Source organism: Marinobacter sp. UBA5687 (assembly GCF_002420325.1).
In the GTDB taxonomy this organism is placed as follows: Bacteria; Pseudomonadota; Gammaproteobacteria; order Pseudomonadales; family Oleiphilaceae; genus Marinobacter; species Marinobacter nauticus.
Genome location: NZ_DIHV01000124.1, coordinates 44,435 through 92,443, shown reverse-complemented (window position 1 = coordinate 92,443; position 48,009 = coordinate 44,435). Strand labels below are relative to the sequence as shown.

Annotated in this window: 41 protein-coding genes and 1 pseudogene; 22 read left to right on the top strand and 20 right to left on the bottom strand. The window is 57.9% G+C overall.

Translation table 11 applies throughout. From position 1 onward, the window contains the following. Both B3Y70_RS13670 and B3Y70_RS13665 read left to right on the top strand, forming a co-directional pair. Positions 1-279, top strand: a pseudogene (locus B3Y70_RS13670) (hypothetical protein); the annotation flags it as partial. A gap of 11 nt (positions 280-290) precedes the next feature. Continuing rightward, positions 291-1,100 carry a mechanosensitive ion channel family protein gene (locus tag B3Y70_RS13665; protein ID WP_011786274.1) on the top strand — a complete coding sequence of 270 codons (810 nt, stop codon included), beginning with the start codon at positions 291-293 and terminating at the stop codon, positions 1,098-1,100. Positions 1,101-1,115: 15 nt separating this feature from the next. Here the strand turns inward: B3Y70_RS13665 and dctP are convergent, their stop codons facing one another. After that, a complete protein-coding gene (gene dctP / locus B3Y70_RS13660) occupies positions 1,116-2,177 on the bottom strand; it encodes a TRAP transporter substrate-binding protein DctP (protein WP_183576543.1) in 1,062 nt (353 codons plus the stop codon). A 155-nt stretch (positions 2,178-2,332) separates the two neighbouring features. Beyond that, the gene (locus B3Y70_RS13655) at positions 2,333-2,722 is read right to left on the bottom strand and encodes a DUF4168 domain-containing protein (RefSeq protein ID WP_014422193.1); all 390 of its coding nucleotides are present in this window, start codon (positions 2,720-2,722) and stop codon (positions 2,333-2,335) included. A 221-nt stretch (positions 2,723-2,943) separates the two neighbouring features. Here B3Y70_RS13655 and B3Y70_RS13650 point away from each other — a divergent pair, with 221 nt between their 5' ends. The 4 genes from B3Y70_RS13650 to B3Y70_RS13635 are packed head-to-tail and all read left to right on the top strand — an operon-like array spanning position 2,944 to position 6,967. Further along, positions 2,944-4,416 carry an ATP-binding protein gene (locus B3Y70_RS13650; protein ID WP_199452369.1) on the top strand — a complete coding sequence of 491 codons (1,473 nt, stop codon included), beginning with the start codon at positions 2,944-2,946 and terminating at the stop codon, positions 4,414-4,416. Further along, positions 4,413-5,798: a sigma-54-dependent transcriptional regulator gene (locus tag B3Y70_RS13645; RefSeq protein ID WP_014422190.1), complete on the top strand. Its 1,386-nt coding sequence runs from the start codon at positions 4,413-4,415 to the stop codon at positions 5,796-5,798. The genes B3Y70_RS13650 and B3Y70_RS13645 overlap by 4 nt, the downstream gene beginning before the upstream one ends. Beyond that, complete coding sequence (locus B3Y70_RS13640; RefSeq protein WP_273030426.1) at positions 5,791-6,696, top strand: DMT family transporter; 906 nt, start codon at positions 5,791-5,793, stop codon at positions 6,694-6,696. The genes B3Y70_RS13645 and B3Y70_RS13640 overlap by 8 nt, the downstream gene beginning before the upstream one ends. Then, complete coding sequence (locus tag B3Y70_RS13635; RefSeq protein WP_014422188.1) at positions 6,689-6,967, top strand: GIY-YIG nuclease family protein; 279 nt, start codon at positions 6,689-6,691, stop codon at positions 6,965-6,967. Before B3Y70_RS13640 ends, B3Y70_RS13635 begins: the two co-directional genes overlap by 8 nt. Here the strand turns inward: B3Y70_RS13635 and B3Y70_RS13630 are convergent. After that, on the bottom strand, positions 6,945-7,838 hold the full coding sequence (locus B3Y70_RS13630; protein WP_199452367.1) for an alpha/beta hydrolase: 894 nt from the start codon (positions 7,836-7,838) through the stop codon (positions 6,945-6,947). The two genes, B3Y70_RS13635 and B3Y70_RS13630, sit on opposite strands and share 23 nt — an antisense overlap. A gap of 70 nt (positions 7,839-7,908) precedes the next feature. Here B3Y70_RS13630 and B3Y70_RS13625 point away from each other — a divergent pair, with 70 nt between their 5' ends. Both B3Y70_RS13625 and B3Y70_RS13620 read left to right on the top strand, forming a co-directional pair. Continuing rightward, positions 7,909-8,898, top strand: coding sequence for an alpha/beta hydrolase (locus B3Y70_RS13625; protein WP_011786266.1), 990 nt, complete (start codon positions 7,909-7,911; stop codon positions 8,896-8,898). Positions 8,899-8,955: 57 nt separating this feature from the next. Beyond that, positions 8,956-9,612 (top strand): OmpA family protein, encoded by a 657-nt coding sequence (locus tag B3Y70_RS13620; RefSeq protein WP_014422186.1) that lies wholly within the window; start codon positions 8,956-8,958, stop codon positions 9,610-9,612. A 69-nt stretch (positions 9,613-9,681) separates the two neighbouring features. Here the strand turns inward: B3Y70_RS13620 and B3Y70_RS13615 are convergent, their stop codons facing one another. Both B3Y70_RS13615 and serA read right to left on the bottom strand, forming a co-directional pair. Continuing rightward, a complete protein-coding gene (locus B3Y70_RS13615; RefSeq protein ID WP_273030424.1) occupies positions 9,682-9,966 on the bottom strand; it encodes a hypothetical protein in 285 nt (94 codons plus the stop codon). A 188-nt stretch (positions 9,967-10,154) separates the two neighbouring features. Then, positions 10,155-11,384 (bottom strand): phosphoglycerate dehydrogenase, encoded by a 1,230-nt coding sequence (gene serA, locus B3Y70_RS13610; protein ID WP_011786263.1) that lies wholly within the window; start codon positions 11,382-11,384, stop codon positions 10,155-10,157. A 189-nt stretch (positions 11,385-11,573) separates the two neighbouring features. On the opposite strand from serA, the gene B3Y70_RS13605 reads away from it, so the two are divergent. Beyond that, entirely contained in the window at positions 11,574-12,977 is a 1,404-nt protein-coding gene (locus B3Y70_RS13605) for an FAD-binding oxidoreductase (RefSeq protein ID WP_273030421.1), read from the top strand. Beyond that, entirely contained in the window at positions 12,977-13,654 is a 678-nt protein-coding gene (locus tag B3Y70_RS13600) for an SIR2 family NAD-dependent protein deacylase (protein ID WP_011786261.1), read from the top strand. The genes B3Y70_RS13605 and B3Y70_RS13600 overlap by 1 nt, the downstream gene beginning before the upstream one ends. Positions 13,655-13,662: 8 nt before the next feature. On the opposite strand, the gene B3Y70_RS13595 is transcribed toward B3Y70_RS13600, so the two are convergent. The 5 genes from B3Y70_RS13595 to B3Y70_RS13575 form a co-directional block, all read right to left on the bottom strand. After that, positions 13,663-14,967, bottom strand: a complete 1,305-nt coding sequence (locus tag B3Y70_RS13595; RefSeq protein WP_199452366.1) for an ABC1 kinase family protein — start codon at positions 14,965-14,967, stop codon at positions 13,663-13,665. 60 nt (positions 14,968-15,027) lie between these two features. After that, positions 15,028-15,690 carry a fumarylacetoacetate hydrolase family protein gene (locus tag B3Y70_RS13590; protein WP_273030419.1) on the bottom strand — a complete coding sequence of 221 codons (663 nt, stop codon included), beginning with the start codon at positions 15,688-15,690 and terminating at the stop codon, positions 15,028-15,030. Positions 15,691-15,704: 14 nt separating this feature from the next. Then, complete coding sequence (locus tag B3Y70_RS13585) at positions 15,705-16,247, bottom strand: adenine phosphoribosyltransferase (RefSeq protein ID WP_011786258.1); 543 nt, start codon at positions 16,245-16,247, stop codon at positions 15,705-15,707. Between the two features lie 31 nt (positions 16,248-16,278). Further along, positions 16,279-17,577 (bottom strand): NCS2 family permease, encoded by a 1,299-nt coding sequence (locus B3Y70_RS13580; protein ID WP_011786257.1) that lies wholly within the window; start codon positions 17,575-17,577, stop codon positions 16,279-16,281. A 132-nt stretch (positions 17,578-17,709) separates the two neighbouring features. After that, positions 17,710-18,327 (bottom strand): trimeric intracellular cation channel family protein, encoded by a 618-nt coding sequence (locus B3Y70_RS13575; RefSeq protein ID WP_011786256.1) that lies wholly within the window; start codon positions 18,325-18,327, stop codon positions 17,710-17,712. Between the two features lie 120 nt (positions 18,328-18,447). Here B3Y70_RS13575 and B3Y70_RS13570 point away from each other — a divergent pair, with 120 nt between their 5' ends. Both B3Y70_RS13570 and B3Y70_RS13565 read left to right on the top strand, forming a co-directional pair. Then, the gene (locus B3Y70_RS13570; RefSeq protein WP_273030417.1) at positions 18,448-18,582 is read left to right on the top strand and encodes a hypothetical protein; all 135 of its coding nucleotides are present in this window, start codon (positions 18,448-18,450) and stop codon (positions 18,580-18,582) included. Between the two features lie 155 nt (positions 18,583-18,737). Continuing rightward, complete coding sequence (locus tag B3Y70_RS13565; protein WP_288589948.1) at positions 18,738-19,718, top strand: NADPH:quinone oxidoreductase family protein; 981 nt, start codon at positions 18,738-18,740, stop codon at positions 19,716-19,718. A gap of 396 nt (positions 19,719-20,114) precedes the next feature. Here the strand turns inward: B3Y70_RS13565 and B3Y70_RS13560 are convergent, their stop codons facing one another. The 8 genes from B3Y70_RS13560 to B3Y70_RS13525 all read right to left on the bottom strand — a co-directional run bounded on the left by B3Y70_RS13560 (position 20,115) and on the right by B3Y70_RS13525 (position 31,700). Then, a complete protein-coding gene (locus B3Y70_RS13560) occupies positions 20,115-21,944 on the bottom strand; it encodes a long-chain-acyl-CoA synthetase (protein WP_273030415.1) in 1,830 nt (609 codons plus the stop codon). Between the two features lie 68 nt (positions 21,945-22,012). After that, on the bottom strand, positions 22,013-22,837 hold the full coding sequence (locus tag B3Y70_RS13555) for an SDR family oxidoreductase (protein WP_199452362.1): 825 nt from the start codon (positions 22,835-22,837) through the stop codon (positions 22,013-22,015). Next, the gene (locus B3Y70_RS13550) at positions 22,834-24,792 is read right to left on the bottom strand and encodes an acetyl/propionyl/methylcrotonyl-CoA carboxylase subunit alpha (protein ID WP_273030414.1); all 1,959 of its coding nucleotides are present in this window, start codon (positions 24,790-24,792) and stop codon (positions 22,834-22,836) included. Before B3Y70_RS13550 ends, B3Y70_RS13555 begins: the two co-directional genes overlap by 4 nt. A 217-nt stretch (positions 24,793-25,009) precedes the next feature. Then, entirely contained in the window at positions 25,010-25,837 is an 828-nt protein-coding gene (locus B3Y70_RS13545) for an enoyl-CoA hydratase/isomerase family protein (protein WP_199452360.1), read from the bottom strand. Positions 25,838-25,995: 158 nt separating this feature from the next. Beyond that, positions 25,996-27,156, bottom strand: coding sequence for a citronellyl-CoA dehydrogenase (gene atuD / locus B3Y70_RS13540; RefSeq protein ID WP_014422173.1), 1,161 nt, complete (start codon positions 27,154-27,156; stop codon positions 25,996-25,998). Positions 27,157-27,186: 30 nt separating this feature from the next. Continuing rightward, positions 27,187-28,803, bottom strand: a complete 1,617-nt coding sequence (locus tag B3Y70_RS13535; protein WP_014422172.1) for an acyl-CoA carboxylase subunit beta — start codon at positions 28,801-28,803, stop codon at positions 27,187-27,189. Between the two features lie 9 nt (positions 28,804-28,812). Then, positions 28,813-29,679 (bottom strand): SDR family oxidoreductase, encoded by an 867-nt coding sequence (locus B3Y70_RS13530; protein ID WP_272999321.1) that lies wholly within the window; start codon positions 29,677-29,679, stop codon positions 28,813-28,815. Positions 29,680-29,903: 224 nt separating this feature from the next. Beyond that, the gene (locus B3Y70_RS13525; protein WP_272999322.1) at positions 29,904-31,700 is read right to left on the bottom strand and encodes an acyclic terpene utilization AtuA family protein; all 1,797 of its coding nucleotides are present in this window, start codon (positions 31,698-31,700) and stop codon (positions 29,904-29,906) included. A gap of 132 nt (positions 31,701-31,832) precedes the next feature. Here B3Y70_RS13525 and B3Y70_RS13520 point away from each other — a divergent pair, with 132 nt between their 5' ends. The 8 genes from B3Y70_RS13520 (at position 31,833) to B3Y70_RS13485 (ending at position 44,069) form a co-directional block, all read left to right on the top strand. Further along, positions 31,833-32,462, top strand: a complete 630-nt coding sequence (locus B3Y70_RS13520; RefSeq protein ID WP_183576517.1) for a TetR/AcrR family transcriptional regulator — start codon at positions 31,833-31,835, stop codon at positions 32,460-32,462. Positions 32,463-32,756: 294 nt separating this feature from the next. Then, complete coding sequence (locus tag B3Y70_RS13515; protein ID WP_199452358.1) at positions 32,757-33,821, top strand: hypothetical protein; 1,065 nt, start codon at positions 32,757-32,759, stop codon at positions 33,819-33,821. 63 nt (positions 33,822-33,884) lie between these two features. Continuing rightward, a complete protein-coding gene (locus tag B3Y70_RS13510; protein ID WP_022991428.1) occupies positions 33,885-34,895 on the top strand; it encodes a putative solute-binding protein in 1,011 nt (336 codons plus the stop codon). Positions 34,896-34,910: 15 nt separating this feature from the next. Beyond that, positions 34,911-36,962: a TRAP transporter large permease subunit gene (locus tag B3Y70_RS13505; RefSeq protein WP_114434156.1), complete on the top strand. Its 2,052-nt coding sequence runs from the start codon at positions 34,911-34,913 to the stop codon at positions 36,960-36,962. Positions 36,963-37,112: 150 nt separating this feature from the next. Further along, positions 37,113-39,722 carry a S8 family serine peptidase gene (locus tag B3Y70_RS13500; RefSeq protein WP_272999323.1) on the top strand — a complete coding sequence of 870 codons (2,610 nt, stop codon included), beginning with the start codon at positions 37,113-37,115 and terminating at the stop codon, positions 39,720-39,722. Then, the gene (locus tag B3Y70_RS13495; RefSeq protein WP_273030410.1) at positions 39,719-40,216 is read left to right on the top strand and encodes a protease complex subunit PrcB family protein; all 498 of its coding nucleotides are present in this window, start codon (positions 39,719-39,721) and stop codon (positions 40,214-40,216) included. The genes B3Y70_RS13500 and B3Y70_RS13495 overlap by 4 nt, the downstream gene beginning before the upstream one ends. 94 nt (positions 40,217-40,310) lie before the next feature. Beyond that, positions 40,311-42,206 carry a DNA topoisomerase IV subunit B gene (gene parE / locus B3Y70_RS13490; RefSeq protein WP_011786239.1) on the top strand — a complete coding sequence of 632 codons (1,896 nt, stop codon included), beginning with the start codon at positions 40,311-40,313 and terminating at the stop codon, positions 42,204-42,206. 96 nt (positions 42,207-42,302) lie between these two features. Then, complete coding sequence (locus tag B3Y70_RS13485) at positions 42,303-44,069, top strand: SLC13 family permease (RefSeq protein ID WP_273030408.1); 1,767 nt, start codon at positions 42,303-42,305, stop codon at positions 44,067-44,069. Here the strand turns inward: B3Y70_RS13485 and B3Y70_RS13480 are convergent. Continuing rightward, complete coding sequence (locus B3Y70_RS13480; protein ID WP_011786237.1) at positions 44,057-45,340, bottom strand: EAL domain-containing protein; 1,284 nt, start codon at positions 45,338-45,340, stop codon at positions 44,057-44,059. The two genes, B3Y70_RS13485 and B3Y70_RS13480, sit on opposite strands and share 13 nt — an antisense overlap. Positions 45,341-45,920: 580 nt before the next feature. Here B3Y70_RS13480 and B3Y70_RS13475 point away from each other — a divergent pair. Together B3Y70_RS13475 and B3Y70_RS13470 are read left to right on the top strand one after the other, a co-directional pair. Then, positions 45,921-46,469, top strand: coding sequence for a cytochrome b (locus B3Y70_RS13475; protein ID WP_113879990.1), 549 nt, complete (start codon positions 45,921-45,923; stop codon positions 46,467-46,469). A 60-nt stretch (positions 46,470-46,529) separates the two neighbouring features. Beyond that, positions 46,530-47,111 carry a YceI family protein gene (locus B3Y70_RS13470; protein WP_011786235.1) on the top strand — a complete coding sequence of 194 codons (582 nt, stop codon included), beginning with the start codon at positions 46,530-46,532 and terminating at the stop codon, positions 47,109-47,111. A gap of 33 nt (positions 47,112-47,144) precedes the next feature. Here B3Y70_RS13470 and B3Y70_RS13465 read toward each other — a convergent pair. Next, a partial coding sequence (locus B3Y70_RS13465) for a methyl-accepting chemotaxis protein (RefSeq protein ID WP_288589946.1) occupies positions 47,145-48,009 on the bottom strand: 865 nt, incomplete at its 5' end.

Below are 48,009 nucleotides of genomic sequence, written 5' to 3'. Positions count from 1 at the left end.
CTGGATCAGCTGAGTTTGCCTGCCGTGCCCCAGAGTTCAGCCCGGCGGTCCGGCTACCTGCTGCATGCGTTGTTGATGCATGGCGGCCTGAGCCTGGGGCAGCTGGAGCTGACGTCGGGGTTGCCTGGCGAGGAATTGCGGATAGCGCTGTCCCGGCTGGAACGAGCCGATGTAGTGACCGGGGATGAGCAGGAAGGCATCTTTCGGGTGCAGGCATTGGCGTATCCGGCTGTGCGGCGGTATCTGCAATCCAAAGGGTATCCGGTGGACAGCTTCTAGGAGAAACGGTTATGGGCGATTTCGGTATCAAGGACGCACTGTCTTCAATTACCTCCGAGGCTTTGCTGGAAGCCCTGGCGGTCATCGTTGCGGCTTCGTTGCTGATCCTGATGGTTCAGAAAGCAGTTCCGGTACTGGCTGCGAAACTATCGGGAAAACCGAGGCTGTACCTTCTCGCATCCGTTCCTCTTTTCCGGCTTCTGGTCATTGTTCTGACGATCATTGTGGTGGTGCCCATTCTGGTGGAACCCTCATTCGAGAACATGATTGCCATCTTCGGTGCCCTGGGTCTTGCCTTGGGTTTTGCGTTCAAGGACTACGCCAACAGCCTCATTGCAGGTATCGTTACGCTCTATGAAATGCCTTACCGACCGGGTGACTGGATCGAAGTGAACGGTCGCTATGGTGAGGTGCGGAGTATCGGTACCCGGGCCGCAGAAATCGTGACGCTGGATGATACCGTGATTGTGATTCCCCACAGCCTGCTGTGGAATACACTGCTGGCCAATGGCAATGACGGCACGGATAACCTGATGTGCGTGGCCGAGGTTTTTCTGGACCCGAACCACGATGTCGGCCGGATGCTGGGCCTGTTCCGGGATGCGATCTTTGCCTGCCCGCTCACCAAAACCTACCAGCCGGTGCTGGTCACGGTTGCCGCACGGGAAGCCGGTATGTGCTATCGGTTGAAAGCCTACCCGCTGGAGCCCAGAGAGCAGGCGCGTTTCATTTCAGACCTGACCGCAAGGGCCGCGGAGATCTGTGGTGACGAGGGTGTCCCGATGGTCTCCTACCCTTATCTGCAGGCTCAGAAAGCCTGATCCGGGCAGGGCTGATCAGTCACCCGCAATCGACGTTGCCCGCTGAATCAGCGCCTGGCCTTTCTCTCCGGTCAGTTCGATAAAGCGTTGCCGGGCGGGCAGGCTCGCATCGCGGAAGGCCGCCCTTTCAGCTTCCGTCAGCCGTACGACCCGGATACCGCCCTGTTCCAGTATGGTCTCCAGCCGCTCCTTGTTCAGGTCCTCCTGGAGAGTCCAGGCTTCCTCGGATAGCTGTGCAATGGTTTCCTCCAGCCATTTCCGTTCCTGCGAGGGGAGTCCTGCGAACCAGTCCTCATTGGCCACAACAGATGCGATAAACCGTGAGGCCCTGGCCATGGTCATGACGTTCTGGACTTCATGGAACCCCATTTCCTCAATAGCAAACACCGGGTTGCTCTGGCCGTCGATGTTGCCGAGCTGGAGATCGCTGTATACCTGGGCGAAAGGCGTCTGTACGGGGTCAGCACCATAGCTTCGGAAAGCCTCTGCTGCGGTTTCCGAGGTCATGGTGCGAAATCTTAACCCCTGGAAATCGGCGGGGGTTCTCAGGGGGTTGTTGGCCGTCCAGGTCATCCAGCCTTCCGGCACGAACCCCAGCAGTTGCAGGCCAGCGTTGTGGTAGGCCGGTTCAAATGCGGAAATAAACGCGGGCGCCTCCAGAAGGCGACGGGCCGGTTCCTGTTCTTCCGGAAGCAGGAAGTGAAGATTAAAAAGGCCGGTTTCCGGAACGGTATCGGCCAGGTGGCCGGGCGAGGCAAAGGCCAGGTTGACTGAGCCGTTGCGAGTCAGTTCTGTCAGTTGGGCCGAGGTGCCCAAAGAGCCATAAGGAAAGACATCGACCTCAATCCTTCCACCAGACAGCGCTTCGACCTGTTCCCTGAACTGCTGTGCGTAAAGATGCTGAACACTGCCTTCAATCTCTTCCAGGGCAAAGCGCCAGGTGACCGGATACTCTGGTTTGCCGTCCGCCGAACTCTGCGCGGCTGACGAGGAGCCATTGTCGGAGCAGCCGGTCAGCAGCATCACTGCCGCAGTGGCAACGAGGCTGAAGCTGAGAAGCGGGTGGCGTTTGGTCATTGTATTCAGGGCTCCAGAATCCGGCGCATTTGAGTCTAGAGGGAAAAGGTAACACAACAGACCGAGGAGAAAAGGCCGATGTGTAAACGCCAGACGAACAGCCACAAAAAAGCCCCGCCGAAGCGGGGCCAGACGACGAACCGGATGCAGGAAATTTACATCAGAGCGTCAACGCGGTTGCGTACCTTCGGCTCACTGCTGTAAGCGGTGGCAATGGCGTTATAGGTGGGGATATCGATACCCACGTCTTCGATCACCGAGACCATTTCATCATTGGCTTCCATCTGCAGTTCCTGGGCCTTCTGCTGAGACTCGGCTGATTCGATCTTCTCGATGTATTCCTCTCGCACTTCCATAACACCGGATTGTGCCTCAATGAATTGTTTCAGCTCAGCATCGCTGTAATTGGTGCTTTGGCTGCCTGCGGCGGCGGGGTTGCTGTAACCGGAGCCCTGTTCGGCCGGGGCCGGGTTCTGTTGTGCTATCACCGGTGCGGTTGCCAGCAGTGCCAGAGATGCGGTGATGGATACAAGCAGTTTGTTCATAGCTTTACTCCTGGTTTTAATGAGGCCGGCTCGGTCGTCCAGCCACAAACTTGTGAATGTCGATGTGACAATAGCGATTCCCGTGCCAGGTTTTAATTTCTCTATAAAGGCAATAAAAACAGTAGTTTATGGATGCTCTATGGTTAAAGCTCAGTAATCTGTCTTGTGGCAAAATGCCACATGTGGCAGAAAGGCTGTGACATTTCTGCAGAGTGGTGTTTATGGCGTTGATGGGAAAACGGGTGGGAGCACTGTTCCGGTCGCTGCAATTAACGTTGGTGCTCAGTATTGTAGTGCCGCTGCTGCTGTTCAGTGGCATTGCTATCTACATTGGCATGGGGGCGGTAGAGCGCGCTCTGAACGATCGCCTTCGTGAAGACCTGGAACTGGTGGCGCGAGCGGTCAGCGGGCCGGTGAGTAAGGCGCTGGCCGAAAGCGATGAACTGGTCCTGGGCGAATCCCTGAAATCCATCTTCCAGATCGGGCGCATTTCCGGGGCCTCGGTGTTTGACGCAGAGGGTGACCGGGTGGCCAGTCTCGGTGTTGCTGACTCCGATGTCACCAATAGCGCCAGCGCCGAAAAGGCAATCGCCAGTGGTGAGCTCGGGGGCGCGTTTCGTTGGGTGGATGGCGAGTCGGTGTTTTCCCAGTTCACGCCGCTGGTTGCGGAAGACGGGCGGATTCAGGGTTTGTTGCAGGTAACGCGGCAACGCAGTGATTTCCATGATCTGGTAGCCACCAGCCGTTGGTGGGCAGTGGTGATCTGGTCGATGATTGCGGCCACCATCATCCTCGTTGTCGTTCTGGGGCATTACCGGACCGTGGGGCGACATGTGAACCGTTTGCTGGAGAGCATGGCCTCTCTGCAACCGGGCGCCTGGCGGTTGGAGACACCGGGGGCAGGGCCACAGGAGCTGCGTCAGATTCAGCAGGGCATTCGTGCTCTGGGCGAACGAATGGCCGAGGCCGAGGCCGAAATCGAAGACAGGATTGCCCGGGAACGGGCGCTGGCAGAACAGCTGGAATACCAGGAGAAAGTGGCGATGATTGGCCGGGTCGCAGGCGGGGTAGCTCACGAACTGGGGGCGCCTCTGAACGTTATTCAGGGCCGGGCCCGCATTCTGGCCAGGGCCGGGCTGGAGCAGGAGCAGCAACGGCATCTGGATGATATCGAACATCAGGTGGACCGGATGACCATGATTATCCAGCAACTGCTGGACTGTTTCCGGCATGTGCCCGAGTCCCGGCGACCCGTAAACCTGGCAGACATTCTCGAGGACGTCGTTACCCGCGCCCGTGAAGACAGGCGCTGCCAGGCGGTTTCGCTGCAAGCCGACGCTTTTGACAGGCCGATGCCGACACGGGCGGAGCCGCTCCGGGTTGGCCTGGCGTGTCTGAATGTGGTGAGAAATGCGTGTCAGGCTGGCCGGGAACAAGTCGCGCTCTCTGTCGGCGAGACCGGGGAGTTTTGGGTGTTCCGGGTCGAGGACGATGGCCCTGGTATACCGGCGGAGCATCACGCCAGGGTTTTCGAGCCGTTCTTCAGCACCCGCCCGGCCGGCGAAGGCACGGGGTTAGGGCTGGCAGTGGTTCAGAGTGTCATGAAAGAACACGGGGGGGCCGTTGAGGTGATTGATAGCGAGTTGGGTGGTTGTGGTATGGCGCTGTATTTTCCGAAAGAGGTGGGGCAATGAGCAGCCGGCCTGTCACGATCCTGCTGGTCGAAGATGACGCCAGCCTTGGCCAACTGCTGATGGAGGAGTTGGAAGTGGATGGATACCGCGTACGCAGGGTCAGTATGGTGGCCGAGGCGCGGACTGCTCTGGCAGACGAACGCCCGGGCCTGATCGTATCGGATCTGCGCTTGCCCGATGGTGACGGTCTGGAGATTCTGTCGCTTCAGCAGGCCGAGCATCCCGGTATTCCCTTTATCGTGATTACCGCGTTTGGGACGGTGGACCAGGCGGTCGATGCTTTGAAGGCCGGCGCTGATGATTTTCTGACCAAGCCGCTCTCAACGGATCATCTCCGGTTAAAGATCAAACGGTTGCTGGCCCAGGCGGATCTGAACCGGCAGTTGGCGGAGTATCAGTCCGGGCGCGGCGGCGATGAAAACATGGGCTTGATCGGCGGCAGTGCGATGATGGATCGCCTCAGGTCAGACATTCGCCAGGTTGCCCGCAGTCAGGCCGCGGTTCTGATTAATGGCGAAAGTGGAACCGGGAAAGAGCTGGTTGCGAGGGCAATCCACCAGCAAAGTGAGCGCTCAGCACGGCCGTTCCTTGCGGTGAATTGTGCCGGTATACCGCCAGACTTGATGGAAAGTGAATTCTTCGGTCACGAGGCTGGTGCTTTTACCGGTGCACGGCAGGCCCGTAGGGGGCTGTTTGCAGAGGCGAACGGTGGCACCTTGCTGCTGGACGAGATTGGTGAAATGCCATTGGCGCTGCAAGCCAAACTGCTTCGGGTGTTGCAGGAGGGCTGCATCAAACCAGTGGGGGCTGACCATGAGGAAATGGTGGATGTTCGCATTCTGGCGGCAACGCATGTGGATTTGCTTCGGGCTGTTGAGCAGGGCCATTTCCGCGAAGACCTGTATTATCGTCTCGAAACCCTGTCGTTAACGGTGCCTCCCCTGAGGGAGCGGGATGAGGATGTTGAATTGCTGGCCATGCATTTTCTGGGTGAGGCAGCACGTCGTCACAGCCGGGGGTTCCTGAAGTTCAGTGACGTCACGTTAAGGATACTCCGCGATTATCCGTTCCCGGGCAATGTGCGTGAGCTGTCCAGTGCGATTGAGCGGGCGGTCACTTTTTGTGAAAGCGATACCATACAGCCCGAGCATTTGCCCGAACGCATCCGGAAGCGCCAGGGCGGGATTGTTCAGGCTGCCGTTGCCGCTTCGCCCGGGAAACTTTCCGAATGGCCCACCTTGGAGATGCTCCAGCAGGATTACGTGCGCCGGGTCATGGCTGCCGTTGATGGTAATAAACGCCGGGCGGCCCAGATACTCGGCATTAATCGCAGAACACTGTATCGCTGGCTGGAGTCGGATTTGGAGCATGGGCATGACTGATCAGAAACAGGCCATGATGTACGGCCTTGCCACGGTGCTGCTGTGGTCGACCGTTGCCACCGCCTTCAAATTGTCACTGGCGGATCTTGCGCCGGTTCAGATGCTGCTGGTGGCCTGTACCGCATCCATCGTCGTGATGGCGGTTATCCTCATGCTACAGGGGCGCTGGGGACTGGTGTTCCGTTTGCGGCGGGGCCAATACCTGCAGTCCATGCTGATGGGGCTGATCAATCCCTGTCTGTATTACTTTCTGCTGTTTGGCGCGTTCGACCGTCTGCCCGCCCAGGAGGCCCAGCCTCTGAACTACACCTGGGCACTGGTGCTGGCCTATCTGTCGGTGCCGTTTCTGGGGCAGAAACTGCGCAGGATCGATATTCTGGCGGGGTTGGTGTGTTACGCCGGAGTGGTAGTGATCGCCACCCGCGGTGCGGTAACCTCGCTCTCATTCTCGGACCCGCTCGGTGTCTCGCTGGCGTTGGGCAGCACGCTGGTTTGGGCGTCTTACTGGATTATTGCCACCCGGGATACCCGGGACCCGGTGGTTGGCCTGTTTCTGAATTTTCTATTTGGACTGCCGGTCATTGTGCTGGTGTGCTGGCAGACGGCGGGGTTGGTCATGCCGGTCGGGAGTTCGATGGCCGCTGCGGTTTACGTCGGCGTTTTTGAAATGGGCATAGCCTTTGTGCTGTGGTCCCAGGCCATGAAAAAAGCAGAAAACACCTCGAAAGTGAGCAATCTGATTTTTATCTCGCCGTTTCTGTCCCTCGTGTTTATCTACTTCATTCTGGGCGAAGTTATTCTCACCTCGACCTACGTCGGGCTGGTGCTGATCATTGCGGGATTATGGCTGCAGCAGAAGAAAGTCCGTGACCGGGAGCAGGCGTTGAACCATGGCTGAAAACTGGTATCTGTACCTTGTTCGCACCGCATCGGGTAGCCTCTACACCGGAATTGCCACAGATGTGGAGCGGCGGTTTGCCGAGCATCAGGCGGGGGCACCCAAAGGTGCCCGGAGCCTGAGAGGTAAAGGGCCGTTAACCCTGGAGTTCCATGTGCCTGCCGGCGACAGGAGCCGCGCCTCCCGCCTGGAATGGCAGGTCAAGCGCTGGCCCAAGGTTCGAAAGGAAGCTTTGATCCGGGGTGTCGTCAGGCTTGAAGATGATGCCTGATGTGACGCCCGGCAACGGCCAGAGCGTCTCTGGCCCGGTCAAGCTGCGCGGCGTGCACCTGGAATACATGCCAGAGATTGTTGTAGATCTCCAGCGTGGTTTCCACGTGTTCCTGTTTGGCCGCCTCCGCCAATCGACGGGCGTCGTTGAGCAGAACTTCCTGGCTTCCGACCTGAATCAGCAGGGGAGGCAGGCCACTCAGGTCACCGTAGACAGGCGACACCAGCGGGTGCGTCAAAGGCACGCCGTTGGCATACATTTTCGCGGCTTTGAAGGTCCAGGCAGCGTGCAGGACCGGTTCACATTCCGGAGTGTAAAGATCCTTTTCTGACAGATCTGTCCAGGGCGAGAAGCAGGTGACGGATGAGGGTAGTGGATGACCGTGGTCGCGCAATCGCATGGCCAGTACCACCGACAGACCGCCGCCGGCGGAATCTCCGGCCAGGGCAATGGAGCCGGGGCATACCCCCTGGTTGATCAAGGCCAGATATACGGCTTCGGCATCGTCCGGCGCGGCTGGAAACGGATGCTCCGGCGCCAGCCGGTAATCCGGTACCAGTACGTCGCAGCCAGAGAATTTGGCCAGATGGCCGGCAATGCCCCGGTGGGTATCGGCAGAGCCCATAACATAGCCTCCGCCGTGAAAATACAGTACGGTGCCGCCAGAACGGTCTTCCGGGGAGGCGCGCAGCACCGGTACATCGCCCAGGTCTTCCCACGCGAAACTGACGTCTTTAGGCGGGTAGGATGTTCGATAAGCTTCCCGGGTGTATCGGCGCTGCACCGATAACGGAAACGCCCGGGACAGGACGGGCTTCACAAAACGGTGCATGGTCCCTCTCAACCCGGCCTCAAGAAGCGGCTGGAACATCTGTGTTCTCCCTTGTGAATGCGTTAGGATGACTGGCATTTATGGATTCATGACAGGCGTTTAACTCTACGTGTACTGGAAAACAGATACCATAGAAATACCGAATTGGGACAGACATTCCCTGCTGGACCGTCTGGAACCGTTTGATCCGTCCGCCAGCCGGGAACTGAGTTCCGAGATGGAGGCGTATTGCCGGTTCTATGGCCTTGATCTTTGGGTTGAGCATCCGGATGTGGTCTACCATCAGGGGTACATCTGTGCCGAGCGGCATGAAGTGATGGTGCATTACTTCCGGCTGCCGGAGAGCGCCAGCCCGAAAGGCACGGTGTTCATTCTGCATGGTTATTTTGATCATGTGGGTCTGTATACCCAATTGATTGACCGCTGTCTTGGTGCAGGCTTCGATGTTCTGGCCTACGATCAGCCCGGGCACGGATTGTCGAGTGGCACGCCGGCCGCCATTGGCAGTTTCCTGGAGTACCAGGCCGTACTGTCGGAAGTAATGGCGAAGGTCAGGGACAAGATTCGGGGGCCCTGGTACGCAGTGGGGCAGAGTACGGGTGGCGCAATATTGATTGACTACCTGCTGTCGAACCACCACAACCGGGAGTCCTCGGCGTTCCGCAAAGTGGTGTTGCTGGCGCCACTGGTAAGGCCTATGGGCTGGCTGGGGGCAAAGATTCTCCACAGTCTGGTCAAACCGTTCCTGACTCGCTGGAAACGGGTATTCGGCCCGAACAGTGGCGATACCCGCTTTCTTCGGTTCCTGCGGGAACACGACCCGTTGCAGGCAAGAGCGGTTCATGTCGATTGGGTGACTGCATTGCGACAATGGGTGCCGCACATTGAGTCGGCGAGGCCGGTGGATTTTCCGGTCACCGTGGTGCAGGGTGAGAAGGATCTGACGGTAGACTGGCAGCACAATCTGAGGATTATCCGGAATAAATTTTCCTCAGTGAAGGAACGAAGAATACCGGACGGTCGTCATCATCTTGTGAACGAAGCGCAGGATTTGCAGGCGACGGTATTCAATACCATTATCGATACATTCTCGGAGTAAGCAGTGGCTGTAGTGCCAAAAGCTCCGGACCAACGATTACAGAAGCGGGAGAAGACAGTGAAAAAGACAATTCTTGCCTTTGCGGTAGCAACTGTTGGCCTGAGTGGCTGTATGACCTATGACCCGTATACCGGGGAAGAGAAAACTTCGAACGCCACCAAGGGCAGTATTATTGGCGCGATCGGTGGTGCTGCTATTGGCGCAGCAACCTCCAGCAGCAGTGATCGTGGCAAAGGCGCACTGATTGGTGCCGCTGGCGGTGCGGCCGTGGGTGGCGGTATCGGCTACTACATGGATCGCCAGGAAGCCCAGCTGCGCCAGAAGCTGGAAGGTACCGGTGTTCGCGTCGTCCGTAATGGTGACCAGATCGACCTGATCATGCCGGGTAACATCACCTTTGATACGGATCAGTCCACCATCCGTTCCGGTTTTACCGGCACTCTTGAGTCTGTGGCTCTCGTTCTGAAAGAGTTCGACAAAACCATCATCCAGATTGAAGGCCATACTGACAGCACCGGTTCAGACAGCTACAACCAGCTGTTGAGCGAGCGTCGCGCGTCTTCTGTCCGTGACTTCCTGTTGAATCAGGGCATTGAGCCCCGTCGTACCCGGGCCACCGGTTATGGCGAGCGCTACCCGATTGCCTCCAACGATACGGCTGCGGGTCGTGAGCAGAACCGTCGCGTTGAGCTGACACTGGTGCCGATGCAGTAATAACCTGCTCAGCATTCAACAAAAAAGCCCCGGTTTATGCCGGGGCTTTTTGCGTTATGGCAGGAGCAATCAGTTGGTGTTGCTAGGCAGCCATTCGTCGATTCGCTTCTTCAGATCCTCCAGCTGATCTTCGCCGGAGTCCTTGAGTTCGCCCAGTTTGCTTCGGGCAGTCTCGATGTGGTCTTCAACGGCCTGAATGCGCTCTGAAAACTCTCTCTGAATTTCGGCTTCCGCTTGGTCGTCCTTTGCCTTGGCCATCTTTTCGTCGGCTTCGGCACGCAGGCTGTCGATCTGTTTGCTCCAGTACTCGCTCTGGGTTTCCAGTTTCTTCTGCAGAGATTCCTTCAAGGACATAATTACCTCCATGCTGGGCCTGTTCCGGCCCGGTTTGAATGACTGGTACTTTTCAGCATGGCTACGTATGGCCGAATCTCAAGGGCGGCAGCATGAAGTTTTGTTGAAATGCGGCGTTGTGGCCCGAAATGGCATAAAAAAACCGGAGCTCCCAGGGGGATGCTCCGGTTCTTGAAGGCAGCTGTCTGTCAGAACAGTACGCGGCAGCGAATAGTGCCTTTTACCTGGCGGAGCTTTTCCAGCGCCAGCTCACCGTAGGCCTTGTCCACATCGACCACCACATAACCAATATCTTCCTTGGTTTGCAGGTACTGGCCACAGACGTTGATGCCGTTTTCGGAGAACACCTGGTTGATTTCCGACATTACGCCCGGCACGTTCTCGTGAATGTGCAGCAGGCGGTGCTGGTTCGGGTGGGACGGCAGCGCCACTTCCGGGAAGTTCACCGAAGAAACGGAGGTTCCGTTGTCGCTGTACATGGCCAGCTTCTCGGCCACTTCGCGCCCGATGTTTTCCTGGGCTTCAATGGTTGAGCCACCCACGTGCGGAGTCAGGATGCAGTTGTCGAACTCGCGCAGTGGAGAGACAAACTCTTCGTCGTTGGACTTGGGCTCCACCGGGAATACGTCGATGGCTGCGCCCAGCAGTTTACCGGAACTCAGCGCATCGGCCAGGGCGTCGATATCCACCACGGTACCGCGGGAAGCGTTCATCAGAATGCTGCCCGGCTTCATCTGGGCAAACTGCTCGGCCTTGAACATGTATTTGGTTGCCGGAGTCTCCGGTACGTGCAGGGAAACCACATCGGAAATGTTCAGCAGTTCCTGTAGCGTGCCCACTTGCGTGGCGTTACCAATCGGCAGTTTGGAAACCACGTCGTAGAAATAGACGTCCATTCCCAGGCTTTCGGCCAGCACGCTGAACTGGGTGCCGATGTTGCCGTAACCGATGATGCCCAGCTTCTTTCCACGAATCTCGTAGCTGTTCTTGGCCGATTTCAGCCACTCGCCACGGTGGGCTTTGGCGTTCTTTTCCGGCACACCACGCAGCAGCAGGATGGCCTGGGCCAGCACCAGTTCCGCGACGGAACGGGTGTTGGAGAAAGGCGCGTTGAACACGGCCACGCCACGGCGGGTAGCAGCCTGCAGGTCGACCTGGTTGGTGCCGATACAGAAACAGCCCACGGCCACCAGCTTCCTGGCGGCTTCAAATACTTTCTCGGTCAGCTGGGTGCGGGAGCGGATACCAACGAAGTGCGCATCGGCAATCTTCTCGATCAGCTCTTCCTCACCCAGTGAATGGGTCAGATACTCGATATTGGTGTAACCCGCGGCATTCAGGGTATCAATGGCAGATTGATGCACGCCTTCCAGCAGCAGGATCCGGATTTTGCTCTTTTCGAGAGACGTATTTGACATGGGCTTGCTTCCGAACCTTTCGTCACGTGAAATGACCTGAAGCCAGGGATCGTCGGCCTGGCTCACAGAACAGGGGCGGTATGATACCATAAACGCAGATTTTCACAGCGCGCCGGTTTGCCTGAATCAATTCTTTGTGAGTGATCTCTGAACAGGCCCTGGCCCAACTTCGAAGAGACTGACGCATCCATGAGTTCCGAACAGATCATCGCCTCCCTTAAAGAGCTGGTTGCCACCCCCGAAAACCCCGGCAAGGTTCTCACCGATCCTGCGGATCTGGACAACTACGGCAAGGACTGGACCAAAATCTACCCGCCCAAGCCACTGGCCATTGTCCTGCCGAAAACCACCGAGCAGGTGCAGGCGCTGGTGAAGTTTGCCAATGAGAACCAGGTGGCTCTGGTACCTTCGGGTGGTCGTACTGGCCTGAGTGCCGGCGCCGTGGCCGCCAATGGCGAGGTGGTGGTAGCGTTCGACAACATGAACCAGATTCTGGATTTCAACGCCAGTGATCGCACCATGCGTTGCCAGGCCGGGGTGGTGACCGAGCAACTGCAGACCTTCGCCGAGGAAAACGGTCTGTACTATCCGGTGGATTTTGCCTCCGCCGGGTCGAGCCAGCTCGGTGGCAACCTGTCCACCAATGCCGGCGGCATCAAGGTGATTCGCTGGGGCATGAGCCGGGACTGGGTTGCCGGCCTGAAAGTGGTCACCGGTAAGGGCGATGTGCTGGATCTGAACAAGGATCTGGCCAAGAACAACACCGGGTACGATCTGCGCCATCTGTTCATCGGTGCCGAGGGCACCCTGGGTTTCATTACCGAAGCCACCATGAAACTCACCCGCAAGCCGGACGACCTGACCGTGCTGGTGCTTGGCCTTAACGACCTTACCAACACCATGGATGTACTGCAGGCTTTCCAGAAAAAGCTGGACCTGACCGCCTACGAGTTCTTCTCCCACCAGGCCATGGGGCATGTGCTGGCCCACGGCCAGGTACAAGCACCGTTCGAGACCGAGGCGCCTTACTATGCACTGCTGGAGTTCGAGGCTGTCTCTGATCAGGTGATGGACGATGCCATGGCACTGTTTGAGCAGTGTGTGGAAGAGGGCTGGGTGCTGGATGGCGTGATCAGCCAGAGTGAAACCCAGGCACAGAATCTTTGGCAGCTGCGTGAGCGGATCTCCGAGTCCATCGCTCCACGAATTCCCTACAAGAACGATATCTCGGTGGTGGTGTCCAAGGTTCCGGGCTTCCTTCAGGAAATCGATAGTGTGGTTACCGAGCACTACCCCGATTTCGAGATTATCTGGTTCGGCCACATTGGTGACGGCAACCTGCACCTGAATATCCTCAAGCCGGAGGATATGGCGAAGGAAGACTTCTTCGAGAAGTGCCAGCAGGTAAACAAGTGGGTGTTTGAAATTGTCGAGCGTTATCAGGGCAGTGTCTCTGCCGAACACGGTGTGGGCATGACCAAGAAACCCTACCTGCAGTACACCCGCAGCGAGGCGGAAATAGCCTACCTGCGCGGTATCAAGCAGGTGTTCGACCCCAATAACATCATGAACCCGGGCAAGATCTTCGACTGATGCAAGAGCACATTGTCGTACTCACCGGCGCTGGTATCAGCGCCGAAAGCGGCCTCTCCACCTTCCGGGACAACGGTGGGCTGTGGGAGCAGCACAGTGTGTACGATGTGGCCACACCGGAGGCGTTCGAGCGCAACCGGGATCTGGTGCTGAGGTTCTATAACGAGCGCAGGCGGCAACTTCAAACCGTCCAGCCCAATCCTGCGCACCGCTTGCTGGCGGAGCTGGAAAGCCGTTTTCAGGTGACCGTGGTCACCCAGAATGTGGACGACCTGCATGAGCGCGGCGGTTCGAGCAATGTGCTGCACCTGCACGGTGAACTCACCAAGGCCCGCAGTTCCGCCTATCCGGACCTCATTTACGACATCGGCTACAACGACATCAATCCCGGGGATACCTGTGATCGCGGTGCCCAGCTTCGGCCCCATATCGTCTGGTTCGGCGAAGAAGTGCCGATGCTGGATGCGGCGGCAGAGGTGGTGCGCACCGCAGATCAGTTGCTGATTGTGGGTACGTCGCTGCAGGTATATCCGGCGGCAGGGCTGGTCTACGAGGTGGACATTGACGTGCCCATCACGGTGATTGATCCCGGCGAACCTGCGTCCGTCTCCCGGGCACGGGTGATTCGCAAAGGGGCCTCGGAAGGGGTGCGGGAGTGGGTTTCGCGTTATTTGTGAACTTGGCGTTAGCCTCGGAGGTATTTCTCCAGTTCACTTCTGAATGCTGCCTGGACACCTAAGCGTTTTAGCATCCAGTAATGCCCCGCAATCATCCGGTCTATGAAAATACTCTCGACCGGTGGTTTGAAGTAATCCAGGTATTTGAACACCGTGCTGGTTTTTGCGGCCACGTGTTTATGGATATCGGCCTCGGCGAAGTCGTAGGGCTCATCGTTCAGGAACGGGATGATCAGGATGTCCCTCCACATGGCGTAATAGGCTTCATCGACCGCCGGTTGGCTGTCCACGCGAGCGCCCAGGTCGATCAGGTACTGGTCCAGGGCCTGGTAGTCCTCATCCAGCGCTGCGATCAAGGCTTTGCGGTAGGCTTCGACAATCTCCGGTTTGAGTTTCTTCACGCAGCCGAAGTCATACATGATAATGGTGCCATCCGGCCGGTAGGCGAAATTGCCCGCATGAGGGTCGCCGTGAATGCACTGGAACCGGAACAGCTGATCGGCCATGATCGTGAAAATCCGGTGGCCAATCAGGTTGAGGGTTTCCTGGGAGTAGTGTTCCGGTGTGACCTTGCTGACGTGGTCGCCCTCCACCAGCCCCAGGGTCAGGACCCGACGGGTTGAATGGCTGTCGACCACCTCCGGGATGATCACCCACGGCTGATCATTGTGGAATTCGTGGAACAGCTTGAGGTTTCGCGCCTCGTTCTCGTAATCCAGCTCTTCCTTCAGTCGCACCCGGATTTCGCCGAACAGCTGGTCAACCGTCTCCTTGGGCATTTTCAGCAGGCCGCCGAGCTTCAGGGCCAGTCGTAGCTGTTTGAGGTCGGAGTCGCAGGATTCATCCACGCCGGGGTATTGCACTTTCACGATCACATCCGTGCCATCGTGCAGGCGGGCGCGGTGTACCTGGCCGATGGAGGCAGAGGCGTAGGGTGTTTCCTGCAGGTATTCAAACAGCTCGCCAACCGGCTTGCCCAGCTCACTTTCGACTTGTTCCAGAATCACCTCGAATGGCATCGGTGGTGCTTCTTTCTGGAGTTTTTCCAGCGCGTCCGAGAATTCTTTGGGCAGGAAGTCCTGGGTCTGGGAGGCTATCTGCCCCACCTTCATCACCGCCCCCTTGAGCTCCCCCAGGGTATCGGCAATGTGCCCGGCCATCCGGGTGTAGCTTTCGCTCTGGGCGCCTTCGTCATTTTCGGTGCGGAACATGCGCCGCGCTCTCTGGCCGGCGTACTGGCCCGCCACCGTGGCGGTCATGCCTGCGAGTTTGAAGAAGCGTCCTGTGCGTGAAGTAACGGGTTTCCTGACCATGGTAGTGCCTGTTCTACGGGAAGTTTGCAGCTCGTCTGAATATCCGTATCCGTGTTGCGTTCAGACCACTGTGGTCTCCACAAATAACACATCTTCCAGCTCCAGGGACAGAGTCTGGCCGCTGACAAGCGGGCCAACGCCTTTGGGCGTGCCAGTCAGCACCACATCGCCGGGTAACAGGGTGAACTGGGTGCTCATATGAGCAATCAGGGGCACGATCGGGTTCAGCATGTCGCCGGTATCCCCGGTCTGCTGGCGCTGGCCGTCGATATCCAGTGTGAAGCTCAGGTTGCCCTTGGCAAGTTGGTCGGCGGCAACGAATGGTGAAAGCGGGCAGGCGCCGTCGAAGGCCTTTGCGCGCTCCCAGGGGTGCCCCTTTTCTTTCAGGCTGCTTTGCACGTCCCGCAAGGTGAGATCCAGGGCCAGGCCATAACCGAGAATGGCTCTTTCCACTTCGCTGGCGGAGGCATTGGTCAGGGGGCGGCCGATAAGTACGGCCAGTTCGGTTTCAAAGTGCACCGCACCCTGGCCTTTGGGGTAGACCAGCGGGCGGGTGATATGAACCGCTGCGGTGGAGGGTTTGATAAACAGCAGCGGTTCTTCCGGTACCGGGTTGTTCAGCTCCCGTGCGTGTTCGGCGTAGTTGCGCCCCACACAAACGATTTTGCCAAGGGGAAGATGAACCGGTGTTCCATCTTTCCAGTGATGCTGATAATCGCCCATGGTGGCGCCTCCGCTCAGTCTCCTTCGAATGAGCAGACAGTATAAACCTGCAGACCTTCTTCCTGCAGCTTGCGTGAGCCACCCAGATCCGGCAGATCAATCATGGCGGCTACTTCAACGATTTCAGCTCCGATCCGACGGATCAGCCGGGTTGCGGCCAGCATGGTGCCGCCAGTGGCAATCAGGTCGTCCACCAGGATGACCTTGTCGCCGGGTTTGAAAGCGTCTTCGTGCAGCTCGACGGAAGCCGTGCCGTATTCCAGTTCGTAGTCTTCCACCAGGGTGTCGAAGGGCAGCTTGCCCTTCTTGCGCACGAGTACCAGAGACGCATTCAGCTCGTAGGCCAGCGCCGAGCCAATAATGAAGCCCCGGGCATCGACGGCGGCAACCGCATCAATGTGCTGGCCATGGTAGCGATGGACAAAGGCATCGATCAGTTTACGAAATGCCGTTTTGTCCTGAAGGACCGTGGTGATGTCCCGGAAGGAGACGCCGGGTTTGGGCCAGTCCGGCACAGTGCGGATGGCTTTCTTGATGCTCTCGGAAAAATAGTCCATGGGCGGATCCGGTGATTACTCTGGGCGCCGCTCAGGCGGCGTCCAGGAACATGAATTTCAGAACAAATACAACGGCAATGGTAACGACACTGGCGTTAAGATCGGACCAGCGGCCAGACAACGCCTTGATCACGGCGTAGGTGATGAAACCCAGGGCAATGCCGTTTGCAATAGAGAAGGTCAGCGGCATGGTCAGTGCCGTGACGATCGCTGGTGCGGCGTCGGTGATGTCATCCCAATCGATCAGTTTGAGGCCGCTTGCCATCAGCACGGCGACGTAGAACAGGGCCGGTGCGGTCGCATAGGCAGGGATGATGCTCGCGATCGGTGACAGCAGCAAACAGGCGAGGAAAAGCAGGGCGACGACAACCGCCGTCAGTCCTGTGCGACCACCGGCGGAAATGCCAGCGGTTGATTCGATATAGCTGGTGGTGGTTGAGGTGCCCAGGGCTGCGCCTGACATGGTTGCGACGGAATCCGACATCAGAGCGCGTCCGAGACGGGGCAGCTTGCCATCTTTATCCAGCAATCCACCGCGCTGGGCTGCTCCGATCAGGGTGCCGGAGGTATCGAAAAGATCCACGAACAGAAAGGCAAAGATAATGCTGATCATGCCAACATTCAGTGCGCCGGCCAGATCAAGTTGCATAAAGGTGGGGGCAAGGCTGGGTGGGGCAGACACAAAGCCTTTGTATTCCACCATGCCAAGCATCATGGCGGCCACCGTAACAGCAAGGATGCCGATCATCACGGCGCCGGTGATTCTGCGGAATGAAAGTGCACAGATCAGTACGAATCCTGCGAAGAACAGCAGGCTCTCAGCCACTTTGATGTCGCCCAGACCCACAAGGGTCGCAGGGTTATCTACCACGATGCCGGCGTTTTTCAGTGCGATCAGAGCAAGAAAGAATCCGATGCCGGCGGAAATGCCAAAGCGTAGGGACATCGGAATGCTGTTGATGATCCATTCCCGGATCTTGACCACACTCAGAATGAAGAAAATAAACCCGGAGAGAAAGACAGCGCCCAGCGCCACTTCCCAGCTGTATCCCATACTGCCGACGACCGTGAACGAGAAAAAAGCGTTCAGGCCCATGCCGGGGGCCAGGGCAATTGGATAGTTTGCCCAGAGGCCCATAATCAGCGTACCGATGGTTGCGGCCAGACAGGTGGCCACGAAAACGGCTCCGAAATCCATGCCGGTGGACGACAGGATGCTGGGGTTGACCACGATGATGTAGGCCATGGTCAGGAAGGTGGTAATGCCAGCTACCACTTCTTTACGGACAGTGGTGCCGTGGGCCTGGAGTTGGAACAGTCGTTCAAGCATGACTTGGGTCTGCCTCTAGAATGCCTGGATTAGGGAGTTTGAAAGTCAGTTTGCGTGCGGAAAACGTGAATTGGGTGAAAAAACGGCAATGTTACCGGCTCAGGCGCCTCACGCCAAGGGATGATTCAGAGTTCAGTTCAGCATCTGGTCTCGTTGCAGGCGGATATCAAAGCGCACCGCGAGCATGCGAACAATCACGATAAACAGCAGGCCAATAGTCAGCGCCATGGATTCGCTCTCCAGCAACCACTGGCACACAAAGTACAGCCAGCAACCGGCGAAGGCGATAGAGGCGTAGATCTGGTCCTTGCGGAAAATAAAGGGAACTTCGTTGCACAGGGTGTCACGCAGGGCGCCGCCGAAGCAGCCTGTCATTACACCCAGCATGGAAGCGATAAACCAGGAGTGGCCCAGATCGAGAGCCAGTTGCGCACCGAGAATGGAAAAAATGCCAAGGCCGATGGCGTCCGGGAAGACGATTCTCGATTCTTTCAGGGAATGGGCCCGGCTCCAGTAGCTGAACACGATTGCCATGGCCAGGATCATGATCGGCTGCTCCTGGTGCTTGATCCAGTACAGCGGGTGATTGTCCATGATCAGATCCCGCAATGTGCCGCCACCCAGAGCGGTAATAAAACCGATGGCAAAAACACCCACCGGATCCATGTTTTTGGACCGGGCGACGATCATGCCGGAAATGGCAAACGCCACAACGCCAATCATTTCAAGAGTATAGATGATGTCAAACATGGGGCGGCTCTGATCTGACGAAATTCGGTCCGGGGCGTGGGTGAAAGGCTGGAAGAATAGCGGAATTCGTCCCGGGATTCATCTTCAGGCGTTGATGGCCGATTCGGCCAATGTGATCTGTTGCGCGACAGTTACGCGTATCACTGCCTTGTTTCCCGTTTGATTGATCCGGAGTACTGCAATATGGCCCTGATGCGTCTGGCCGCCGGTGTGATGATCATCGTCGCCGTGGTAGCGGGCGCTGTACTGTTCTGAATCCGTCGGCTTATCAGCCGGGCTTATTGCCATGAATAAGCAGCCTTGATTTGCTTCACGGGCTCTGTGCGTTTAGCTTGATCCTGGTCAATTACAACGTCAAATCAGACCCGCCCTGACGCCATCAGGGTAAGACAGACAGCCCAGGAGCAACCATGAAAGCCATTCTGTGCAAAGACTATGGCCCGGCAGAGAATCTGGTCATCGAAGACATTGCCAGCCCGGACGTAAAAGGCAGCGGCGTAAAAATCCGGGTCAAGGCTGCAGGCCTGAACTTCCCGGACACCCTGATCATTCAGGGCAAATACCAGTTCCAGCCGCCCATGCCGTTTTCCCCCGGTGGCGAACTGTCCGGTGAAGTGCTTGAAGTGGGCGAAAAAGTCAGCCGTTTCAAACCCGGAGACCGGGTAGCCGCTCTGACCGGCTGGGGTGCGTTTGCCGAAGAAGTGGTTGCTCCGGAATCCAACCTGTTGCCAATTCCGGACTCTATGTCCGATGAGAAAGCAGCGGCTTTCATGATGGTGTATGGCACCTCCTATTATGCGCTGAAACAGCGAGGCAACCTGCAGCCCGGCGAAACCTTGCTGGTACTCGGTGCCAGCGGTGGTGTTGGCCTGGCAGCGGTGGAGCTGGGCAAGGCTATGGGCGCGAAAGTGATCGCGGCGGCCAGCTCTGCTGAAAAACTCGCGGTGGTCAGGGAGGCCGGTGCTGATGAACTGGTGAACTACACCGAGGAATCGCTGAAAGATGCGGTGAAGAAACTGACCAAGGGTAAAGGTGTGGATGTGATCTACGACCCGGTCGGCGGAGATTTCACCGAACAGGCCCTGCGCACCATGGGCTGGAACGGCCGCCACCTGGTGATCGGCTTTGCCGCAGGGGATATCCCCAAGATTCCTGCCAATCTGACGCTGCTCAAGGGTTGTTCCGTGGTAGGCGTGTTCTGGGGTAGCTTCACCCAGCGCGAGCCGAAGACCAGTGCCCAGAACATGATGGAGCTGTTGCAGATGTATGCCGACGGCAAGATCGATCCCAAGGTCAGTGAGGTATTCGCATTCGAGGAATATGCCGCAGCACTTGGGGCGCTTACGGGGCGTCGGGCCACTGGCAAGATCGTTTTGCGGGTTGAAGAATAGTTCTTGGAGCCTGAGGGGTAGCCTCCCTCCTAGCCTTTAGGTTTCGGTGTGGGCCGCGCTGGGGAACGCTTCCAAAAAACCGCTACAAGCACATCCATGTGCGCTTATTTCGGGCCATCCATGGCCCTCAAAATTTTTTGGAAGCGTTCCCCATCACGGCCGATCAGCTTCACAGTAATAGTCAGGGAGAAAAGCTAGGTTTTTCAGTAAACTGACTATCACTCCTTGGCTCGGAAGTGAGTGCGGGGCGCCCCTCCCAAAAATGTCGGAGGCCATGGATGGCCGGAGAGAAGCGCACATGGATGTGCTTGTAGCGGTTTTTGGGAGGGGCACCCCGTACTCACTGTCACCAAGCGTTGCAGGCTAGGTTATGAGGCCCCTCTCCAAAAGTCAGGATCAAAACCGAACATCCCCCGAATCAATATCCGAGACTAGCTCCGGAGTCATCAAAGTATAACCGGACGAACCGGGCAGCCAGGCGTAAACATCGTCTTCCGGCCGCTCCAGCGAATAGCCGAGCTTCTGGATGTCCACCTTCCGGTACTTGAACGTCCCCGTCTTCTCGATGGCATTGGTCACCCGCACAAACACCGGCACCGCATAGGCCGGCAGATTCTCCTGCAGATAGTCAAACAGCTTGTTGATATCGAAGGCCGAACCATTGGACTGAGGCACCAGCGTTACCATGCCCGCCTTGCCGTTGGTTTTGGGAATCTCGACCCCGTACACAATGGCTTCCTCCACCATGCCGGAGCCATCAATGATATTTTCCACCTCCGTCGTCGATACGTTCTCTCCCTTCCAGCGGAAGGTGTCGCCCATGCGATCGACAAACTGCAGGTGACGGCAGCCGATTTCTTTTAATACATCACCGGTATTGAACCAGGCATCGCCTTTCTTGAAACCATCGCGCAGGATGGATTTCTCGGTGGCTTCCTTCTGGGTGTAGCCCTCGAATGCCCACTTCTTGTTGATCTCCCCGATCAACAGGCCAGGCTGGCCTTTTTCTACTTCCTCCAGACGGCCCTTGTCGTTGCGGATCGGGTCCCGGGTGCCTTCGTGGTACTTAACTAGTTTGTAGGGCGCGGTGGAGAAGCCCACGGTGTTGTCCATGTTGAAAAAGTTGCTGAAGCCGATATTGCCTTCTGATGAGGCATACAGTTCAGCCACCTTGTCGATGCCAAAACGTTCCTTGAATTCTTTCCAGATGGAGGGGCGCAGGCCGTTGCCGATCATTTTGGTCAGGCTGTGGTTGCGGTCCTGGCTGCCGGGAGGTTGATTCAGCAGGTAGCGGCACAGTTCGCCCACGTAGCCGAAGGTGGTGGCGTTGTAGCGTCGGACGTCGTCCCAGAAGGCGCTGGCGGAGAATTTTCGGCGCAGGGCGATGGCAGAGCCACCGGCGAGGACCGAGCCCCAGCACACCAGCAGGGCGGTGCCATGATACAGCGGCAGCGTACAATACAGGACGTCTTCCGGTTCCATGGCCAGGGAGAGCATGCCAAAGCCGCCGTAGGCTTTGATAAATTTGCGATGTGAACCGGGCGCCGCCTTGGGCAGGCCGGTGGTGCCTGAGGTGTAAAGATACACGGCGGTATCGCCCATGGTTACCGGGTCGCTCAGGACCGGGCGGGTTGAGGGCCGGCGGCTGACTTCCAAGGCCAGATTGACGTAGCCCTCCGGCGCGTCACCAAAGGTGTTCAGAGTGTTGCCGTCGTGCAGGTAGAGCAGGGGATGCGTGTGCCGGAGCTGAACCTCTCCACGAACCGACTCGGCATTGTCGATCAGTTCGCTACCAACCACCAGCAGTCGCGGCTCGATCAGGTTGATACTGTGGGCCAGCACTTTGCCTTTCTGGGAGGTGTTCAGCATGGCGCAGGCCACGCCGACCTTGGCTGCGCCAACCACGGTCGCCAGTAGTTCCGGTCGGTTTTCCAGCATTACCGCAATGGCATCGCCCTTTACCAGCCCCTGATCTTTCAGGTAATGGGCAATTCGATTGCTCCAGGCATCCAGTTCTGCCCAGGTAATGCTGCGATCATCGAAGAGAATGGCAGGGCGCGTGGGGTGTTTGTCAGCGTTGCGCTCCACCAGCTTGCCAAGGGTCAGCTCTTTTTTGTCGTCCTTTACCCGGTAGTAGTAAAGCCCTTTTGCCACGAAGGGAAATTTTTTCAGAACCGTGGGCAGGCTGCGCATGATGTCGCGTGCGGTTACGATGTCTTGGCTCATGGTGCGTCCGTTTCAGTCGTCATTGTCTTTGTAGGTTTTGAACCGCGGACCAACCCATTGCTCCGCGGCTAATCCAGGAACAGATCCGGCAGCAGTGGCTTGTTGCCTGCGGCATACCGGTAGTGTTCGAAGTCCTTCACGCCATCCTGGCGAAGTACATCCTCGTCAATCAGCGCTTGCCCGGTCAGTTCGTCCGCACTGCGGGACAGTATGCTGACCGCGGCATCGGCCATGATTTCCGGCTTTCGTCCCTGCGCCATCAATTGAGGTCCGCCCACTTCGTGTTCTATGGCGGCAGTGGCAATCAGAGTCTTTGGCCACAGGCAGTTCACGGCAATGCCATAGCGTCGGAACTCCTCGGCCATGCCCATGCTGAGCATGGTCATTCCGTATTTTGTGGTGGTATAGGGCCCGTACTGGGAAAACCACCGGGTATTCAGGTTCAGCGGCGGCGACAGGCTGAGAATGTGGCCACCGGATTCCTTCAGCCAGGGCAGGGCCGCCTGACTGCAGGTGAATACGGCCCGGGCGTTGACCTGATGCATCAGGTCGTATCGGCTCACTTTCAGGTTTTCGACACCGGTCAGCCGTATCGCCCCGGCGTTGTTCACCAGGGCATCGATACCGCCAAAATAACCGGCGGCTTCGTCGATTCGCTGGCGGACCTGTCGTTCATCCCGCACGTCCAGTACCAGCGGTAGCGCCTGGCCTCCGGCATTGCGAATTTCCTCAGCGACCGTGTGGATGGTGCCGGGTAGTTTCGGATGCGGGGTATCGGTTTTCGCTGCAATGACAACGTTGGCGCCTTCCCGGGCACAGGCCAGGGCAATGGCCCGGCCGATTCCCCGGCTGCCGCCCGTTATAAACACTGTGCGCTGTTGTAGCCGGCTCATGATTCTGCCTCCTCAGTGGTTTGCACGTCTGCCAGAAGTTGGCCACGCTTGACCTGGTCTCCTTTGCGGGCGAGCAACTGGCCAACGGTGCCCGTGCGGTCCGCCTTAACCGGATGCTCCATTTTCATGGCTTCCAGAATCACTAGGGTCTGGCCCTGTTCCACCTGATCTCCCTCTGCCACCAGTACATCAATAATGGCACCGTCCATAGTGGCCTGGATCTTGCCGCTGCCGGCGCCCAGGGCACCTTGGGCGGGTTGGTGCGTAATATCCCGAACGCACCAGGAACGGCCGAACGCCTGCAAATATAGGGAATCTCCGCTCCGGTGGTATTGGCACCGCTGACGAACCCCGTTGTCGATAATGCACAGCAGGCCTGGTTCCTGGCTTTGCAGGTGCAGTTCATAGTGTTCTTCGCCGTGAGCCACCAGCAGTTTGTGGCCACTGTGCCGAACCAGCAGTTCCACGGTTTCGTCCCGGGCCTCAAGTTTCATCGGCATGACGGTGGCGGGGGCGTTACTCCAGCCTTTCTGGGCGGATTGGCCGAGGCTCAATGCGCAGGCGCTCAGGGCCAGCTCGCGGATGGTGAGCGGCTGGGGCGCCAGTGACGGATCATTCTTGAATGCCTGCTGCAGGAAGGCCGTGGTGGCTTCACCGGCACCAAAGGTGTCATCGGCGATGATGCGGCTGAGGAAGTGCCGGTTGGTAATTACTCCAAATACAGTGGTGTCTTCCAGCGCCCGGATCAGGCGGCGACGGGCTTCGTCCCGGTTCTGGCCCCAGGCGATGACTTTCGCAAGCATGGGATCGTAGTGGGGGCTGACCACGTCACCGGAGCGCACGCCGCTGTCGAACCGAAGGCCTTCGCCCTCGGCCGGGGTGAATTCGTGCAGGGTGCCGGTTTGTGGGGTAAAGCCGCTGGCCGGGTCTTCGGCGTAAAGCCGCACTTCGATGGCGTGGCCGTTCAGTTCGATCTCATCCTGGGCCAGCGGCAGTGGCCGGCCTTCAGCGACCATCAACTGCCAGGCCACCAGATCCTGGCCGGTAATCAGTTCGGTGACCGGATGTTCTACCTGCAGGCGAGTGTTCATTTCCAGGAAGTAGAAATTGCGGTCTTTGTCGACCAGGAATTCCACGGTGCCGGCGCCTTCGTAGCCACAGGCCAGGGCGGCTTTGACGGCGGCTTCACCCATGGCTTTGCGTAGTTTCGGGGTCACGAAAGGTGAGGGCGCTTCTTCGACCACTTTCTGGTGCCGGCGCTGCACGGAACAGTCCCGTTCGCCCAGGTACACGGCGTTGCCGTGGCGGTCGGCGAACACCTGGATTTCCACGTGGCGAGGTTCGATGACGGCTTTTTCGATGATCAGTTCGTCGTCACCAAAGGCCTGCTTGGCTTCGGATCGGGCGCGTTTGATGTTGTCGGCCAGGTCGCTTTCGCTTTCCACCAGGCGCATGCCCCGGCCGCCACCGCCGGCGGAGGCTTTGAGCATCAGGGGGTAGCCGATGTCTTTGGCGGCAGCGATGAGTTCATCATCACCGGCGTTATTGCCTTCGTAGCCAGGGACTACGGGCACGCCGGCTTCCTGCATGGCGATTTTCGAGCGGCGTTTGCTGCCCATGAGTTCAATGGCGTTTTCGGGAGGGCCTACAAAGGTGAGGCCGGCCTGTTTGACGGCTTTGGCGAAGCCGGAGTTTTCGGAGACGAAGCCGTAGCCCGGGTGGATGCAGTCGGCGCCTGTTTTCCTTGCGGCATCGAGGATGGCGTCGGCGTTGAGGTAGGAGGCGGCAACCTGTGCCGGGCCGATGCAGACGGCTTCGTCGGCTTGTTCAACGTGCAGGGCGTTGGCGTCGGCTTCGGAGTAGACGGCAACGGTTCGGTAGCCCAGCGCCTTGGCTGTACGGATGACCCTGACGGCGATTTCGCCTCGGTTAGCGATTAAAAGTTTTTTTAGCATACGCGTTACCTATCTGGTTACTTTGCCGCCTGGGTTGGGTGCTCGTCCGCACCACCACCAGGGTGGGCTTCCGGAAAACCGCTACAAGCACGTCCATGTGCGCTTCTCTCCGGCCATCCATGGCCTCCGACATTTTCCGGAAGCCCACCCTGCCAGTGGCGCTCCCCGAACCTTGTCGGAGTCTGCCCAACTACGGTCAATAGACATTATTTAGTTGTTATTGATTGGGGAGCTCTGCCCACTTGGGCTCACGCTTCTGCATAAATGCCATCGTGCCTTCCGCCCCCTCCGGCCCCCGGATGGCGGCCGCGAATTTTTCAGCGGCGTCATCGAGTAAACCGGCCATGGCTTCATGTCCCACCCGATGCAGTAAGGCCTTGGTTTCTGCCGTGGCGTCGGGGGCGCACAGGCGTACCCGTTCCAGAGCCTGGTTCAGCATGTCGCTTAGCTGTTCTTCGGATTCCGCAACCTGGTGAACGATGCCGAGTGTGCAGGCTTCCGTTGCGTCGATTCTCAAACCTAGCAGCGCCAATCGACGGGCCTGGGTCAGGCCGATACGTTCGACAACGAACGGGGCGATCTGGGCCGGGATGACGCCGAGGGTGGTTTCCGGCATACCGAATTTGGCAGTCGGGCCGGCGATGGCCAGGTCGGAGACGCAGGCCAGGCCGAAGCCGCCGCCCATGACGGCGCCTTCGGTGATGGCGATGACGACTTTGGAGGATTCGTTGACTTGCTGGATCATCTGGCCGAAGGCGCGGTTGAGTTTGTAGAACGGGTCATCGCGGCCTTCGCCGGCTTTCTGGCTCCGGGCGCCGGCCATGTCTTTGATATCGCCGCCGGCGCAGAAATGTCCACCTGCGCCGCGGATGACGGCGGCGCGGATGCTGATGTCGTTTTCGATCTCGCTGAAGATGGTGGACAACTCAGCGACCATCTGCAGACTCATAGCGTTGCGGACGTCCGGGCGGTTGATGGTGATGAACAGGGTAGGGCCCTGTTTTTCGAGAATCAGGGTTTCGCATTGTGGTAGTTGGTATTCCATACAGGACTCCACGTAAAACGTTTGGGGCCATGAGGCGGGGTTCCCCTTCCGGGACCGTTGAGGGCCATGGACGGCCCGAAACGAGCCCACAGGGAAGTGCTTGTAGGCGTGTCCCGGAAGGGGAACCCCGCCTCATGGCCTTCCGCCAAACTAAATGCTCAGTCGCGTTTCTTGCCAGGCAAGGTGCCCATCAGCTTGCAGATGATGCCCAGCATGATTTCGTCGGCACCGCCGCCGATGGAGACCAACCGCACATCGCGGTAAGCCCGTGACAGGGGGTTGTCCCACATGTAACCGTTGCCACCCCAGAACTGCAGGCAAGCATCGGTCACTTCTCGACCCAGACGCCCGGCCTTCAGTTTCGCCATCGACGCCAGCTTGGTGACATCTTTGCCCTCAACGTGCAGCTCACAGGCCTGATAGGTCAGCGCGCGCAGCGCTTCGATTTCGGTCTGTAACTCCGCCAGGCGGAAATGGATGTACTGGTTGTCGATGAGCGGCTGGCCAAAGGTCTTGCGCTCGCGGCAGTATTCAATGGTCTGCGTGACACAGTTTTCCAGGGCCTTGATTACGTTGGCGGCCCCCCACATGCGCTCCTCCTGGAACTGCAGCATCTGCATCATAAAGCCGGTGCCTTCTGCGCCGATGCGGTTACGCTGGGGAATTCGCACGTCGTCCAGAAACACCTGGGCGGTTTCTGATGAACGCATGCCCAGCTTGTTCAGGTGCGGGCTGAAGGTGATGCCCGGTGTGTTCATGGGCACGATCATCAGGGTTTTATTCTTGTGGGGTTTGTCGTCGCTGGTGTTGGCCAGCAGACACATGAAATCCGCTTTCGGGGAGTTGGTGATCCACATCTTGGAGCCGTTGATGACGTAGTCATCGCCGTCTTTCTTAGCCGTGGTTTTCAGGCCGGCCACATCGGAGCCTGCGCCCACTTCACTCACACCGATACAGCCCACCATATCGCCAGCAATAGCCGGGGCCAGGAAGTCCCGTTTCAGTTCATCGGAACCGAAGCGCGCAATCGCGGGGGTGCACATGTCAGTCTGTACGCCCACGGCCAGCGGAACACCGCCGCACTTGGCCATGCCCAGTTCTTCAGCAGCCACGAGGTTGTAGCTGTAATCCAGACCCATGCCGCCGTATTCCTCCGGCTTCTGAATGCCCAGCAGGCCCAGGTTGCCGAGTTTCTTGAACAGATCGTGAATGGGAAACTCGCCGGCTTCCTCCCATTCATCGCAGTGCGGATTGATTTCCTTTTCGACAAAATCGCGGACGGTCTTTCTGAGGGCTTCGTGTTCGGCTGTGAATTTCATTGTTGTTCTCCCGGTAAATCAGTGTGGAAATCAGAAACGGGCGACGCCGTAAACGTTGGGTCGCAGTGGTCGTTGTTCGGCTTCACGGCAAACGGAAAGCACCATGGCCAGAACACGGCGGGTATCCCGAGGATCGATCAGGCCGTCGTCCCAGAGCCTGGCAGTTCCGTAAAGGGCGGTGGAGCCGTCTTCCAGCTTTTTGGCGGTGGCCTGTTCCAGGAACGACAGAGTCTTTTCGTCCGGCTCGATACCACTTTTGCGTTGTTTTTCTTCAGCCACGATGCGCATCACCTTCCCGGCCTGGGCGGGGCCCATGACGGCGGTGCGGCTGTTGGGCCAGGCGAAGATAAATCTCGGGTCCAGGCCCCGGCCGCACATGGCGTAGTTGCCGGCGCCGTAGGAACCGCCCACCACCACGGCGAGTTTTGGTACCCGGCAGTTGGCCACGGCCTGAATCATCTTCGACCCGTGTTTGATGATGCCGTTCTGTTCGGAGTGGGTACCGACCATAAATCCGGTGGTGTTATGCAGAAACAGGATAGGCGTGCCTGCCTGATCGCAAAGCTGGATAAACTGCGCCGCCTTGGCGGAGCCGGCAGGGGTGATCGGGCCGTTGTTGCCGATGATGCCTACGCTGTGACCTTGAATACGGATGGTGCCGCACACCGTCTGACTGTCGTAGTCGTTCTTGAAATCCAGGAACCGGGAGCCATCGGCGATGCGGGCCAGGATCTCTCGCACGTCATAGGGCTTCTTGGCGTCGGAAGGAATCACGCCCAGCAGCTCGTCCGCCGGATACAGCGGCTCATCCCACTGTGGTTCCTGGCGTAGCGGCAGGTTTTCGTTCCAGGGCAGGGCGCCCAGAATCTCCCGGGCCTGCCGGATGCCATCAGCATCGTCTTCCGCCAGGTATTCGGCGGTGCCGGCAACCGTGGCGTGCATTTCTGCTCCACCCAGCTCTTCATCGGTGGCGACCTCGCCGGTAGCCGCTTTTAGCAGAGGTGGGCCGGCCAGGAACATCTTGGCCTGTTCGCGCACGGTGATCACATAATCCGACAGACCGGGCTGATAGGCCCCGCCGGCAGTGGCGTTGCCATGGACGACGGTTACCTGTGGAATACCGGCTGCTGACATACGGGCCTGGTTCGCAAAGCCCCGGGCGCCCAGCACGAAGATATCGGTGGCGTAGTTCAGGTTGGCGCCGCCAGATTCTGACAGCGACACCACCGGCAGCTTGTTCTCCATGGCGATCTGCTGCAGGCGCAGGGTTTTGTCCAGACCGGCGGGAGTAATGGTTCCGCCCTTGATGGCACTGTTGCTTGCGACCACCAGGCAGCGTACTCCTGCTACTCTGCCGATGCCGGCAATAATCCCGCCTCCGGCCATGGAACCGTCTTTGTCATCATGCATCTTGTAACCGGCCAGGGAACACAGCTCCAGAAACTCACTGCCACGATCGAGCAAGCGATTGATGCGATCCCGCGGTAGCAGCTTGCCCCGCTTGGTAAACTTCTCCCGGGCCGATTCCGCCAGGTCCAGAACCTTCTGCTCCACATCCCGGAAAGTCGAGATATGCGCTTCCATGGCCTCGACATTGGCCCGGAACTCGTCGGACTGGGGGCTTATTGTTGTTTCCAGTACCTGCATGGCAAATCCTCAGTCGTCACTCAACACTTTCGGCGTTACCGCCCGATGAAAACCGTTATAGGGCTCGTTATTCGTCGCCTTCGGCATCGGCCACACACGCCCACCCTGGGACGCCGCGCCATCAATCCGCAGACAATCACCACTGATAAACGCCGCGCCCGGGCTAAGCAGGAAGCAGATCGCCGAACTCACCTCTGATTCTGTACCCATCCGCTTGATCGGCACCGCATCCGCCAGGCTGCGAATCCACGACTTCATGTGGGCCGGGTAGTTGTCCATCCCGCTGGACGCAATCCACCCCGGCGCCACCGCATTCACCCGAACCCCGGACGGTGCCCATTCGACCGCGGCTGTCTGGGTGAAATTCACCATACCGGCCCGGGCTGCGCCAGAGTGCCCCATGCCGGGCATGCCACCCCACATATCTGCCACGATATTTACAATCGCACCGCCGGACTTGCTCAAGGCCTGGGTATAGGCCTCCCTGGCCATCAGGAAACCGCCGGTCAGATTCGTGCGCACCACGGTTTCCCAACCCTTCTGGTTAATGCCCGTTAACGGAGACGCAAACTGCCCGCCGGCATTGTTCACCACCCCGTTCAGACCGCCGTGGGTCTCAATAATGGCCTTCACCGTGGTCTTGACCGACTCCTCCTCGCGAATATCGCAGGCATGGGCGCTGGCAATACCGCCGTCTTCCTCAATTTCGGCCTTAACCGCGTCTACCTTCTCCTGCTTACGACCCACCAGCGCAACCCGGGCACCGAGCGCCGCCAGTTCGTGAGCCGTGCAGCGGCCAATCCCCGAACCGCCACCGGTGACAATAAAAACCTGGCCTTCAAACAAGCCCGGGCGAAGAACAGACTGATAACTCATACAAAATTCCCTATTCCAATCCAAAGAATCCACGAAAAACGTTCGGGCGCTCCGCCGGGGTACAGCCTTCCGGGACTGTGCGCAGCAGGGAAGCTGCGCTCAAGCCTACACGGACGCATTTACGGCGTGTCCCGGAAGGCTGTACCCCGGTGGGGCGCTTGCACCCAAGCTCAGGGAAGTAATGCCCTGTCGGGGCTCTTGCCCCAGAACCGGGGTTAATACATTCATTGAGGAACCAGATTCGAAGGCACAGGCACCGGAAACTCCAGCAACTGCTGAGCAAACGCCTTACCCTGCGGATCAATCCGAAGCGACGCCACACCGCCGCCACCTAGACTGTGCTCCAGCAAGAAATTGAACGCATGCAACCCAGGCATAGACCAGCGAGTCACCTTGCCGGACTCAGGATTCAGCGTATGAGCCATCCACTCGGCCACCGCCTGTTCCGTTAACGCAGCCTCAATATAAGGAACATACTCTCGATCCCGCGCGATCACCCCGATATTGCTGTGATCGCCCTTATCCCCGGACCGCGCCCAAGCCAGCTTGAGCAGCGGCACTGTGGTATCCGTTGCCACCTCCATCCGGGACTCCGGCTCAGCCGCGAGATCGCCCGGATTGAAACCACCTTCGGTCGCTACCTCCACCTCAGACTTCTCACTTGCCAGATCCACCGAAACCGCCACCTCCGATTTCGGTACCAGACAGGAATACAAACGAATCTTCGGCCACACGGTTGGCCGACCGCCGACAATACCGGTGATGCCAGGCGCCATACCGGTAGCGGCCTGGGCAATTTCCCTGGAAAACAGCACCAGGGCTTCTTTCTTCGGATGGGCGGTGGCAATCTTCACCACCACTTCCCGGCATTGGTCGCCCGTGCCATGGGGGCCATAGGTAGTCTCGGTGCCCAGCAATTCGATACTGGTTTCGGAATAATCCGGCAGGCCGCGCTCGGCAAACATCGCTGACGTCCTGGCCAGAATAGCTTGCGCCACTCGTTGTGCTTTGGCGCGGGCATCAAGGCCGGCCAGCAGGAACGTCACCGTGCACTTGAATCCATCTGGCCAGGTGCCTGACACCTTGTAGCTGTCCGTCGGCGGCAGTCCCCTGGCACCGGACACCCGGACCTGGTCCTTGTCGATTTCCTCCAGTGTCACCTGAGTGAAATCGCAGGTTACATCTGGCAGCAGGTAAGCCCGTGGGTCGCCAATCTCATACACCAGCTGCTCGCCCACAGTGCCCCTGCTGACCATGCCGCCGGTGCCCTCGGGCTTGGTCATCACAAAATCGCCAGAGGCGCTGACCTCGGCGATGGGAAAGCCCATATTGGCGTAGCCATCAGCCACCTGTTCCCAGTCGGTGAAATTACCGCCGGTAGACTGGGCGCCGCATTCCAGCAAATGCCCGGCCAGGCTGCCCTGGGCCAGTTTGTCGTAGTCGTTCCAGCGCCAGCCGAATTCATGCACCAGCGGCGCCAGCACCAGCGCACTGTCTGCGACACGGCCGGTGATAATGATGTCGGCACCCTGTTCCAGGGCCGCCACCAGGCCGGGCGCACCCAGATAGGCGTTCAGGCTCACCATCATGGCGGGGAAGGGCTGACCGGTGGTCATTTCAGTAATGCCGGCATCGCCCAGCTTTTTCTTTTTCATCAACAGATCATCGCCGAGCACCAGCGCAATCTTCAGATCGACGCCGGCCTTTTCACACAGGGCCTGCAGAGCATCGCGGCAAGCCACCGGGTTTACTCCACCGGCATTGGCCAGAACCCGGATGCCTTTATCCTTTATCTCGCCGAGCAGAGGCGCCATCACCGTCTGCACAAAATCCCGGGCGTAGCCCTGAGTCGGGTCTTTCATCTTCTGGCCGGCCATGATCGACATGGTGATCTCGGCCAGGTAATCGGCGACCAGGTAATCAATATTGCCCTGGCGTACCAGTTGGGCAGCGGCGGTTTCGGTATCGCCCCAGAAAGCGGCGGAGCAACCGATACGGATGGTTTTGTTGGCGTCTGACATGTTCTTGGCCTTGTTCTGATACCCGCACTGGCGAGAGGTTATCCAACGATCGAAACGACAATACCAAGCAAGCGCTTGGTTTGTAAACAGGCAAATCTCGGGTAGAATAAAAAGTCCCAGCAAGACAACCGGATGGCCTTTGTGAACCAGAACCCAATCCTGCAATCCCTCATTGCCGAGCAACTTGTGTCTGATCCCTCCAGCGCCCGCGGGCGCCTGTTAAACGAAGCAGCAAGACTGTTCAGGGATAAAGGCTACGAGCGCACGACGGTGCGGGATCTGGCGGCGGCTGTGGGTATTCAGTCAGGGAGCTTGTTCCACCATTTCCGCACCAAAGAGGAAATTCTCAAGGCGGTGATGGTCGAGACCATTCGGCTGAATACCGCCTTGATGCAGGCCGCTGCCGACCAGGCGGATTCAGCGAGAGAAAAACTGCGGGCGCTGATAAGGGCGGAACTGGAGTCGATTAACGGCCAGACCGGAGAGGCCATGGCGGTGTTGGTGTATGAGTGGCGCAGTCTTTCGGAAAGCTCCCAGGCTGAAGTGCTGGAGTTGCGGGATATCTATGAAGACCTGTGGTTGTCTACGCTCCAACAGCTGTCGAAGGAACACCAGCTTGGAGCGGACCCTTTCATTACCCGAAGAATGTTGACCGGCGCCCTGAGCTGGACGGTCACCTGGTATCGCCCGGAACGGGGTGGTCTGACCCTCGATGGACTGACCGATCAGGTGATGGCGATGCTGGGTCTTGATCAATGTTAATGTGCACAAGTCACAAAGTGGCACGCTTGTTCCGAAATGCGCTACATATTTAACTCATTGTTATAAATCAATAAATAATAAAATAATTCGATTCATCCCGGGCCATTGGCCTGATCGGCATGTCGGTTTCGGCAATAAAGCCATTTCTGTCTGACAATATTCCTCGCATTCTTGCTCTCGTTCGAGCTCTGGCCAGAGGTATCCGGAGCTGGTTCACGGATTGACGAGAATTAAATGTGATAAGAATTTCTCGCACTCCCTTACATACAAAAACAATGTCAGACAGGTCGAATTATGATCTCCTCAATGGTCTCTCAAGCGCGTCGGTTCTCGGCTCGTGTTCGCCAGGCAATGCTGGGAAGTTCGGTACTGCTGCTGGCCGGATGTTCTGCCAACCCTATCTACACCACCACCGGCATCGTGTTGTCGAACTACTCGGAGTCCGAGGCAACCCCCTACGTTATGCAGATGTCCGATCCGGGCATGGCCTGTGCGCTGGGTGAGGGCACGGATCCACTGGTTTACTCGTTTTCGAGAGTCACTGATGCACCGGACTCAACCGGTTCCCTGCTCATGCTGCTGGCGGCGAATTGCATGGAATACCGGGCCTGGGAGGCTGAACTGGCTTATCTGCGGGCGGAATACCGTGGCGATGTTCCCGCCGCCAAAGATGCCCGGGAAGTCTCCAAAAGACTCTACGCGCGCACCGCTGAGCGCCGCTACGAAGCCTTCAAGCGTGCCATGGCCGCCTACGATTTTGACCCGGCAGCCGAACCTCTGGAATGCCCGTTCCTTTTCAGTGATCAGGACGAACTCACGTTCCTGCTCGGGCTGCTAACGGGGATGCAGGGCATTGTGAACGACTCCAACTCCGGCGCCCTGGCGGGTGTGCCTCGCAACATTGCGCCCCAGGCCGAGCGTGCCGCCCAGTGCGTGGATAATGAAAAATGGGGCGGTTTGCCCAACGCCGTTCGCGCCCTCGTCTGGTTACTGTTGCCTGACACCCGACCGGACCTGTCTCCAGACCCCTGGCAGGTGATGGAAAACAGCGCAGAGCTGAGTGTTGAGTCCGGTATCCGTGCCTCTTACGCCGTTCAGGTAGTCGCTGCGGAAACCTTTGGGCGACCGCAGGTGCTGGCACAGGCCATTTCGGAATTCGCAGAGGCTGAAGAGCGCATCGAGGTTTGGGAAGAATATCGGCTTGTGGACGAAGTGGCCCGCAGGATTGTCCAGTTCGCATCGGACAAACACTGGAGCGCCAACTACGGCCACCGCACACCACGGACCTTCTTCGGCAAGATGAGTCCGGAGCGCAATACCGAGAACGTTGAAACCATGGATCTGGAAGGCCTGCTCTGAGGCTGGCCTTTCAGTTATCTATGACTTAAAGATCAAAAACACAAGAATGACCCGGAGGTCGTCATGATTCGCAAATCCCTTGCAGCCTTGTCTCTTGCCATTGTCGCACCACTGGCATCTGCCCAGTCGGTTTCCATGTGTGTGTTTGATGTCATCGGCGCTAACGGCGACGTCTACAACATGGTCAAGGACTACGCTCTGGAAATGAAAGCCCATGGGGTCGATTTCCAACTCAAGCCCTACACTGATGAAGGCGTGGCCATTGGCGACTTCAACGCGGGCCAGTGCGATGCCGTCGCCGCGACCGACATCCGTATTCGCCCATTCAATCGTTTTACCGGAAGCATCAGTGCCGTCGGTGCCCTGCCAAGTTACGACGACCTGAAAACCCTGCTGGCCACCCTGGCACAGCCCAAGGCAGCGTCCCTCATGAAGGACGGTGGCTATGAGGTACTGGGCATTGTACCGGCGGGTGCCGGTTATCTGTTTGTGAATGATCGCAGCATTGATACAGCGGGCGAACTGGCCGGAAAGCGTATTGCCACCCTGGACTACCAGAAAGACGCCATTCACATGGTGAACTATGTAAAAGCGACGGTGGTTCCCTCTGATATCACCAACTTTGCTGGCAAGTTCAACAATGGGTCGGTCGATACTGCCTATGCGCCTGCGTTCGCCTACCAGGCTCTGGAGCTGTACAAAGGGATCGGCGACAAGGGTGGCATTGTCGACTACCCGCTTGCCCAGCTGACCATTCAGATCATTGCCCGTGATGGCGTGATCGAAGACGACACGGCCCAGAAGGCCCGGGAAGTTGCCTGGGGCATGTACCCACAGGCAATGAATCTGATTAAAAGCCAGGAAAACGGGATTCCTGACGAGCAGTGGATACGGATCCCGGAAAAGGACATCGTTGGTTACCAGGAGATGTTCCGCCAGAACCGTCTGGAAATGCGCGATGGGGTTGACGGAGCTCCCAACGTTTATCACCCGAAAATGCTGAGCCTGCTCAGCAAGATCCGATGTGCCAGCAATCCCGGCGCCTCCGAGTGTACAGCGGAAAACCGGGAATAAGCGGAGAGCCTGACCATGAACTGGCGCGCAATGACTGCAACCGGCGTAAGAACGTTGTATCCCATGCACAGACTGCATGGGATGATTCTGCTGCTGTTGCTTCTGGCCACCCTGCTGCTGGGGATGGGCAACTCGCTCCACTCCCGGTTGCTATGGGTCGGCGAGCAGGTATGGCCTAACTATTACCTGCTCAATCCGGATGCAACAGAGCCTACCTGCAACCTTTTCATGGACATTGATAAAGAGGTAGAGCGACGGGTCCAGGCCTATAAGCCAGACCCGGACGACCTGTTCAGTTCGCCGCCGGATCCCCAGGCTATCCGGCAGTCCCTGCAGAGTAACCTGGCGCTGTGTGAGCAGCGCCACCTGCAGTTTGCCGAAAACCAGAAACACGCCACCTGGGCGCTCGGTGTCTACAAGGCTGTAGAGCAGGGTTTGGCCGACTTCCTGCTCGATAACATAGACCTGACTAAGTTCCTGTTTATCGGCATGTTTGCTCTGGCTGCCGCCATTGCCGCAATGGATGCCGACCACATTGCTTTGCGTCTGCCCCGCAATCGGGCGGAGTGGCGTTTAAGCCAGGGCGTGCAGTTCGTCATCAACGGCCTGATGGTGCTGTCATTGAACGCTTACATGGGCCGGCTGGCTCAGTCTCCGGGGTCTGAGGCGAACATTGTCCTGCAGTACGCCTGGGCAGGCGTGTTCGGGCTGTTCATGATCATCAATGCTTTTCGCTTCGTCTATGTGCCGGAGCGAATGAGGGCGGGCAGTCTGGCGCTGGCTTCCGGCCTTGTGGTGCCGCTGTATTGCACCATGGGCTTCATTGCCATGAGCTATTTTTTCTTTGTGGATGGCTACTCCTCCGGGCTGGCAATCTACTTCGGCATGATGTCGAACCTGTCCTCCATGTTCATCAACATCGGACTGTACGTGCTGGTGGGCATGATGCTCAAACAGACCCGGGTTCCAGAGCTGTTGCTGAACTTGGTGAAGCCCTTCAATCTGCCTGCACCCTTGCTGGCTTCGGTAATCATCTTTGCCACTGCCTTCCCGACAGCATTTACCGGAGCCTCCGGCATTTTCATTCTGGCCGTGGGCGGGGTTGTCTACGACGAGCTTCGGCGGGCCGGGGCAGGGCGTCAATTGTCACTGGCCACGACCGCCATGTCGGGCAGCCTTGGGGTGGTGCTCAATCCCTGCCTGCTGATTGTGGTGGTTGCCGCACTGAACAAGGAAGTGACCACCACCGAAATGTATGGATGGGGGTTCTGGGTGTTCATCATGTCGGCCACCCTGTTCTCCTTTGTGGTGTGTAAGACCGAAGGCAACTGGAGACCAAGGCCGGCCCCGGGTGCATTCCGCGCGGCCGTCATGGAGCTGCGACCGTTGTTGCCTTATGCACTGACGGCAACGGCAGTGATCCTGGCCATCTGGGCGATCCTGGGGCTTCAATTCAACGAGTACAGTGCGCCTTTGATTTTGCCGCTGGTAATGCTGGCGCTGGTTGCCCTGGACGCCGGCCGGAATAGCCGTGACGAAGGCCAGAGCCGTACCAGTGCGTTTTTCTCCCGAAGCACAGCGGCTGCCAGCGATTCGGCTGTGCACATTGGCGCACTACTGGCGCTGATTGGTTTCTCGATTTGCCTGGGCGGTATTCTTGAGCGTTCTGATATTGTTCATGCCCTGTTCCCGGAGGATCTGACCAGCCCCTGGATTGCCATGCTGGTAATCGTGGTCATGCTGACGGTGATCGGGATGGTGATGGATCCGTTCGGTGCCGTCATACTGGTTTCCGCCACTATTGCCCAACCGGCCCTACAGATTGGCATTGATCCACTGCATTTCTGGATCGTCTGCCTGGTGGCATTTGAACTTGGCTATCTCAGCCCGCCGGTTGCCCTGAATCACCTGCTGACCCGGCAGGTGGTGGGTGAAACCGAAGTGCTGGCAGCGGAACGTACCGGCACCTTCTGGCACCGCTATGAGAGATTGTTGCTGCCGCTGGTTGTGATGATTCCCACGCTTCTGCTGGTGGCCTTTGTGCCCATGCTTTTCTACGCTTTGTAAGGCCAGGAGAAGCGAAGTACTATGAAAGAACCCGCGATGCCAAGGCCCGCGGGTTTTTTCATGGGGCCCGTGAAGGTCTGACACAGGTCGATCAGGGATGTCTGGCCGTATACTCTGTGAACAGTTTCAACAAAGAATAAGAGAGACGCCGTGAGATTGTCGATTCTTGCTTTTGTTGTGGTGCCAGGGATGGCATTGCTCACCGGTTGTGGCGGTGGTTCGGGCGGTTCCGATGCCGTTGCACCGATAGCGCCGCCCAGTCCGCTTTCCGGGGTTATCAGTATTGAAGCCAACAGCCGGGTTGATCAGGACACGATGGACCAGTTGGGGCTGGATGGGGCGAGACCTGCGACCGTTTCACTGGGACTGCCGGACAACTTTGTGCTGGCCGGTTACCTGGCAGGCAGTGGTGGGAGCTATCCGACGCTCACGGATCAAGGCGTTATTTTTAGCTACGAGAGCGATGCTGAGGACCTCTACAACGTGCCTATGGCAAAAGGCCAGGCGATTGTACTCGAGGCTTTTGGTAGTCGGGCAGGTAATCCGGCACTAAGGATTGAACTGACGGATAACGGAAGAATAGTCGATAGCGCGGAGACTGGAAGTGCCGGGTCTCGTGTTGTTGTCGAGTTGGGGGATGAAGCGGAAGGGGAATACAGCCTGACAGTGCGTACTCTCGGTAGTGGGCCTGCCCGTTACGTTATATCCAAGAACTCCGTCGGAACCGCAACACAACTGAATTTTGATTGGCCTGACTATGACTTTGTTCAGGGCGAGGCGTTGGTCTCCATGGCGGAGGGAAAGACCAGTAGTTTCGCCGTAAATGCTGGAGTCTCAGGGCGGCATTTGGGCGGTGCGGACTGGCTGGTATCAATGCCTGTAGTGGCGACTTCATCAGCGGCAAATAGTGGGATTGCTGGCCAACAGATCACGCTTGAATGGATCAGAGAGCTGAGAAAGCGGCCGGAATACAAGTCGGTGGTTCCTAATTATTTCTTTCGCACCCAGGCTACGCCGATTGATGAACCAGATTATTCCCTGAACTGGCACTACGACCTCGTTAATGCGCCGATCGCCTGGCAGATCGGTAACGCTGGCTTGACGCCCGTTCACGTTGCTGTGTTGGATAGCGGCCTTCTGCAAGACAGTGAAGGTCATTGGCATCCGGATCTTCAGCAGAATGTCGCCCCGGAAGGTCGAGATTTTATCGATGGTGGTGAGCCGGTTGATCCCGGAAGTAGCGTTGGCGGAGATGTTTATCATGGCACCCACGTAGCAGGCACTATCGGGGCCGCCCTCAACAATGAGGGGATTGGCGGAATTGCTTTTGAAAGCAAGATTGTTCCGGTGCGTGTGCTTGGTGAGGGTGGCGTTGGTACGTCGGATCAGCTCATAGCCGGGATTCGCTGGGTAACAGGTGAAACCAGCGGTGGATCGCCAAAAGCTCAGGTCGTTAATATGAGTCTGGGTGGGCTGCCCCAGATCGAAGCGCTGGAAAGCGCGCTGCGATATGGAGTGAGTGAAGGTCTGCTATTTGTGGCAGCCGCCGGAAATTCGGCTACGTCAGTACCGTCGTATCCGGCGGCATCCAGTCATGTGCTTTCAGTCAGTGCCGTTGACGCTGGAGGCCGCCCCGCCTCTTATTCCAATTTCGGTAGCTGGATTGACCTTGCGGCTCCTGGGGGCGATGCGAGCCGGGATGGCAATCTTGATGGCCTGGCCGACGTGGTCTGGTCGACCAGCGGAGAGCGTCGTGGAAGTGTTTCTGTGCCGGGTTATCGTGGGCTGCAGGGCACCTCCATGGCATCGCCGCATGTAGCTGGTGTTTTGGCCTTGATGAAGTCGGAAATGCCGAACCTGAACACAGTAACCGTTAGGGGGTGGTTAGAATCGGGACTGCTAACACAGCCTCAGGATGGCAGAACTGATCGCCTGGGGTGGGGGATTATCGATGCAGGCAAAGCTGTGGCCAAGGCTATCGACGGTGAACCTGTCACTGTCCTTTCTGCTTCACCCGCCGTGGTTAGCCTTAGCAATGAAGGTATATCAACACAGTTGGTTGAGATTCAGAAATTCGGAGACGCCTCGGTTTCCGCCGAAATGGTCGCGAGTCAGCCGGAATGGCTGGGCGCTGAACTATCCGGGAGTGCAGAAAGTGGTGATCTGGAATTAATGCTGACACTCAAACCAGATCTCCTGGACCCCGATGAGCCAGCCAGAGGGGTCGTTGATATTGCATACGAGGTCGATCTATCCCCGAACACATTGAGCATCCCCGTCATCGGGCAGCTGCTCAGCGATGAGCGTGCTCGAGATGCCGGGCGACATTTCGTCTTGCTTGTAAGCAAAGAGCCGACTGATGGCGGCTTTTATCTTGCGCAGTCTCAGGTCGTTGCAGATGTCGAGAACGGTCAGTATCGCTTCAGGTTTGAGCCGGACGATGGAGAAGAACCGAGACGGCTTTCTGAAGTTACCCCTGGTGAGTACTTTCTGGTTGCTGGAACAGATCTAGATGGAGATGGATTGATTTGTCAGGCGGGTGAAGCCTGTGCGGAGTATCCTGTTTCAGGCTTGCGAGAAGTGATCACCATAGAAGACGGCCAAAGCCTGTCTGATATCCGCATGACCACCAGTTTCTCACGTCCAACCATTTCTACCTCCAACCCTGATATCCTTCCCAGGCCCGGGTTTAAAGGTTACAGATTACTGCAGCCTGACCAGGCGCCTTCGACCAACGACGGAGTAAAAGCAGTTCAATGAAAAGGACTCTGGTTCGACCATTTATCACCTCCGCTGCGATGCTGCTTCTGGCGGCGTGTAGCGCCACGGGCGGACCCAGCGCGGGTGAGGGCGTAATGGTGCGGCAGATTACCCAGTCTGCGTATTGCGGCCTGACCGGGCCGGGGGTGGCGTTTGTGCGTTCGGAGGCAGATCGCGAAGCGCTCCTGGATGTCAGCGGCCAGAATATGGCCACGGATGTGGTGCGCAAGGTTGATCTGAGCCGGGAGGCACTGGTGATGGTCACGCTCGGCCAGAAACCAACCGCCGGTTACAGCGTCGGGCTCCAGTCTGCGCTGGCGCAAGGCGAGAGTCTGGTGCTCGACATGCATGTGAATGAACCGGCGCCGGACATGATGGTGGCCCAGGTGGTCACCTCGCCCTGTGCGGTACTTGCGGTTGAGCCTCGCGGCTGGCAGCAGATTCGTGTGCAGGGCCTGACTGAGCAGCCACTGGTTCGGACGCTTGAAAACTGAAACCACTTGGCGCCGCCACAAAACAACCGTTGATCTTTCAGCCTGAATCCCTAAGCTATGGCGCAACGATCATTTGCGGAGCCGTGCCATTCCTATGAGCGAGCAACAGTACAACGCCGATGCCATTGAAGTCCTGAGCGGTCTTGATCCGGTGCGCAAGCGCCCGGGGATGTATACCGACACGTCGCGGCCCAACCACCTGGCCCAGGAAGTCATTGATAACAGCGTTGACGAGGCCCTCGCCGGCCACGCCCGGCGGATTGATGTGGTGCTGCACAGCGACAATTCCCTGAGTGTGGAGGACGACGGTCGGGGCATGCCGGTCGATCTGCACAAGGAAGAAGGACTGCCCGGGGTGGAGCTTATCCTTTCCCGGTTGCACGCCGGTGGTAAATTCTCCCAGGGCAACTACAACTTCTCCGGTGGTCTGCACGGTGTGGGTGTTTCCGTGGTCAATGCCCTGTCCACGCATCTGGAAGTGACCATCAAGCGGGATGGTCAGGTGCATCGGATGACGTTCGCCAACGGTGACAAAGCCTCCGAGCTGGAAGTGGTTGATACCGTAGGCAAGCGCAACACCGGTACCCGCCTGAAGTTCACGCCGGACCCCAAATATTTTGACAGTCCCAATTTTTCGGTCAGCCGCTTGCGCCACAACCTTCGTGCCAAGGCGGTTCTTTGCCCGGGACTGACGGTGACCTTTCTGCAGGAGAAGACCGGCGAGAAAGACGAGTGGTTCTACGAGGACGGTCTTCGGGATTACCTGAGAACGGCTCTGGCCGATATTGAAGCGGTGCCGCTGGAACCCTTCACCGGCAGTTTCTCCGGCAACAAGGAAGCCGTGGACTGGGCTATCCAGTGGCTGCCGGAGGGCGGTGATGCGGTGCTGGAAAGTTATGTCAATCTGATTCCCACTGCCCAGGGTGGTACCCACGTCAATGGTCTGCGCACCGGCCTGCTGGAAGCCATGCGGGAGTTTTGTGAATTCAGAAACCTGCTGCCCCGGGGGGTAAAGTTGTCGCCCGAGGATATCTGGGAACGGGTGGCCTATGTACTGTCGTTCAAGATGCAGGAGCCCCAGTTTTCCGGCCAGACCAAGGAGAGGCTGTCTTCAAGGGAAGCCGCTGCCTTCGTCTCCGGGGTTGTGAAAGATGCTTTCAGTCTGTGGCTGAACCAGCACACCGACATTGCCGAAGCCCTGGCGGAACTGTTTATCAGTAATGCCCAGCGCCGGTTGAGGGCGAGCAAAAAGGTGGCCAGAAAGAAGGTGACCTCTGGCCCGGCGTTGCCCGGCAAGCTGGCGGACTGTTCCGGCGGTGACACCGCGAGATCGGAGTTGTTCCTGGTGGAAGGTGATTCCGCCGGAGGTTCCGCCAAGCAGGCCAGGGATCGGGAATTCCAGGCGGTCATGCCGTTGCGGGGTAAAATTCTGAATACCTGGGAAGTGGACTCGGGTGAAATCCTGGCGTCCCAGGAAGTACACGATATTGCCGTTGCTATTGGTGTGGATCCTGGCTCTGACGACCTTGCCGGCCTGCGCTATAACAAGATCTGCATCCTGGCCGATGCGGATTCGGACGGCCTGCACATCGCCACGCTGCTGTGCGCTTTGTTTGTGAAACACTTCCGGCCGCTGGTGGCGGCCGGGCACGTGTTCGTGGCGATGCCCCCTCTGTACCGCGTGGATCTCGGCAAGGAAACCTTCTATGCCCTCGACGAACACGAGAAACAGGGCATCATCGACCGCCTGGCGGCTGAAAATCGCAAAGGCAAGATTCAGGTAACGCGCTTCAAGGGACTGGGCGAGATGAACCCGTTACAGTTGAGAGAAACCACCATGGCACCGGACACCCGCCGCCTGGTCATGCTCACTCTGGAAGAAGGGGATGACACCGACGAGCGGATGGACATGCTGCTGGGCAAGAAGCGTGCTTCCGATCGCCGGGCCTGGCTGGAAGCTTACGGAAACATGGCCGACGTGGCGGTTTGATATTCCATAGAATGCTATAAAAATCGATAGTTATTCTTTCTCAGAATTGCTCTGCCTCGCTATCCTGCCAGCTTTCAAACCGGAAAAGACCGAGTTATGGACTGGCAAGGATGGTTTTCCCTGGGGTTGGCGCTCACCGCCCTGTTATTGATGAGTTCGGGCCGTTTTGCGCCGCATCTGGTGATGATGGCGGTGCTGGTGGTGCTCAGTGCCGGTGGCATTATCTCCGCCGACCAGGCACTGGCCGGGTTCAGTAACAGCGGTCTGATCACCGTGGTGGCCATGTTTGTGGTGGCCGCCGGTATTCATCATTCCGGCGGTGTAGATCTGCTGGTCAACCACCTGCTTCGCAACCCGAAATCGGTCCGTTCCGCGCAGGCCCGCATTGCCCTTCCGGTTTCCCTGCTGAGTGGCTTCCTCAACAATACGCCGGTGGTTGCCACCATGATTCCCGCCGTCCATGCCTGGTCCCGGAAGATCGGTATTTCACCCTCCAAGTTGATGATTCCGCTGAGCTACTCCGCCATTCTGGGCGGCACGCTGACACTGATTGGCACCAGCACCAATCTGGTTGTTAATGGCCAGTATCAGCAACTGACCGGTGAGGCCGGGTTCTCGATCTTCTCCATTACAGCGGTTGGTTTACCAGTGGCCATTATCGGGCTGGCGGTCATGCTTCTGGTCATGCCGCGGGTGCTGCCAGACCGTAAGGACCAGCAGAAGTTTGGTTCCATGAGGGAGTTTACCCTGGAAGTGGCGGTGTCCTTTGAAGGCCCGCTGGTGGGCAAAACGGTGGGTGAGGCCGGTTTGCGGGAACTGGAGCGATTGTACCTGGTGGAAATCGAACGGGACGGCAGTGTGGTCACGGCCGTGCCTTCGGAAGAACGGCTGCGTGGCGGTGATCGGCTGGTGTTTGCCGGTGATACCCAGGCGATTTCAGACCTGTTGCGCATCAACGGCATCGTGCCGTCGGTGCACGACGATGAGCCCAGCCTCAGTCAGGATCGTGCCGAGCGGCGGTTGGTGGAAGCCGCCTTGTCTCCGCAATCGGATGTGCTGGGCCTGACCATCCGGGACGCAAGGTTCCGGGACCGATACGGCGCCGTGGTGCTGGCGGTGGCCCGGGGTGGCGAGCGGGTGTCGGGCAACCTCGGCAACATCCGCCTCAAGCCTGGCGATGTCCTGCTGCTGGAGGCGCGTCCGGCCTTCGTCAGCCGTCAGCGCTACAACAAGGATTTTCTGCTCATCAACGACCTGGAAACGGAAACGCCGCGCCATGACCGGGCCTGGCTTTCCTGGGCGATCCTGCTGGTACTGGTGGGTCTGGCGGCCTGCGGTGTAATGAGTATGCTCAACGCCGCCTTGCTGGGGGCCTCTTTGATGATTCTCTCCGGCTGCTGCTCGGTGGGTCAGGCCCAGAAGTCGGTGGATGTGTCGGTGATTCTTACCATCGCCGCCTCCTTTGCGCTGGGGGCGGCCTTGGAAGAAACTGGGGCAGCTGCGTTTATGGCCGAGGGTATTCTGGCGTTCAGTGCGGGGCAGGTGCTGCTCACGCTGTTTCTGGTTTACTGCGCGGTGTCGTTTCTGACGGAAGTGATCACCAACAACGCCGCTGCCGTACTGGTGATTCCGGTTGTGCTGTCGATGACCGGCAGCATGGGGGTGCCCGCAGAACCCTTTGTTATTGCAGTGATGATGGCAGCCTCCGCCAGCTTCGCTACGCCATTGGGGTATCAGACCAACATGATGGTGTTTGGTCCCGGTGGCTACCGGTTTTCAGATTTCGTGAAAGTGGGGTTGCCCATGAATGTGCTGGTGGGGTTGGTAACGGTTGCGGTGATTGCCGTGGTTTACGGGTTGTGATCCGCGTTGGCAAGAATATCGCAGCAGAGTACCCGCAGTTTGCCGTCCTGACGGAAGGCCAGTGACAGGGTCACGCACATGTAGGCGCCAGTGACGCACAGGTAGGGAGTGGTCACATGAATGTTCTCTGGCTGGGCCAGCGCCTGGCGGAGATACTGCTGGCGAAACCAGTCTGCACTGCTGGTGTTTTCCAGTGGTCGGAATCTTGGGTCCTGCTTTTTAACGGCGGACTCCGAAACCAGAGTGTCTTCCAGCTGAACGCCCTGGTCGTCCACCAGGTAGCAGCGGGAAACCGTGTGGTGGCTGAGCAGTTCAAAACAGGCCTGGTCCATGGACAGGCCCTTCTGCAGGCGCTCGATCACCCGCCGGAAAGGCCCACTGAAATGGTTGACGACCAGTTGGGTTGGATCGTGGCTAATCTGCTTGCTGCTTTTGTACTCTTCGAGCAAATCCTCGAAATTCATTGTGCTCTGGGGCAGTTCGTCCAGCTCCAGGCAGGGCCGACGAAAGTAGAAGCCCTGTACAAAATCGACACCGGCATCAATGGCAATCATGGCCTGATCCCGGGTTTCCACTCCTTCCAGCAACACCAGGCAGCCAGATTGATGCAGCAGGGATACCATGCCGTTCAGTATCTGCCTGGCGCGGCGATCTTCGGTTGCCCGGGTCAGCAGGGTACGGTCCAGCTTGACGATGTCCGGTGACAGATTCCAGATGCGCTCGAAATTGGAGTGCCCGGCACCAAAATCGTCAATGGCGGTCAGACACCCCAGTTTGCGGTAGTAGGCAACGGTATCCCGTAGCCGTTCAGCATCGTCGGTTGGCTGTTCAACGATTTCCATTACGATTCGATGTGGCGGCAGCCCGGTTTTCTCAAGCAATTGTCCAAAAAAGGAATCGGATTGAGAGCCGGAGGTGACCACCCTCGGGGAGACGTTCAGGAACAGCCAGTTGACCTGATCCTTGATCTCGCTGTAGTTGCGAATGTGCAAGTACCGGCAGAGTCTGTCCAGCAACAGATTTTCGGCTTCGGATGCGGGCAGCTCGAACAGGTGCAAAGGCAGAACAGCTGAATTGTCGTTATCGAAGGCCCGGATCAGGGCTTCATAACCGACGGTACGTTTGTGGGAAATGCTGTAAATCGGCTGAAGGGCGGTGCGCAGTTTGAGCCCGCGAAAATCCGCTGTCCACACCTGACCCTGCTGATTAAGCATGGGGGAAAGCAGGTCTACTTCCGGCGCGGGTAGCGAATCGGGAAGATTGTGGGACATAGGCAGGTCTGTACCCTTCAACGAATACATTGGCGCAGTACTGAAGTACACGCCAATCTGTTAGCCACTGTGCCTGTGTCCCTGGCACGGACGCCTGAAATTCAGGCGTTACCTCATCAATTCGTCGAAGGTTGCCAAAAAACAAGAACCATTACCACTACTTAATGCATAAAAGACGAAACAGTTTGTATCTTTCAGGCATTAAAACGGTGGTAAAGAAAACCCGGCAGTAGCCGGGTCTGTATCAAATCAGTTGTTGCTGGGTACTACCACAGACTCGTCAAATTCAAGTTCCATGTCGTTTCCTCTCGGTCACTGAGGCCCCGGACGGGGCGGATTAAAAGTATGGTTAAAGTTTATCGCTGTCATAATTTTCAACAATCCGTAAAACCGCATACGACCAAAGTGGTTGCTGTCAAGTGTTTGCGGATCGTGGATGCTATGGTCAGAAAATCTGATGCAGGCCAGCAAAACATTTTGATTTTGGTCAGCTCTCTGTCCTTCTAGACTATGCTGATCTTATCTGGAGGACGTGGAAAAGCCGTTTGGGTCCACATCAGCAACGGAGGCGATTGTTTTTATGCAGGCAAAGAATTCAGAAGACGCATACGGGTGGGTGGCAATCCTGCTGCATTGGCTGGTGGCCGTCACCATTATCGGCCTGTTTGCCCTGGGCTTCTGGATGGTCGATCTCTCTTATTATGATCCCTGGTACCGACAGGGGCCGGACATCCACCGCAGCGTGGGTATTCTCCTGTTCATGGCGATGGTGCTCAGACTGGTCTGGCGGCTGTTAAGCCCGCTGCCCAGGCCTTTGCCCAATCACCAGCGCTGGGAGGTGGTTTCTGCTCACCTGGCGCATGTGGCGCTGTATCTGTTGATCTTTGTCGCCATGATCAGTGGCTATCTGATTTCAACGGCTGACGGCTCTGCGATCCATGTGTTCGGCTGGTTTCAGGTGCCATCGGTGACAGGCCAGGTGAAAGGCCTCGAAGATACGGCGGGAGCCATCCATTACTGGAGCACCTGGGCGATTGTCGTCCTGGCCGGCGTTCATGCGCTGGGGGCGTTGAAGCATCACTTGATCGACCGGGACAGTACGCTTCGCAGAATGCTTGGGTTGGCCTGACAGTTCCGGGACAGCTAACTCTCTTAACGCAACGCAAAACAGACTCAAAAGGAGTGAATAATGAAGAAGATTCTTCTGGCTTCAGCCATTTCAGCCGCGATGGTTGCCTCTGTGCAGGCAAACGAGCACAGCGGTACTTACGCCTTCGATACCCAGGGCACGCACCAGTTCGTAACCTTCAAGATTTCCCATCTGGGCTACAGCTGGCTGTACGGTCGATTCAACGATTTTGATGGTGAGTTCACCTACGATGCGGACAACCCCGAAAACAGCTCTGTATCAGTAACGATCGATACCTCCAGCGTTGACAGCAACCATGCCGAGCGCGACAAGCATTTGCGCAGCGAAGACTTCCTGTATGTGAGTGAGTTCCCGGAAGCCACGTTCAAAAGCAAGCGCGTAGTGGTTGACGAGGCCGGTGAGGCGGACATCATTGGTGATCTGACTCTGCGTGGCGTTACCCGGGAAATCACCCTGGATGCTGAGCTGGTTGGCCACGGTGAAGACCCCTGGGGAGGCTATCGCATGGGTTTTGAGGCTGAAACCGAGTTGCGCCTGAAGGATTTTGGCATTCCCATGGATCTTGGCAAAGCCTCCGAAACCGTGGAAATCGAAATCTCGGTAGAAGGCATTCGCCAGTAATCGGATCCTTCCGGCGATGACGCGGCGGTCCGGTTAAACCCGGAACCGCCCTGTCTGTTGTTCCAGCTCCCTGACATAGCTCTCCAGCGATTTGGCAATGCCATCGATGGCTTTGGACCGATCGGCACTGGCCGCAGCCAGATCATTGATATCAGTAATGCTCCGGTTAATTTCATCTACCACCTGGGTCTGCTCTTCGGTGGCGGACGCCACACTGGTGTTGACGTCGGTGATACTGGAGATAGCTTCCAGAATGGCCTGGAGTTCCTGTTCCGCTTCCGTTGCCAGCCGTTCGGTTTCGGTGGCCTCCTTGCTGCCGGTCTCCATTACGCTCACGACGTCCGAAACACCGGTCTGCAGCGCGGTTATCATGGTCTGAATATCTTCTGTCGACTGGCCGGTGCGTTGCGCCAGAGTGCGGACCTCATCCGCCACCACGGCGAAGCCGCGGCCTTGCTCACCGGCCCTGGCAGCCTCAATGGCGGCGTTCAGAGCCAGCAGGTTGGTCTGCTCGGCAATGCCGCGAATGACATCCAGCACCGAAGTAATGTTGTCGGAATCCGCAGAAAGTTTGCGGATAACCTCAACCGCTTTGGAAATCTGTGCGGCCAGGCGGTGCACCTGTTTCGACGAGTTGCGGATGATCTGGGCGCTGTTGTTTCCCTTGGTTTCCGCTTCGCGAGTGATCTCTGCGGCGCGGGAGGCGTTCCCGGCTACTTCTTCAATCGCACTCTGCATTTCGTTGATAGCGGTGGCCACCATGGAAATGGAGTCGGTCTGGCGGGTCACACCATCGTTGTTGTCCCGGGCGGCAGTGGCCAGTTCGGTCGCACCCGCACCGAGATCGCGACTCAGATTCTGAATGGACCCGATCATGCCCTGCAGGTTTTCCAGTACC

Bases quoted from the DNA above. Each gene is read 5' to 3' on its own strand.
- B3Y70_RS13665 (WP_011786274.1), top strand. From the start codon at position 291: ATGGGCGATTTCGGTATCAAGGACGCACTGTCTTCAATTACCTCCGAG.
- dctP (WP_183576543.1), bottom strand. From the start codon at position 2,177: ATGACCAAACGCCACCCGCTTCTCAGCTTCAGCCTCGTTGCCACTGCG.
- B3Y70_RS13655 (WP_014422193.1), bottom strand. From the start codon at position 2,722: ATGAACAAACTGCTTGTATCCATCACCGCATCTCTGGCACTGCTGGCA.
- B3Y70_RS13650 (WP_199452369.1), top strand. From the start codon at position 2,944: ATGGCGTTGATGGGAAAACGGGTGGGAGCACTGTTCCGGTCGCTGCAA.
- B3Y70_RS13645 (WP_014422190.1), top strand. From the start codon at position 4,413: ATGAGCAGCCGGCCTGTCACGATCCTGCTGGTCGAAGATGACGCCAGC.
- B3Y70_RS13640 (WP_273030426.1), top strand. From the start codon at position 5,791: ATGACTGATCAGAAACAGGCCATGATGTACGGCCTTGCCACGGTGCTG.
- B3Y70_RS13635 (WP_014422188.1), top strand. From the start codon at position 6,689: ATGGCTGAAAACTGGTATCTGTACCTTGTTCGCACCGCATCGGGTAGC.
- B3Y70_RS13630 (WP_199452367.1), bottom strand. From the start codon at position 7,838: ATGTTCCAGCCGCTTCTTGAGGCCGGGTTGAGAGGGACCATGCACCGT.
- B3Y70_RS13615 (WP_273030424.1), bottom strand. From the start codon at position 9,966: ATGTCCTTGAAGGAATCTCTGCAGAAGAAACTGGAAACCCAGAGCGAG.
- serA (WP_011786263.1), bottom strand. From the start codon at position 11,384: ATGTCAAATACGTCTCTCGAAAAGAGCAAAATCCGGATCCTGCTGCTG.
- B3Y70_RS13605 (WP_273030421.1), top strand. From the start codon at position 11,574: ATGAGTTCCGAACAGATCATCGCCTCCCTTAAAGAGCTGGTTGCCACC.
- B3Y70_RS13600 (WP_011786261.1), top strand. From the start codon at position 12,977: ATGCAAGAGCACATTGTCGTACTCACCGGCGCTGGTATCAGCGCCGAA.
- B3Y70_RS13595 (WP_199452366.1), bottom strand. From the start codon at position 14,967: ATGGTCAGGAAACCCGTTACTTCACGCACAGGACGCTTCTTCAAACTC.
- B3Y70_RS13590 (WP_273030419.1), bottom strand. From the start codon at position 15,690: ATGGGCGATTATCAGCATCACTGGAAAGATGGAACACCGGTTCATCTT.
- B3Y70_RS13585 (WP_011786258.1), bottom strand. From the start codon at position 16,247: ATGGACTATTTTTCCGAGAGCATCAAGAAAGCCATCCGCACTGTGCCG.
- B3Y70_RS13580 (WP_011786257.1), bottom strand. From the start codon at position 17,577: ATGCTTGAACGACTGTTCCAACTCCAGGCCCACGGCACCACTGTCCGT.
- B3Y70_RS13575 (WP_011786256.1), bottom strand. From the start codon at position 18,327: ATGTTTGACATCATCTATACTCTTGAAATGATTGGCGTTGTGGCGTTT.
- B3Y70_RS13565 (WP_288589948.1), top strand. From the start codon at position 18,738: ATGAAAGCCATTCTGTGCAAAGACTATGGCCCGGCAGAGAATCTGGTC.
- B3Y70_RS13560 (WP_273030415.1), bottom strand. From the start codon at position 21,944: ATGAGCCAAGACATCGTAACCGCACGCGACATCATGCGCAGCCTGCCC.
- B3Y70_RS13555 (WP_199452362.1), bottom strand. From the start codon at position 22,837: ATGAGCCGGCTACAACAGCGCACAGTGTTTATAACGGGCGGCAGCCGG.
- B3Y70_RS13550 (WP_273030414.1), bottom strand. From the start codon at position 24,792: ATGCTAAAAAAACTTTTAATCGCTAACCGAGGCGAAATCGCCGTCAGG.
- B3Y70_RS13545 (WP_199452360.1), bottom strand. From the start codon at position 25,837: ATGGAATACCAACTACCACAATGCGAAACCCTGATTCTCGAAAAACAG.
- atuD (WP_014422173.1), bottom strand. From the start codon at position 27,156: ATGAAATTCACAGCCGAACACGAAGCCCTCAGAAAGACCGTCCGCGAT.
- B3Y70_RS13535 (WP_014422172.1), bottom strand. From the start codon at position 28,803: ATGCAGGTACTGGAAACAACAATAAGCCCCCAGTCCGACGAGTTCCGG.
- B3Y70_RS13530 (WP_272999321.1), bottom strand. From the start codon at position 29,679: ATGAGTTATCAGTCTGTTCTTCGCCCGGGCTTGTTTGAAGGCCAGGTT.
- B3Y70_RS13525 (WP_272999322.1), bottom strand. From the start codon at position 31,700: ATGTCAGACGCCAACAAAACCATCCGTATCGGTTGCTCCGCCGCTTTC.
- B3Y70_RS13520 (WP_183576517.1), top strand. From the start codon at position 31,833: ATGGCCTTTGTGAACCAGAACCCAATCCTGCAATCCCTCATTGCCGAG.
- B3Y70_RS13515 (WP_199452358.1), top strand. From the start codon at position 32,757: ATGATCTCCTCAATGGTCTCTCAAGCGCGTCGGTTCTCGGCTCGTGTT.
- B3Y70_RS13510 (WP_022991428.1), top strand. From the start codon at position 33,885: ATGATTCGCAAATCCCTTGCAGCCTTGTCTCTTGCCATTGTCGCACCA.
- B3Y70_RS13505 (WP_114434156.1), top strand. From the start codon at position 34,911: ATGAACTGGCGCGCAATGACTGCAACCGGCGTAAGAACGTTGTATCCC.
- B3Y70_RS13495 (WP_273030410.1), top strand. From the start codon at position 39,719: ATGAAAAGGACTCTGGTTCGACCATTTATCACCTCCGCTGCGATGCTG.
- parE (WP_011786239.1), top strand. From the start codon at position 40,311: ATGAGCGAGCAACAGTACAACGCCGATGCCATTGAAGTCCTGAGCGGT.
- B3Y70_RS13485 (WP_273030408.1), top strand. From the start codon at position 42,303: ATGGACTGGCAAGGATGGTTTTCCCTGGGGTTGGCGCTCACCGCCCTG.
- B3Y70_RS13480 (WP_011786237.1), bottom strand. From the start codon at position 45,340: ATGTCCCACAATCTTCCCGATTCGCTACCCGCGCCGGAAGTAGACCTG.
- B3Y70_RS13475 (WP_113879990.1), top strand. From the start codon at position 45,921: ATGCAGGCAAAGAATTCAGAAGACGCATACGGGTGGGTGGCAATCCTG.
- B3Y70_RS13470 (WP_011786235.1), top strand. From the start codon at position 46,530: ATGAAGAAGATTCTTCTGGCTTCAGCCATTTCAGCCGCGATGGTTGCC.